At 61.7% G+C, this 57671-nt stretch carries 50 protein-coding genes, 1 tRNA gene, 1 other RNA gene and 1 pseudogene (1 of these 53 running past the window's edge); 42 read left to right on the plus strand and 11 right to left on the minus strand.

Annotation, left to right across the window (positions count from 1 at the left end; genetic code table 11):
• Positions 1-198: 198 nt before the first annotated feature.
• Both BUB04_RS00015 and BUB04_RS00020 read right to left on the minus strand, forming a co-directional pair.
• Complete coding sequence (locus tag BUB04_RS00015) at positions 199-2163, minus strand: ATP-dependent nuclease (protein WP_073035744.1); 1965 nt, start codon at positions 2161-2163, stop codon at positions 199-201.
• Positions 2164-2261: 98 nt separating this feature from the next.
• Positions 2262-2489 carry a hypothetical protein gene (locus tag BUB04_RS00020; protein ID WP_073035746.1) on the minus strand — a complete coding sequence of 76 codons (228 nt, stop codon included), beginning with the start codon at positions 2487-2489 and terminating at the stop codon, positions 2262-2264.
• A gap of 722 nt (positions 2490-3211) precedes the next feature.
• On the opposite strand from BUB04_RS00020, the gene gpW reads away from it, so the two are divergent.
• Complete coding sequence (gene gpW, locus BUB04_RS00025; protein WP_073035747.1) at positions 3212-3433, plus strand: gpW family head-tail joining protein; 222 nt, start codon at positions 3212-3214, stop codon at positions 3431-3433.
• A gap of 77 nt (positions 3434-3510) precedes the next feature.
• A pseudogene (locus BUB04_RS19715) lies at positions 3511-4959 on the plus strand (phage portal protein).
• A 214-nt stretch (positions 4960-5173) separates the two neighbouring features.
• On the opposite strand, the gene BUB04_RS00035 reads toward BUB04_RS19715, so the two are convergent.
• A tRNA-Arg gene (locus BUB04_RS00035) sits at positions 5174-5250 on the minus strand.
• A gap of 510 nt (positions 5251-5760) precedes the next feature.
• Here BUB04_RS00035 and BUB04_RS19185 point away from each other — a divergent pair.
• The 13 genes from BUB04_RS19185 to BUB04_RS00100 all read left to right on the plus strand — a co-directional run bounded on the left by BUB04_RS19185 (position 5761) and on the right by BUB04_RS00100 (position 21788).
• Positions 5761-5925 (plus strand): hypothetical protein, encoded by a 165-nt coding sequence (locus BUB04_RS19185; RefSeq protein WP_178371851.1) that lies wholly within the window; start codon positions 5761-5763, stop codon positions 5923-5925.
• A 124-nt stretch (positions 5926-6049) separates the two neighbouring features.
• Positions 6050-7540, plus strand: a complete 1491-nt coding sequence (gene lysS / locus BUB04_RS00040; protein ID WP_073035749.1) for a lysine--tRNA ligase — start codon at positions 6050-6052, stop codon at positions 7538-7540.
• Between the two features lie 10 nt (positions 7541-7550).
• Complete coding sequence (locus BUB04_RS00045; RefSeq protein ID WP_073035751.1) at positions 7551-8783, plus strand: lipoprotein-releasing ABC transporter permease subunit; 1233 nt, start codon at positions 7551-7553, stop codon at positions 8781-8783.
• Complete coding sequence (locus BUB04_RS00050; protein ID WP_073035752.1) at positions 8776-9468, plus strand: ABC transporter ATP-binding protein; 693 nt, start codon at positions 8776-8778, stop codon at positions 9466-9468. The genes BUB04_RS00045 and BUB04_RS00050 overlap by 8 nt, the downstream gene beginning before the upstream one ends.
• A 37-nt stretch (positions 9469-9505) precedes the next feature.
• Positions 9506-12163, plus strand: coding sequence for an outer membrane protein assembly factor BamA (gene bamA, locus BUB04_RS00055; protein WP_073035754.1), 2658 nt, complete (start codon positions 9506-9508; stop codon positions 12161-12163).
• A 403-nt stretch (positions 12164-12566) separates the two neighbouring features.
• The gene (locus tag BUB04_RS00060) at positions 12567-13100 is read left to right on the plus strand and encodes an OmpH/Skp family outer membrane protein (RefSeq protein ID WP_073035756.1); all 534 of its coding nucleotides are present in this window, start codon (positions 12567-12569) and stop codon (positions 13098-13100) included.
• Between the two features lie 55 nt (positions 13101-13155).
• Complete coding sequence (gene lpxD, locus BUB04_RS00065) at positions 13156-14214, plus strand: UDP-3-O-(3-hydroxymyristoyl)glucosamine N-acyltransferase (protein WP_073035758.1); 1059 nt, start codon at positions 13156-13158, stop codon at positions 14212-14214.
• Positions 14198-14626 carry a 3-hydroxyacyl-ACP dehydratase FabZ gene (gene fabZ / locus BUB04_RS00070; protein ID WP_073035759.1) on the plus strand — a complete coding sequence of 143 codons (429 nt, stop codon included), beginning with the start codon at positions 14198-14200 and terminating at the stop codon, positions 14624-14626. The genes lpxD and fabZ overlap by 17 nt, the downstream gene beginning before the upstream one ends.
• 28 nt (positions 14627-14654) lie before the next feature.
• Positions 14655-15428 (plus strand): acyl-ACP--UDP-N-acetylglucosamine O-acyltransferase, encoded by a 774-nt coding sequence (gene lpxA / locus BUB04_RS00075; RefSeq protein ID WP_073035761.1) that lies wholly within the window; start codon positions 14655-14657, stop codon positions 15426-15428.
• A gap of 19 nt (positions 15429-15447) precedes the next feature.
• On the plus strand, positions 15448-17355 hold the full coding sequence (gene lpxI / locus BUB04_RS19535) for a UDP-2,3-diacylglucosamine diphosphatase LpxI domain-containing protein (protein WP_218588334.1): 1908 nt from the start codon (positions 15448-15450) through the stop codon (positions 17353-17355).
• The gene (lpxB, locus tag BUB04_RS00090) at positions 17325-18503 is read left to right on the plus strand and encodes a lipid-A-disaccharide synthase (RefSeq protein WP_073035763.1); all 1179 of its coding nucleotides are present in this window, start codon (positions 17325-17327) and stop codon (positions 18501-18503) included. Before lpxI ends, lpxB begins: the two co-directional genes overlap by 31 nt.
• Positions 18491-20236, plus strand: coding sequence for a lipid A export permease/ATP-binding protein MsbA (msbA, locus tag BUB04_RS00095; protein WP_073035765.1), 1746 nt, complete (start codon positions 18491-18493; stop codon positions 20234-20236). Before lpxB ends, msbA begins: the two co-directional genes overlap by 13 nt.
• A 244-nt stretch (positions 20237-20480) precedes the next feature.
• Positions 20481-21788, plus strand: coding sequence for a 3-deoxy-D-manno-octulosonic acid transferase (locus BUB04_RS00100; protein WP_073035767.1), 1308 nt, complete (start codon positions 20481-20483; stop codon positions 21786-21788).
• On the opposite strand, the gene BUB04_RS00105 is transcribed toward BUB04_RS00100, so the two are convergent.
• Entirely contained in the window at positions 21772-22395 is a 624-nt protein-coding gene (locus tag BUB04_RS00105) for a zinc metalloprotease (RefSeq protein ID WP_073035769.1), read from the minus strand. The two genes, BUB04_RS00100 and BUB04_RS00105, sit on opposite strands and share 17 nt — an antisense overlap.
• Before the next feature lie 188 nt (positions 22396-22583).
• Between BUB04_RS00105 and BUB04_RS00110 the strand changes: the two genes are divergently transcribed.
• The 14 genes from BUB04_RS00110 (at position 22584) to BUB04_RS00175 (ending at position 37974) form a co-directional block, all read left to right on the plus strand.
• Entirely contained in the window at positions 22584-22883 is a 300-nt protein-coding gene (locus BUB04_RS00110; RefSeq protein ID WP_073035771.1) for an HPr family phosphocarrier protein, read from the plus strand.
• A gap of 142 nt (positions 22884-23025) precedes the next feature.
• Entirely contained in the window at positions 23026-24837 is a 1812-nt protein-coding gene (gene ptsP, locus BUB04_RS00115) for a phosphoenolpyruvate--protein phosphotransferase (protein WP_143156291.1), read from the plus strand.
• A 9-nt stretch (positions 24838-24846) separates the two neighbouring features.
• Positions 24847-25332 (plus strand): SsrA-binding protein SmpB, encoded by a 486-nt coding sequence (gene smpB / locus BUB04_RS00120; RefSeq protein ID WP_073035775.1) that lies wholly within the window; start codon positions 24847-24849, stop codon positions 25330-25332.
• 119 nt (positions 25333-25451) lie between these two features.
• Positions 25452-25808, plus strand: a transfer-messenger RNA (tmRNA) gene (gene ssrA / locus BUB04_RS00125).
• Between the two features lie 85 nt (positions 25809-25893).
• On the plus strand, positions 25894-26274 hold the full coding sequence (locus BUB04_RS20025; RefSeq protein WP_218588335.1) for a GIY-YIG nuclease family protein: 381 nt from the start codon (positions 25894-25896) through the stop codon (positions 26272-26274).
• Positions 26275-26460: 186 nt separating this feature from the next.
• Positions 26461-26829: an SWIM zinc finger family protein gene (locus BUB04_RS00135; protein WP_073035776.1), complete on the plus strand. Its 369-nt coding sequence runs from the start codon at positions 26461-26463 to the stop codon at positions 26827-26829.
• A gap of 55 nt (positions 26830-26884) precedes the next feature.
• Positions 26885-27529: a transposase gene (locus BUB04_RS00140; protein ID WP_073035778.1), complete on the plus strand. Its 645-nt coding sequence runs from the start codon at positions 26885-26887 to the stop codon at positions 27527-27529.
• Between the two features lie 186 nt (positions 27530-27715).
• A complete protein-coding gene (locus BUB04_RS00145; protein WP_073035780.1) occupies positions 27716-28702 on the plus strand; it encodes a hypothetical protein in 987 nt (328 codons plus the stop codon).
• Positions 28692-29144: a universal stress protein gene (locus BUB04_RS00150; protein WP_073035782.1), complete on the plus strand. Its 453-nt coding sequence runs from the start codon at positions 28692-28694 to the stop codon at positions 29142-29144. The genes BUB04_RS00145 and BUB04_RS00150 overlap by 11 nt, the downstream gene beginning before the upstream one ends.
• Positions 29145-29172: 28 nt before the next feature.
• Entirely contained in the window at positions 29173-32628 is a 3456-nt protein-coding gene (locus BUB04_RS00155; RefSeq protein WP_073035784.1) for a S16 family serine protease, read from the plus strand.
• Positions 32629-32695: 67 nt separating this feature from the next.
• Complete coding sequence (gene purM / locus BUB04_RS00160; protein ID WP_073035786.1) at positions 32696-33739, plus strand: phosphoribosylformylglycinamidine cyclo-ligase; 1044 nt, start codon at positions 32696-32698, stop codon at positions 33737-33739.
• 569 nt (positions 33740-34308) lie between these two features.
• Entirely contained in the window at positions 34309-35208 is a 900-nt protein-coding gene (locus tag BUB04_RS00165; protein ID WP_073036115.1) for an AAA family ATPase, read from the plus strand.
• Between the two features lie 29 nt (positions 35209-35237).
• Positions 35238-36083: a DUF58 domain-containing protein gene (locus BUB04_RS00170; RefSeq protein ID WP_084075747.1), complete on the plus strand. Its 846-nt coding sequence runs from the start codon at positions 35238-35240 to the stop codon at positions 36081-36083.
• On the plus strand, positions 36070-37974 hold the full coding sequence (locus BUB04_RS00175) for a transglutaminase TgpA family protein (protein WP_073035790.1): 1905 nt from the start codon (positions 36070-36072) through the stop codon (positions 37972-37974). The genes BUB04_RS00170 and BUB04_RS00175 overlap by 14 nt, the downstream gene beginning before the upstream one ends.
• A gap of 31 nt (positions 37975-38005) precedes the next feature.
• Here the strand turns inward: BUB04_RS00175 and BUB04_RS00180 are convergent, their stop codons facing one another.
• Complete coding sequence (locus BUB04_RS00180) at positions 38006-39145, minus strand: response regulator (protein ID WP_178371852.1); 1140 nt, start codon at positions 39143-39145, stop codon at positions 38006-38008.
• A 355-nt stretch (positions 39146-39500) separates the two neighbouring features.
• Between BUB04_RS00180 and BUB04_RS00190 the strand changes: the two genes are divergently transcribed.
• From BUB04_RS00190 to BUB04_RS00210, 5 genes are all read left to right on the plus strand, one after another.
• Positions 39501-40808: a sigma-54 interaction domain-containing protein gene (locus tag BUB04_RS00190; protein ID WP_245795084.1), complete on the plus strand. Its 1308-nt coding sequence runs from the start codon at positions 39501-39503 to the stop codon at positions 40806-40808.
• Positions 40809-41159: 351 nt separating this feature from the next.
• Entirely contained in the window at positions 41160-41366 is a 207-nt protein-coding gene (locus BUB04_RS00195; RefSeq protein ID WP_073035798.1) for a rubredoxin, read from the plus strand.
• A 152-nt stretch (positions 41367-41518) separates the two neighbouring features.
• Complete coding sequence (locus tag BUB04_RS00200) at positions 41519-41746, plus strand: hypothetical protein (protein ID WP_073035799.1); 228 nt, start codon at positions 41519-41521, stop codon at positions 41744-41746.
• 3 nt (positions 41747-41749) lie between these two features.
• Complete coding sequence (locus BUB04_RS20200) at positions 41750-41857, plus strand: RCKP-type rubredoxin-like domain-containing protein (RefSeq protein ID WP_073035801.1); 108 nt, start codon at positions 41750-41752, stop codon at positions 41855-41857.
• Between the two features lie 84 nt (positions 41858-41941).
• A complete protein-coding gene (locus BUB04_RS00210) occupies positions 41942-42385 on the plus strand; it encodes a flavodoxin domain-containing protein (protein WP_073035803.1) in 444 nt (147 codons plus the stop codon).
• A 3-nt stretch (positions 42386-42388) separates the two neighbouring features.
• Here the strand turns inward: BUB04_RS00210 and BUB04_RS00215 are convergent, their stop codons facing one another.
• Positions 42389-43924: an SDR family oxidoreductase gene (locus tag BUB04_RS00215; RefSeq protein ID WP_073035805.1), complete on the minus strand. Its 1536-nt coding sequence runs from the start codon at positions 43922-43924 to the stop codon at positions 42389-42391.
• Positions 43925-44323: 399 nt separating this feature from the next.
• On the opposite strand from BUB04_RS00215, the gene BUB04_RS00220 reads away from it, so the two are divergent.
• Positions 44324-45265, plus strand: a complete 942-nt coding sequence (locus BUB04_RS00220; RefSeq protein WP_073035807.1) for a DMT family transporter — start codon at positions 44324-44326, stop codon at positions 45263-45265.
• 64 nt (positions 45266-45329) lie between these two features.
• Here BUB04_RS00220 and BUB04_RS00225 read toward each other — a convergent pair whose 3' ends face one another.
• From BUB04_RS00225 to BUB04_RS00245, 5 genes are read right to left on the minus strand one after another with little or no spacing between them, the layout of a single operon-like run.
• A complete protein-coding gene (locus BUB04_RS00225; protein ID WP_073035809.1) occupies positions 45330-46478 on the minus strand; it encodes an acyl-CoA dehydrogenase family protein in 1149 nt (382 codons plus the stop codon).
• A 42-nt stretch (positions 46479-46520) separates the two neighbouring features.
• A complete protein-coding gene (locus tag BUB04_RS00230; RefSeq protein WP_073035811.1) occupies positions 46521-47372 on the minus strand; it encodes a 3-hydroxybutyryl-CoA dehydrogenase in 852 nt (283 codons plus the stop codon).
• 18 nt (positions 47373-47390) lie between these two features.
• Complete coding sequence (locus tag BUB04_RS00235) at positions 47391-48566, minus strand: acetyl-CoA C-acetyltransferase (RefSeq protein WP_073035813.1); 1176 nt, start codon at positions 48564-48566, stop codon at positions 47391-47393.
• 59 nt (positions 48567-48625) lie between these two features.
• A complete protein-coding gene (locus tag BUB04_RS00240) occupies positions 48626-48928 on the minus strand; it encodes a DUF167 domain-containing protein (RefSeq protein WP_073035815.1) in 303 nt (100 codons plus the stop codon).
• Between the two features lie 48 nt (positions 48929-48976).
• Positions 48977-49654, minus strand: a complete 678-nt coding sequence (locus tag BUB04_RS00245; RefSeq protein WP_073035817.1) for a rhomboid family intramembrane serine protease — start codon at positions 49652-49654, stop codon at positions 48977-48979.
• A gap of 400 nt (positions 49655-50054) precedes the next feature.
• Between BUB04_RS00245 and BUB04_RS00250 the strand changes: the two genes are divergently transcribed.
• The 7 genes from BUB04_RS00250 to BUB04_RS00280 form a co-directional block, all read left to right on the plus strand.
• Positions 50055-51782 (plus strand): hydantoinase/oxoprolinase family protein, encoded by a 1728-nt coding sequence (locus BUB04_RS00250; RefSeq protein WP_073035819.1) that lies wholly within the window; start codon positions 50055-50057, stop codon positions 51780-51782.
• 304 nt (positions 51783-52086) lie between these two features.
• A complete protein-coding gene (locus BUB04_RS00255) occupies positions 52087-53403 on the plus strand; it encodes a histone deacetylase family protein (RefSeq protein ID WP_073035821.1) in 1317 nt (438 codons plus the stop codon).
• A 4-nt stretch (positions 53404-53407) separates the two neighbouring features.
• Positions 53408-54442 (plus strand): dual-specificity RNA methyltransferase RlmN, encoded by a 1035-nt coding sequence (gene rlmN / locus BUB04_RS00260; protein WP_073035822.1) that lies wholly within the window; start codon positions 53408-53410, stop codon positions 54440-54442.
• Between the two features lie 152 nt (positions 54443-54594).
• A complete protein-coding gene (gene hisI, locus BUB04_RS00265) occupies positions 54595-55008 on the plus strand; it encodes a phosphoribosyl-AMP cyclohydrolase (RefSeq protein ID WP_073035825.1) in 414 nt (137 codons plus the stop codon).
• A complete protein-coding gene (gene hisG, locus BUB04_RS00270; protein ID WP_084075750.1) occupies positions 55005-55877 on the plus strand; it encodes an ATP phosphoribosyltransferase in 873 nt (290 codons plus the stop codon). The genes hisI and hisG overlap by 4 nt, the downstream gene beginning before the upstream one ends.
• Positions 55878-55900: 23 nt before the next feature.
• Positions 55901-56722 carry a tetratricopeptide repeat protein gene (locus BUB04_RS00275; RefSeq protein WP_143156292.1) on the plus strand — a complete coding sequence of 274 codons (822 nt, stop codon included), beginning with the start codon at positions 55901-55903 and terminating at the stop codon, positions 56720-56722.
• Between the two features lie 5 nt (positions 56723-56727).
• Positions 56728-57671 carry the 5' portion of a pyridoxal phosphate-dependent aminotransferase gene (locus tag BUB04_RS00280; RefSeq protein WP_073035829.1) on the plus strand. Its footprint extends 205 nt past the window's final position, so 944 of the gene's 1149 nt are visible here — the first part of the coding sequence; it begins with the start codon at positions 56728-56730; its stop codon lies beyond the right edge, outside the window.

The following is a 57671-nucleotide window of genomic DNA, read 5'->3' on the forward strand; positions in this document are numbered from 1 at the left end:
TAACGGGCGCCGCGGATCAGCGGCGGACGCGGAGGCGAGCCTTCTCGCCGCAGCGTCCGTCCGCTGCAGCCGCGTGTTCGAGGGCGCGCATGGCGCGTCCCCTAACACGTGGATGCCAATCCGCGGCGCCGAAGGCGGCGTCGGTTGCAGCGGCGGGTTGGGCGGCACATCCCAAGAGATTGCCTTCGCCGCTTATTCTTACTTCATGGCAAGAATCCTGTTTACTATGTTCTCAAGGGTGGGGCTCCGACCATGTCGCTGGGCCATTTGGATAACTTTAGCAATAACCATAGGATTCTTGATTGCGTATTTCTTTTTAGGAATACAGAAGTCTTCTTGGCATGCTTTGAGGCACTGTTCAAATTCATCTTTCCCAATCTCATCCTGAAGGGTATATTCTAATTTACTCTCAAAACAGGCAAACTGGTCACAAACTTGGCAGGGCCAATCTTCCACGGTTTTCCCCATAAGCCTGAGAAGGCGATGATTCTCCTCTGGGTTAGAATTATTCTCGCCCTTGTCACTATCCCATATCACATAAACAGGGATACCCAAGTGGCGAAATATCGCTGTGGGGCGGTCCAAACTTCTCTTGCCGCCACATGGAATAACTGAGATGCCTTTACTCTCCAAATCGTATCCCATAGCAGCAGCAACCCCAAGTATGGCAGCTCGATCATCTTCACCTTCCACAAGTACAATTACTTCAGCAAAAAAGCCCTCACTCATCCAAGGTGTCATAATGGTCTGAAGACGAGGCAACAAGGTCTCACCTGTATATTGTTGAGAGGGTTTACCATCTGCTTCCCATATGGTTTCTGCCACTTTGTCCAGATTCGTGCTGATGACTCTTGTTACTTTAGGCTTGTCTGGCGCATAAGAAGTTTTTCGAAACAACCGTATTTGATCAACGCGATCAATACCTACGAATAGAGGGGAATGTGTGGAGTAAACAACTTGTGTCCTCTCTGCGACACCAGGTATCTTCCCTGAAGCAAGCTGAGACAGGATCTTTGCGAGGTGACGCTGTCGGTTGGGGTGCTGATACAGTTCTGGCTCCTCAATCGAAAGTACAAGATTAGGTAAGCGTATCTCCTGCTTGGCTTGATTCTGCTTCTCCGAAGATTCATCAACAGTCATCATCACACTTTGGGCTAGGACAAGGTGTTGCAGTATGGTCAGGATAAATGCTCTTTGCAGACCATGTCCTGTCCGAGAAACAACAGACGAATAACCATCTTCGATGATTTTCACCTCTGCCTGCGGCAAAGGAATGTTTATTTCAGGCGATGGAAGCCATTGTAAATCCACTCTGACATCAGAATCTGGAACGAACGTCTCTAGTGTCTTTGTCATTCTATCTGCGAGAGAGGTTAACTCGGCTCGGCTTGCTGGGTCTATGATCTCGCTATAACGTTCTTGAACCTCTCTCTTAAAACTCGCCAAATCGTTGTTGGTGGATAAAGCATTGCGCACTACCAAATCCATCAGTTCCGTAAGAACAGAGCCTCGCCCCTCTGCACTATCATCGGATGCATCACGAACTGCTGGTATAAATATGAAATGAGTAAACCTGCCCAAGTATCCCTGAGCAACTTCTTTGAAACCAAAGAACTGGCCGTCATCTCTTTGCCTTGTACAGCAATCAGGATGCTCTGCTTCCCATTGCTTTAGGTTATCTGGCACTGCTCCGAGGGTTGACCACGGGGGAAGTGAACCAAAATCTGCTTGTGTTCGGACTCTTTCATAAGCCTCCCTCGCGCTTTTGCCTCTGTCCTTGATAGCCAGCGCATCACGAATTTCTTGAAATGCTGGATTTTGAAGCGTGGATCCATGGTACTTCCAGGTGACCTTTCCATTGTCCCAGACAAACACTCGCTCAACTGTTAGTTTGTCGCCTTGCATATAACTCGAGAATTGTGCTTGGGCTTCTGGGGACAAATCTCTAAACGTGACAGTGATTATGATTTCCGCTGTCGTGTCTCTATTGTAGAAATCATCTATCTCGATTCTTGGAGATGACTCATAAAAAAGCTGTAGTCCTCTGAGAAATGAGGACTTCCCAGAGCCATTAGAGCCGACAAGTGCAGTAAGACTCTCGAAGTACAACGTTTCATCAAGTATGGAGCGGAAGTTTCTTACGCGGATGGATTCAAGAATCATTCGCTTGTCTCCCTAATCAAACCTCGACAGAAAGCTGTCAAACTATCTCTGCTTGCCCATGTCAAAGAGGGCAGTGCGATTAGCCTTTTGATCCTTGCCTAACGCTCCTTGCGTGCATACGCTTTACGAACGTGCCTGTTTATGAAAGCGTTTAAGCCTTGACCATTTTGCGCAAGTCTTTTCATCTGCTCTATATTGTTTGCGCCAGCACTTGCGTAGGTGTAGAGGTAGATTGAACCATCGGAGAATTGTATTCTGACGAAATCATCACCGATCTCGTACCCAACAACGCCAGAGTCACCGCCAAGGTTTGCATATCTTTCCATTTGGTTCCTCCTAACTCTTGAGTTGTACGTCTGATTGCGCCGCCCAACTCTTTATTCTACACAATCTCCCTTAGGTCGCGATCCTTGAATAGGAGGAGCCCAGAAGGACCGAGCGCCGTCGGGCTGTTCATGCTTGTAGGTATTGAGAACGTGGGTGCTCAGGACGTTCGGACTCAAGATCTTCCAATTACCCTTGGCTACCTGTTCCCCCTGTTATAGAGATTGGAGATAATCAGCGATTCGATTGGCCGGGATGTCCTAGTTCGCCTTTTTCCACCAGCTGATGGAGTCGACCGTCTGCGCCACGATGGAGCCGATGCAGCTCACTTTTGACGATTTATGCCAATTTTCACACTGCATTGCAAGTGTGTTTGAATTGTTCCCGGGAACAGCCGGGAAGAAGGACGGATCCGGGAATTCTCATTAGTGAACTTTGGATCCAGGATGTGGAAATCCAAGAGATGAAAATCTGCTGCGGTGGTGGTCAAAAAAGCGCGCCAAGCGGTCCTGAGATGCTCATTCCAGCAGACGTCCACGGGTTCAGGGAATGTGGCACAGGCGTGTCAAAGGTTGAAAATATGTGTGAACAGTAATCTCCTTTGCTTTTCCGGTTATAGCTGGTCATAATCGGGCATAGTCGGGTAAATGCGAAATCGGGCGGAAAGCGGGTGTTATCCTCGTCGGGAGGATGGCACCCGCTTTTTTGTTGGGAGTGCGAAGAGATGGCCTACACGGAGACTGACCTTCAGAGCGTGCAGCAGGCGATCCTGGCGTTGGCGTCGGGAAAGCGCGTGGCGTCGGTTCGGATCGGCGAGACCACGGTGGAATACGGCCAGGTGGATCTGGAAAAGCTCCGCCGCCTGGAGGCCCAAATCCGGTCCGACATACAGGCTGCGGCCGGCAGGAAGCGTTTCGTCCTGACCGCCACCTCCAAGGGGTTGTGATGGCGCCGAAACCACCCGGAAGGGACCCTCGATTCCTCCGCATTCTGGATCAGTTCGGTCGTCCGGTTCCGCGCCGCATGCTCACCGCGGACTACGAGACGGCGTCCTTCGGACGTCGGCTGGCTCCGACATGGGGAACCTCGACGGCCGGGCCCAACATGTCCCTGGCGTGGTCATTGGGAACCCTGCGGGCCAGATCCCGTCAGCTCACGCGAAACAAGGACATTTCCTCCGGAGCCGTGGACACCTGGGTGTCCAACCTCATCGGCACCGGCATCACCCCCCCCCGCTGGCAGATCGACGACAAGGCGCTCAAAAAGGACCTGCAGGACTTGTGGGCCGATTGGATCCAGGAATCGGACGCAGACGGGATGCTGGACTTTCACGGCCAGCAGGCCCTGGCCGCCAGGGCCATGGTGGAATGCGGCGAGGCCTTGGCGAGACTCCGAATCCGAAGGACGGAAGACGGGTTGGCGGTTCCGCTTCAGGTGCAGCTCCTGGAACCGGACCATCTGGACGAGACCTACTCCGGCACGGCCGAAAACGGAAACCCCATTCGCATGGGGATCGAATTCAACCGGATCGGCCGGCGCGTCGCCTACCACCTCTTCAGAGATCATCCCGGAGACGGCCTGGGGTCGACCGAAAGGACCCGCGTTCCGGCTAGCGAGATCTGTCACGTCTATCGACCGCTTCGGGCCGGTCAGCTCCGGGGAGTCCCCTGGATGGCGCCGGTGATCCTGACCTTGCACGAGCTGGACTAATACGAGGACGCCGAACTGGTCCGGAAGAAGACGGCCGCCATGTTCGGCGGGTTCATCACGCAGCCCTACGACGAGGACGACCTTTCGCCGCTGGGTCTTTCCTCCGGGGTCGACGCACAAGGAAGGGATCTCGTGGCCCTGGAGCCCGGGACCTTTCCGGTCTTGGATCCCGGCATGGACATCCGGTTCGCCGAGCCGGCCGACGTGGGCGGTCAGTACGAGGCCTGGGTGACCCAGCAGCTACGGCGGATCGCCAAGGGCGTCGGCATCACCTACGAGCAGCTGAGCGGAGATCTTCGCGGCGTCACCTACTCGTCCGTTCGGGCGGCGCTCCTGGAGTTCCGGCGGTTTTGCAAGCAAATCCAACTCCAGGTGCTCGCATTCCAGTTCTGCCGGTGCGTGGCGGTCATGTGGATGGACCTGGCCGTCCTTTCCGGCGTGCTGCCCATCCGGGACTACTGGGACAATCGCAGGACGTACCTTCGCGTCACCTGGCGGCCGGACGGCTGGGACTGGGTGGATCCCTGGAAGGATCAGAAGGCCGAGCAGTTGTCGGTGCGGTGCGGGTTCAAGAGCCGGGCCCAAGTGATCGCGGAGCGCGGCGGAGACGTGGACGTCGTGGTGCTGTGGGTTTTCTTCCTGGTGGGCTTGCGACCCAGGGGGGGACCCACCCGATCAAGTGCCCGTCAAGTAAGCCCGCAGAGTAAGCGAACACACACCGAGCACACTGTTGAGACAAAACGTCCCCCGAGATCATCCTAAGTGGGACGATTGCGCATACGCGTGGAAGGGACAGGAAGAAATTCCGCATGTGCTTGGCACCCCGTCCCGCCCCAGGACAATGCCGGTCCTAGTGACTGCGTGGGCTTTGGCCCGAGGGTGAAGGGGCCGGGGAGCAAAAGCGACTTCCGGGTAAGCAATGGGTACGCAACAAAAGAGCGGCTATGACGCAATCGCCATAACCGATTGAAATTACTGGCGCGCCTGGGAGGATTCGAACCCCCGACCCACGGATTAGAAGTCCGTTGCTCTATCCACCTGAGCTACAGGCGCCCGCCGCGCCCGGCTCACACCGGGCCAAACGCGCGTTTACTTTACGTGAACCGGGCGCCTTGTCAAGTGCGTTTCCCGGGAGACCAAGGCTCCTCGGGTGCACCCGCGGATCGCAAAGGTTCCACCGGGGGGGGCGAATCATCATTGTTCCGTGGCGTCGAGCCCTGCTTGAAATGCCGCCGATTGGAAGTGGGCGATTGCTTGGCAAACAGCGGTCCCGACGGGCGGGCATAAAGCCCGCCCCTACAAAAGCGCAGGGCATCCCGGGGCAGGGACGGGGTTGATTCCCGTCCGCCAAGCGCAGCCTTCCCACGGGCTCCCGTCGCGCCGCCACCTCCTTCCCCATCACTCATCACCCTTTCCCTTTTAACCTTTCTCCTTTCCCCTTTCGCCTTTCGCCTTTCCCCTCCCCCCTTTTCCTTTTGCCAAGAAGGACAAAAACCGGTAAATCAGTGGGAACGTTACCGAAAGCACAAAAAGAGTTTCCGTCACGCAGCAGAGGAAAGGATCATGACCAAGAACACGGCCATCATGTGCCTGGGCGGCGGCGTCTTCCTCTTCATCCTGGGCGCCGTCCGGCTTTGGAATCAGGGGGATTGGGTGCTTCTCATCCTGAGCATCCTCATCATCGCGTTCAGCACGTCCAGTCTTCTCAAGATCAAGAATTCCGAGTGATTCCCGCCTCCACCCCGCGTCCGGGGACGGCGCTTGACGGGATGGGTCAAATCAACTAACGTTCAAGCGCTTTTGAGCCGGATTCCGGCAAGCTACCGACGCCATCAGAAAGGACACGGAGGTTATGGAAGATCTCAGCCGCGTGCTGCGCGAACGACTGGAAAAAGCGGAAGAACTGGAAAAAGAAGGCATCCCTCTCTATCCCAACGGCTACTCCGTGGAAGACACCGTGGCCCGCATCCTGGAAGATCACGGCCACAAGACCGCTGAGGAACTGGATCAGGACGACACCGTCTTCACCGTGGCCGGCCGGATCATGGCCGTGCGGTCCCACGGCAAGTCCACCTTCATGCACATCCAGGACGGGACGGGACGGATCCAGATATACTGCCAGCAAAACCGCCTGGGGAAGGAAAGCTACACCCTGGTGAAGCGGCTGGATATCGGGGACATCATCCGGGTGAAGGGCCCCCTTTTCCGCACCAAGACCGACGAGCTGACAGTGCAGGCCGACGAAGTGATTCTCCTCACCAAGAGCCTGCGGCCTCTTCCGGAAAAGTACCACGGCCTCAAAGACGTGGAGACCCGGTACCGACAGCGCTATGTGGACCTCATCGTGAACCCCCAGGTGCGCGAAACCTTCATCAAGCGCACCCGGATCGTGCAGGCCATCCGCCAGTTTTTGACGGATCGCGGCTTCCTGGAAGTGGAAACGCCCATGATGCAGGTCATCCCGGGCGGAGCCACCGCCAAGCCCTTCAAGACCCACCACAACGCCCTGGGGATCGACCTCTACCTTCGGATCGCCCCCGAACTCTACCTGAAGCGCCTCTTGGTGGGCGGTTTCGAGCGGGTCTTCGAACTGAACCGTAACTTCCGAAACGAGGGCATTTCCACCCAGCACAACCCAGAATTCACCATGCTGGAATTCTACCAGGCCTACGCCACCTACGAAGACTTCATCCGCCTGACGGAGGAGCTCTTCGCGTACGTGGCTCAAACGGTGAACGGCGGAAATCTTCAACTGACCTACCAGGGCCAGACCATCGACCTCACCCCTCCGTGGCGGCGTTATCGCCTTTCGGAGGCCTTGGTGGAACTGGGGGGCGTTCCGCCCGCGGCCATCACCGATGCGGACGCGGCCCTGGAGACGGCCCGCGCCATGGGCCTGGAGGCCGAAAAGTACGAAGGCCACGGAAAGCTCCTCACCAAGATCTTCGACCTGGTGGTGGAACCCAAGCTGATCCAACCCACGTTCATCACCCATTATCCCTTGGAGGTGTCGCCGCTGTCTCGCCGAAACGAAGAGGAACCGGATCTCACGGACCGTTTCGAGCTCTTCATCGCCGGCCGGGAGATGGCCAACGCCTTTTCGGAACTGAACGATCCCAGGGATCAGAAGGAACGGTTCCTCAAGCAGGTGGAAGCGCGCGATGCCGGCGACGAGGAGGCCCACCTCATGGACGAGGACTACATCCGGGCCCTGGAATACGGCATGCCGCCGGCGGCCGGAGAAGGCATCGGCATCGACCGGCTGGTCATGCTCTTTACGGATTCGCCCAGCATCCGGGACGTCATTCTCTTTCCACACCTGAGACCGGAAAGGAAAGCCTAGCGCGATCCCCATGAACTTCGAGCTCTTCGTCAGCCTTCGCTACCTGCTGGCCAAGCGACGCCAGGCCTTCATCTCGCTCATCACGATCATCTCCGTGGCGGGGGTGGCCGTGGGCGTCATGGCGCTCATTGTGGTCCTGGCGGTCATGAACGGGTTCCAGCAGGACCTTCGGGACCGCATCCTGGGCGTGACCTCCCATGCGGTGATCGGCCATTTTCAGGGCAACTTTTCCGACTACCGGCAGGTGGTGACCGAGGTGGAACAGGAAGACGGGGTGGCGGCGGCCACCCCGTTCGTGCTCACCCAGGTGATGATGAGCTCGGGCCGGTCCGTGGCGGGTGCGATCCTTCGCGGAGTGGATCCGGAAACCGCCGGGCGGGTCACGCGCCTGGAACAGAACCTTCAATCCGGATCGCTCCGGACCGCCCTGGCGGTATCGGAAGATCAGACCGCGCCGGGAATCGTCCTCGGCGTGGAGCTGGCCGCCCGTCTGGGGGTTCAGAAGGACGACTACGTCACCCTCATCTCCCCCACGGGACGTCTCACCCCGGTGGGGCGCGTTCCCAAAAGCCGCCTTTTTCGGGTGACGGGGCTTTTCAAGTCCGGCATGTACGAATACGACAACTCTCTGGCCTACGTGCACCTGAGCGAAGCGCAGAAGCTCCTGGGCATCGGGGAGACGGTCACGGGCGTGGAGGTCCGGGTCCGGGACATCTACGAAGCCGGATCCATCGCCGAACGGCTCCAGAAACGCCTGGGTTATCCCTTCTGGGTCCGGGACTGGATGCAGATGAACCACAACCTCTTTTCAGCCCTGAAGCTGGAAAAGGTGGTCATGTTCATCATCCTGACCCTCATCATCCTGGTGGCGGCGTTCAACATCGTCAGTTCCCTCATCATGATGGTCATGGAAAAGACGAAGGACATCGCCATCCTGAAGGCCATGGGAGCCACCACGACCCACATCCGGCGGATCTTCGTCTATGAGGGCCTTCTCATCGGCGTGGTGGGAACGACCCTGGGGCTCGTGGGCGGGTTCGTTCTGTGCGGGCTTCTCAAGCGCTACCAGTTCATCGAGCTCCCCCGGGATGTGTACTACATCTCCACGCTGCCCGTTCGCATGGAGGCGCTGGACGTGATCCTCATCGCCTGTGCCGCCATCGCCATCTGTTTCCTGGCCACCTTCTATCCGTCCCGGCAGGCGGCCAAGCTTCAGCCGGCGGAGGCGTTGCGATATGAATAACAACCACGGCGCACCGGAGATCCATGCCTTGGGCATTGCCAAGGTCTTCAACAAGGGTCCGCAGCGTGTGGAGCTTTTTCACGACCTGGAATTGGTGGTGCCCAAGGGGCAGCGGCTGGCCATCGTGGGAGCCAGCGGCGTGGGAAAGTCCACCCTGTTGCACATCCTGGGCACTCTGGACCGGCCCACGGCCGGAAAGGTGCTTTTCGGCGGAGACGACGTGTACCAGTGGGAGGACGCCCGGCTGGCGGACTTTCGAAACAAGCACATCGGTTTCGTCTTTCAGTTTCACTACCTGCTGCCGGAATTTACGGCACTGGAAAACGTGATGATGCCGGGCCTCATCGCCGGCCTTCCCCGGAAGAAGATCCGAGAAAAGGCCCTGGCGCTTTTGGAAAGGCTCCAGATGGAGCACCGCCGGGATCACCGCCCGTCGGAGCTTTCCGGCGGCGAGCAGCAGCGGGTGGCCATCGCCAGGGCGCTGGTTCTGGACCCGCCGGTCTTGTTGGCCGACGAGCCCACGGGGAACCTGGACACCAAGACGGCCCGGTCGTTCCATGATCTTTTGGTTTCCCTCAACGAGGAACTGCACGTCACCATGATCGTGGTGACCCACAACCAGGAATTGGCTTCCATCATGCACCGCACCCTACACCTTTCGGACGGGCAGTTGCGGCCCGTGTGACGGACTGGCATCCATGACCCGGACAAGGAGCATTGCGATGGCGAAAAGGGTTGGCATTGCGGCACTGATCTGCCTTCTGTGCTTCGGCGCGGCGAACGCTCAAGAGCAACAACCTCCGCCGGTTCCTCGGGTGGCGGTCCTTCCGTTCGCAGCCCACACGGCGGCCCCCCAGCCCGGACTGGGCCTGACCGTCCAGGAACTCCTGGCCCAGCAGCTGCTTTCGGAAGGCATGGAGGTGGTGCCCCTTCCGGAAACCAGGCGGGTGAGCGGCCAGGCCGGGATTCGGGACCAAGCCCGGGCCCTGGAAGCGGCCCGGCGCCTCAAGGCCGATTTCGTCCTCTTCGGGAGCCTCAGCCAGCTGGGCCAGAAGGCCAGTCTGGATGCCCAGCTGATGGACGTGAACGGCCGAAAGAAGCCCGAAGTCCTCTTTGCCGAGGGATCCCTGGACGACCTCACGGGGGCGGCTGAAAACCTGGCGCTCCAGGTGGCGGTGCGCCTTCTTTCCAAGGCGGTCATCGCCGATGTTCGGGTTCGGGGAAATGAGCGCATCGAGGCCGACGCCATCCTGGTCAACGTGGAAAGCCGAAAGGGCGAGCTCCTGCGCGAGGAGACGATTCAAAAGGACATCCGGTCCATCTTCAAGATGGGCTATTTCGAGACGGTGGCCGCTGACGTGACGGATTCCGACAAGGGCAAGGTCGTCACCTTCGTGGTCAAGGAAAAGCCCACGGTGGTGGACGTCAAAGTGGAAGGAAACGACGAGATCGACGACAAGGACATCCTGGCGGCCATCGCCACCAAGCCGTTCACGGTTCTCCAACAGAGCGTGGTCACCGAGGACGTGAACCGCATCATCAAGCTCTACCACCAGAAGGCCTACTTCAACGCCCAGGTCACTTCCGACATCCAGTTTCCCCGGGACCCGCGCAAGGCCGTGGTGACGTTCCGAATCAAGGAAGGCCACAAGCTCTACACCCAGAAGATCGAATTCACCGGCAACAAGCACTTTTCGGACCGCAAGCTGCGAAGCGTCATGGAAACCAAGCAGCGCGGGTTCTTTTCCTGGTTCAGCGACAAGGGCGTGCTGGACCGCGACGTGCTGGAAACGGACGTGGACCGCGTGACGGCCTTCTATCACGACCACGGCTACATGGACGCCCGGGTGGGCACCCCGCAGGTGGAAAAGAAGGAAGACGGCTTTTATGTCACCATCCCGGTGGTGGAAGGCGAGCGCTACACCATCGCTTCCGTGGACGTCCAGGGAGATCTTCTGGAAACCACGCCCAAGGTGAAGGAGCACTTTGAGCTCAAAAAGGACGACTACTTCAGCCGGGAAAAGCTTCGAAAGGACCTGGACCTCCTCACCAAGCACTACATGGACCACGGGTACGCCTACGTGGAAGTGAGCCCGGGCGTGAAACGCGATCCCGATGCCCACAGGGCGGACATCGTTTACAACGTCCGAAAGGGCCCGCTGGTGCACATCGAGCGGATCACCATTGCCGGAAACACCAAGACGCGGGACAAGGTCATCCGGCGCCAGCTCAGGCTGGCCGAAGGGGACCGGTTCAGTTCCACCGCCCTGGAACGCAGCAACCTGAACCTGAAGAAGGTGGACTACTTCGAGGAAGTGGAGATCCAGCCCTCCGAAGGATCCACCGACGACGCCATGAACCTGCACATCAAGGTGAAGGAAAAGCCCACGGGAGCCATCAGCGTGGGCGGCGGCTTCTCGTCGGACGACGGCCTCTTCGTGGGCGGGGACATCCTGCAGCGGAACCTGTTCGGGCGCGGCCAGTACGCAGCCATCAAGGCCTACCTGGGCGGCGAGACGAGCCGGTATTCCATCAGCTTTACGGAACCTTGGCTCTTCGACACCCCTCTTTCCGCCGGCTTCGACCTGTACGACTGGTACCGGGAATACAACGATTTCAACAAGGACGCCATCGGCGGCAAGATCCGCTTCAGCCATCCGTTCGGCAACTGGAGCCGCTGGTATCTTTCCTACGTCTTTGAAAACGCCAAGGTCACCGACGTGGACGACGACGCCTCGCTCCTCATCAAGGATCAGGAAGGCCGCCAGATCAAGAGCAGTTTGATCGCCTCGGTGGAACGGGACAGCACGGACCATCCCTTCCTGCCCACGCGGGGCTCCACCCATTCGCTCACGGTGGAATATTCCATCCCCTACCTGGGCAGCGATTCGGACTTTGTGAGCGTGGTAGCCAACACCGGCTGGTACATCCCCTTGTGGTGGAAGTTCATCGGGTTCGTCCACGGAAAGGCGGGCTACATCTTTGAGCTGGACCGGGAAAACAAGCCGGTGCCCATCTACGAGCGGTTCTTCCTCGGGGGCATCAACTCCATCCGCGCTTTCGACTGGGGGGACGTGGGCCCCAAGGATCCCGACACGGGTGACTCCATCGGCGGGCTGAAGTTCGGCCTGGTAAACCTGGAGCTGCTCTTCCCGCTCATCGAAAGGATCGGCATGCGCGGTGTGGTCTTCTTCGATGCCGGCAACGCCTTCGACCGCGGCGAGGATTTCAGCATCAGCGACTTCCGCACGGCGGCCGGCGCCGGGATCCGCTGGAATTCGCCCATGGGCCCGCTTCGCATCGAATGGGGATACAACCTGGATCCCGAGCCGGGCGAAGACAAGAGCAACTGGCAGTTCTCCATGGGCGTATTCTTCTAGGAGCCGCCTGGGCGGGACCTGTGCATGGCACCGGAAGCCCTAAACGGAGTTTCGCGGGCGGGGATGAACCCCGCCCCTACAGCCCGCTCAAACGAAAGAGAGGCGGCTGCGAACACAAAGAGGCGCTAAAAACCTGTTTGTCGTAGCGCAGCCCTTCAGGGCTGCGACGGAAATCCTCGAACGATGGCGGACTTTCGCAGGATTTCCCGTCTGCTCAGGGACACGTGAGGCGCCCCGTTTCCCCGGGTCTGAAGCCCCGCGGCCACGAGGGAAGAACACATTTCACGGCGATTGGAATGGAACCTCCTTTGTCGGGTGGGCTTTAGGCGTTAAAATGGCTGGCCTCTGACGGCAGAGGGATTGAACCGACGACACTTCAACGAAAGGTAAGGAGGAATTTTTCATGAGGACACAACGCGTATGGGTGGCATTGATCGCTATCTGCGCTCTCTTGCTTTCCGCGGGTTCGGCCCAGGCCGCATCCCTCAAGATCGGCTACTTCGACCTGCAGGCCGTCCTGGACCAGTCCCAGTGGGGCAAGGAGGCCAAGGCGGAATTTGCGGCCAAGAAGGCGGCCCTTCAGAGCCAGGTGCGGGACAAGGCCAAGGAATTTGAAGACTCCAAGCAGGCTTTTGAAAAGCAACAGGCGCTCCTGGACGACAAAGCCAAGAAGGAAAAGATCCTGGAACTTCGGCAGATGCAGATGGAAGGCGAAAAACTCCTCATGCAGACCAACGCCGAACTCAACAAGCTCAGCCAGGAGCTGACCAAGCCGATCATCGACAAGGTCATCGAGATCGTCCAGTCCATGGGCAAGAAGGAAAAGTACGACTACATCTTTGAGGTCCAAAAGGGCGGTCTGGTCTATGCCACGGAAAAGACGGACCTGACCAAGGACATCATCAAAGAGCTTGACAAGGCGAAGCCGAAAAAGTAACGGTCCCCGGCCTCGCCATGGGGAAAGAGGAGATCGCGAAACGGACGGCGACCATATGACAAAGAAAGAGTACACGCTGCAGCAGATGGCGGAACTTCTGGGCGTGGAGCGCCAGGGCCCGGCGAATCTGGTGATCCGGGGAGTGGGCCCGCTGCAGGCGGCCGGCCCGGACCAGCTGAGCTTCCTGGCCAACCCCAAGTACAAGAGTCAGCTGGAATCGAGTCGGGCCGGAGCCGTCATCGTGCACCCGTCCGTCCCGGGAGTGGACCGTCCCCGCCTGCTTTCTCTCAACCCATATTGGACCATGGCCAAGGCGGCCCAGCTTTTCCATGAGCCGCCCGATCTCCCCGTGGGCGTTCACCCCACGGCCGTGGTGGCTCCGGATGCCCGCATCGCCCCCGATGCGGCCCTGGGACCGCTGGTCCACGTGGGACCGGGAGCATCCATCGGGTCCGGCACCCGGATCTACGGCCACGTGCACATCGCCGGCAACGTGACGGTGGGCGACCAGTGCCTGATCCACCCGAACGTGACCATCCTGGACGGGTGCCGGATCGGCGACCGGGTGATCATCCATTCGGGAACGGTCATCGGAAGCGACGGCTTCGGATTCGCTCAGGACGACCAGGGCCGATCCACCAAGATCCCCCAGACGGGGATCGTGGTGATCGAGGACGATGTGGAGATCGGGGCCAACTGCGCCGTGGACCGTGCCACCTTCGGCGTGACCCGCATCGGCCGCGGCACCAAGATCGACAATCTGGTCCAGATCGCCCACAACGTGGAGATCGGGGAGCACTCCATCATCGTCGCCCAGGTGGGCATCTCCGGCAGTGTCACTTTGGGAAAGCACGTGATCCTGGGAGGCCAGGTGGGCATCGCCGGCCACCTGACGGTGGGCGACGGGGTGCGGATCGGTGCCAAGTCGGCCATCGCCCATTCCGTGCCTCCGGGGCAGGACCTCATGGGCATCCCCGCCATCCCCCACAAGGAGTGGTTCCGCAATTACGCCAACTGGAAGAGGCTGCCTCGCATGCGAGACGAGCTTGCCCGGCTGAGAAAACGAGTGGACGCCTTGGAAAAGGAATTGGGACGCCATGGAAAAGACGATTGAGGAAATCATCGCCGCCCTGCCCCACCGGTATCCTTTTCTGCTCGTGGATCGCATTCTGGAGATGGGGGAAGAGGAAATCGTGGGGCTCAAGAACGTGACCATCAACGAGCCCTTCTTTCAGGGGCATTTTCCCGGACATCCCATCATGCCCGGGGTGCTCATCATGGAAGCCCTGGCCCAGGCCGGCGGCATCCTGGCCTTCAGCATGCTGGGCTCGGACGCGGCCAAGCCCGTCTATTTCATGGGCATGGACAAGGTGCGGTTCCGCCGGCCCGTCCGGCCCGGAGATCAACTGATTTTGAGGCTCAAAGTCCTTCGGCGAAAAGGCCCCGTCTTCAAGATGAAGGGCGAGGCCTACGTGGGCGATCACCTGGCGGCCGAAGGAGAACTCATGGCAACCATCGAACCGTGACGAACGACGAAAGAGGACGCTACCTTCCATGACCATTCACCCGACAGCTGTTGTGGATCCCAAGGCCGAACTGGCCGAGGGCGTCACCATCGGACCTTACGCCGTCATCGGCCCGAACGTTGAGATCGATACGGGCACCGTGGTGGGCTCGCATACCGTCATCGACGGCTGGACCCGGATCGGCCGAAACAATCAGATCAGCTCCTTCGCCTCCATCGGCTTTCCTCCCCAGGACCTGAAGTACAAGGGTGGACCCACGAGGGTGGAGATCGGAGACAACAACATCATCCGTGAATACGCCACCATCCACCGAGGCACGGAGGGCGGCGGCGGCGTGACCCGCATCGGCAACGGCAACCTGATCATGGCCTACGTGCACGTGGCCCACGACTGCATCCTGCAGAACCACGTGATCATGGCCAACGCGGCCATGCTGGCCGGTCATGTACTGATCGAAGATCACGCCATCGTGGGGGGCCTGTCCGCCGTGCACCAGTTCGCCCGGATCGGCACCCACGCCTACATCGGCGCCAAGGCGGGCATCAAGAAGGACATTCCGCCCTACATGCTCGCCACGGGCTATCCGGCCAAGCTGTACGGGCCCAACACGGTGGGGCTCAAGCGCAAAGGCTTTTCTTCGGAAGCCATCCAGGGTTTGAAGAAGGCTTACAAGATCCTCTTCCGGACCGGTCTCACGGTGGCCGAAGCCACCCGGCAGATCCAGGAAGAACTGGGGCACATCGCGGAGGTGAAGTGCCTGCTGGATTTCGTGGCGGGATCCCAAAGGGGGCTGACCCGCTGAGACAAAACGGACACGATTCATGAACCAGGACCCAGCACGACGCATCGGCTTGATCGCAGGGGGCGGGCAGTTTCCGCTCCTTTTTGCTGAAGGGGCCCGGCAGGCGGGATACAGCGTGGTGGCCGTGGGATTCCACGGCGAGACGGACCCGCAGGTGGCGGACCACGTGGACCAGTTCCACCTGATCAAACTGGGCCAGCTCAACAAGCTCATCCAGGCCTTCAAGAAGGCCGGAATCACCCGGGCCGCCATGGCCGGCGCCATCAACAAGACCAAGCTCTACGCCCGCATCCGACCGGACTGGCGCGCCTTCAAGCTCCTGGGAAAGCTTCACAACAAGAAGGACGATTTCCTGCTCCGGGCCCTGGCCCAGGAACTGGAAAGCGAGGGGATCCTCATCGAGCCTTCCACCCTTTTTCTGCCCACCTTGCTGGCTCCCGAAGGGATCCTCACCCGCCGGCGGCTCAACGCCAAGGAAAAGCGCGACGTGGCGTTCGGCTGGGACATGGCCAAGGCCGTGGGACACCTGGACATCGGCCAGTGCCTGGTGGTCAAGGACCAGGCCGTGCTCGCCGTGGAAGGAATCGACGGAACGGATGCCACCATCCTGCGGGGCGGAAGGCTTTGCCGCGAAGGGGCCGTGGTGGTCAAGGTGAGCAAGCCCATCCAGGACCTTCGCTTCGATGTGCCCGCCGTGGGGCTCCAGACCATCGAAACCATGAAGGAGGTCAAGGCCCGGGTGCTGGTGATCGAGGCGGGAAAGACCCTGCTCTTCGACCGGGAACGGGTGATCCGCGAAGCCGACCGGGCGGGCATCACGGTGGTGGCCGTCCGCGATCCGAAGCAAGCCGTGGATGAGCCGGAAAAGGCGAAGCCCGAAGTGCCTTCCTCCTCCCGTGTCGGCGAGATCCGCGTGGCGCCGCAACCCATCGCCTTCGCACCGCCCCTCCCGGACGCCCTCAAGGTCGGAGTCATCGGCGTGGGTTATTTGGGAAAATTCCATGCGGAAAAGTACGCGCGCCTTCCGGAAGCGGAACTCGTCGCCGTGGTGGACACCAATCCTCAACAGGCAAGGTCCATTGCAGACCGGTTTGAATGCCGGGCTCTGGAGGACTACCGAGACCTTTTCGGCAAGGTGGACGCGGTGAGCATCGCCACGCCCACCCCGTCCCATTTCGCCATCGCCCGGGATTTTCTGGAAGCCGGGGTCCACGTGCTGGTGGAAAAGCCGGTCACCCGTTCCCTGGAAGAAGCCCAGGAACTGGTCCGCCTGGCCGACGAAAAAGGGCTCATCTTTCAGGTGGGGCACCTGGAACGGTTCAATCCGGCCTTTCGAGCCGTGGAACCTCACGTGAGAAACCCGCTCTTCCTGGAAGCTCACCGGCTGGCGCTCTTCAACGAGCGGGGCCTGGAAGTGGACGTGATTCTGGATCTCATGATCCACGACATCGACATCGCCCTGCACCTGGTGCAGTCTCCCATCGCCGGCATTTCCGCCTCGGGCGTTCCGGTGCTCACCTCCCTTCCCGACATCGCCAACGTGCGAATCGAATTCCAAAACGGGGCCGTGGCCAACCTCACGGCCAGCCGCATCTCTCTCAAGAATCTGCGCCGCCTGCGCCTGTTCCAGGAAAACCGCTATCTCGTCTGCGACTACGCCAACCGCCGGGCCTTTTCTTTTCGAACGGAAGAGCCTCCCGACGATTCCGGCTATCCCGAAATCTCTACCGAAGAGCTGGACGTGGTGGACTACGACGCCCTGGAACAGGAGATCGCCGCCTTCCTCCTGGCGGTCCGATCCCAGTCGCGGCCCGTCGTGGACGGTCGCCAGGCCATGATGGCCCTCAAGGTGGCCCTCGACATCTCCCAACAGATCAACGAACGGATCCGGAAGGCATGGGAATCGATGCCCCCCAGCGGCCGCTGAAGGTCTTCGTGAGCGCCGGAGAGGCGTCGGGCGACCTCCATGCCGCCTCCCTGGTGGAGGCCATGGGCCGGGAACATCCTCGCCTGGAGGTGAGCTGCCTGGGAGGTCCCCGCCTGGAAAAGGCGGGAGCCCGCGTCCTGGTGGACAACCGGGCTCTTTCCCTCATCGGCGTGCTCCAGGTCTTTCCCAAGGCCCGAACCCTCTACCATGCCTGGAAGACCCTCCGGGATCACCTGGCCTCGGAACGGCCGGACCTGGTGATCCTGGTGGACTTTCCCGATTTCAACTTCCTGCTGGGGCGCCTGGCCCGCCGGCTCGGCCTGAAGGTGTTTTACTACATCAGCCCGCAGGTCTGGGCGTGGCGCCGTGGACGAATCCGGTCGCTCAAGCGCTTTGTGGACGCCATGGCCGTCATTCTGCCCTTCGAGGAATCCTTCTATCGCCGCCACGGCATGCACGTGCACTACGTGGGCCATCCCCTGGCGGACACCCTCAGCCGGGTGCCGCACAAGACCGCGTGCCGAAAGGCCCTGGGATTGGAAAATGAGCCGGGACAAGGGTTTCGCGCTTCGCGAACGGTTTGTCTGCTTCCGGGCAGCCGCCGGGGAGAAGTGCGCACTTTTCTACCCCTGCTGGTGGAGGCCGCCCGGATTCTCCATCGCCGTCATGGAAACCTTCGATTCCTTTTGGCCGCCGCGGCCGAACTGGATCCTTCCGACTTTGCGTCCGTCCACCCCGTCCGGGATCTTCCCCTCCGGATCGTTCACGGGGACACCCACCGGGTGCTTCGCGCATCGGACCTGGCGCTGGCCGTCTCCGGCACCGTCACCCTGGAGGCGGCGCTCCTGGGAACCCCCCTGGTGATCGTTTACAAAGTTTCGCCCATTGAGTACCATGCCGGGCGTTTTCTCATCCGGGTGCCCTACATCGGGCTTCCCAACCTGGTGGCCGGGCGCCGGGTGTGCCCGGAACTCATCCAGGAAGACGCCTCCCCCGAGCGGATCGCCGGGGAGGCGGAACGACTGCTGACGGACCCCCGAGCCCTGAAAGAACAAACCACGGGGCTTCGGGATATCGAACGCCGCGTGGGCGGTCCCGGAGCCGCCCGCCGTGCTGCACGGATTGCCTTGAGCCTATGCGATTGCTAGATCCCGTCGGAAAACTGGCCCTCCGGCGCCTCTTGGAACTCATCCGGCCCCACCTGCGCCGCCTGGCCCTGGCCGGAGTCTGCATGCTGCTGGTGTCCGCCGCCAGCGCCGGTACCGCCTATCTCATCAAGCCCGCCATGGACGAGATCTTCATTAAGAAGGACCTGGCCATGCTCAAGCTCCTCCCGGCCGCCTTCCTTCTGGTGTCTCTCATCAAGGCCCTCTCCGACTGGGGCAGCACCTACTTTCTGCAGTCGGTGGGGCTTCGGGCCGTGACGGATCTGCGCCAGCGGCTCTTCAACCACATCCACGACATGCCCCTCGGGTTTTTCGACAAGGCCAGCACCGGCGTGCTCATGAGCCGCATCACCAACGACGTGAAGGAAATCCAGATGGCGGTGACCCGGGCGGTCACGGGCATGATCAAGGATTCCCTCACGGTGGTGGGGCTCATCTTCGTGGTCTTTTACCAGAACTGGAAGCTGGCCATCATCGCCGTGGCGGTGCTTCCCCTGGCCTTCTACCCCCTGGTGCGGTTCGGGAAGCGGCTGAGAAAGCTGGCCAGGAAACGCCAGGAGACGGTGGGGAATCTCAGCACGGTTCTTCATGAAAGTTTCACCGGAGTCCGAATCGTCAAGGCCTTCACCATGGAAGACCACGAGAAGCGCCGTTTCGCGGACCAGAACCAGGGCGTGCTCCGTTACCAATTGAAGGCCCTGCGCATTGATGCGCTTTCCAGCCCGCTCATGGAGTTCATCGGCGCCATCGGCATTTCGGCCATCATCGGCTACGGCGGCTACCAGGTGGTCAACGGCACGTCCACCCCCGGCACCTTCTTCTCCTTCCTGGGAGCCCTGCTCATGCTCTACAAGCCGGTCAAAAGCCTCAACAAACTGAACAGCACCCTCCAGACCGGCATCGCCTCCATGGTTCGGGTCTACGAAATCCTGGACCAAAAGAGCAACATCGTGGAAAAGCCCGGCGCCGTGGTTCTGGAGCGGGCGGAAGGCGCCGTGGAGTTCCGAAATGTATCTTTCGCCTACGACTCCGTTCCGGTGCTCAAGGACATCAACATCCGGGTCCGCCCCGGCGAGATCATCGCCCTTGTGGGAAGCAGCGGCGGCGGCAAGACCACCCTGGTGAACCTCATCCCCCGGTTCTACGATGTGACGAGCGGCGCGGTCCTGGTGGACGGGATGGACGTGCGGGACCTGACCCTTAGATCCCTCAGAAACCAGATCGCCATGGTGACCCAGCAGAGCTTTCTCTTTAACGACACCGTTCGGAACAACATCGCCTACGGGGCTCCCTGGAAAGACGAAGAGGCCATCATCGAAGCCGCCAAGGCCGCTTACGCCTATGATTTCATCCGGGAACTGCCCAACGGGTTCGATACGGTGGTGGGCGAACAAGGGGTCATGCTTTCGGGCGGACAGCGACAGAGGATCTGCATCGCCCGGGCGCTGTTGAAGGACGCCCCCATCCTGATCCTGGACGAGGCCACCTCCGCTCTGGATAGCGAGGCGGAACAGGAAGTGCAACGCGCCCTGGAAAACCTCATGCAGGGGCGCACCACGTTCGTGATCGCCCACAGGCTGTCCACCATCCAGATCGCCGACCGCATCCTGGTAATCAGCAACGGCCGGATCGTGGAAGAAGGGCCCCACCAGGCCCTGCTGGCCCTGCGGGGGGAATACCGCCGGCTGTACGACATCCAGTTCCAACGCGGATGATTGGGAGTGACGGGTGACGGGTGACGGGTGACGGGTGACGGGCAAGGACATTGAACCCATCCTTCCTGCGAAAGCCGAAATCCATGTCGCTCCTGCTCATTGTTTCGCCACCCGGCGAAAAACAAGTCTCGCCTCATGCCATACGACTCACGACTCACGACTCACGACTTACGACTTACGACTTACGACTTACGACTCACGACTCACGACTCACGACTCACGACTTACGACTTACGGACAACCCATGGAAACCCTTCTCCACCTTGCCTACAACGCGGTTCTCACGGCGGCCTGGCCCGCGCTGTGGCTTTACTACCGCCTTTCCGCGGCCGTTTCGGGAAAGTATGAGGAAACCTACCGGCGGCGCCTGGGTTTGGAGTTTCCCCGCCTGAAGGACTTTCCTCTCCGCCCGGTGTGGATCCATGCGCTTTCCGTGGGCGAGGCGCTCTCGGCCATACCGCTCATCCTGGAGCTCAAAGACCGGTTGCCGACCCAGCCCATCGTCTTTTCCACAGCCACGGAGAAGGGGCTTCAGATCGCCCGGAACCGCGTGGCGGCCCTGGTGGACGACATCTTCGTCCTCCCCCACGACCTGGGATGGACCATGCGGCGTCTTGTGAGGGGCCTTCGGCCCAGCCTCTTCGTCCTGGTGGAAACGGACATCTGGCCCAACTTATTGAGAGAACTACGGAAGGCCCAGACCCCGGCGGTGCTCGTAAACGCCCGCCTTTCTCCCCGTTCCCATGGGCGCCTTCGCCGCCTCGCCCCCTTCGTTGCAGCCCTTTTCCGCCATTTTTCCGCCATCTTCACCCAGTCCCGGCTGGACGCGGAAAGATACCGGTCCCTGGGCGTCCCACCCCGTCGGGTTCATGCCGCGGGCAACCTGAAATTCGATCTCGTGGTGATGCAGGCGGAAGGTTACGCCGGAGAGGATTTGGATCTCTTCCCCGGGGAAGGGAAAGACGGACGGAAGCGCCCCGTCTGGATCGCCGGAAGCACCCACCCGGGCGAAGAATCCCTATTGGTGGAAGCCCATGGCGCGGTAAGGGCCCGATACCCCCATGCGCTGCTGATCCTGGCACCCCGCCATATCGAGCGGGCGCCCCGGATCGCTTCCTTGTGCGCCCGGGCGGGGTTGGAGCCGGCTTTGCGCAGCCGCCGGGACCCGCCGGATTCCGCCCCGGTTCTCATTTTGGACACTCTGGGGGAACTGGCACGGTGCTACGCCCTGGCGGACGCGGCCTTCATCGGGGGAAGCCTCGTCCCCACAGGCGGCCACAATCCGCTGGAAGCCTCCGTGCACGGTGTTCCCTGCTGCTGGGGCCCTCATCTATTCAACTTCAGGGAAGTGGAAGCGTTCTTGCTTCAGGCGGGATGCGGGCGCGTGGTGCGAAAAGCCGCCGATGTGGCCGCGTTCGTCCTGGATGCCTTCGACCGCGGAAAGGACCCATCCGCCGCCCGCCCCCGCTGCAGGCAAGCCGTCCGGAACCATGCGGGCGCCGCCCGCCGGATCGCCCGCCTTCTCGCCCACGGGCTTACGCAGCGCCCATAAGCAGGCCATAGATCCACGCGCTCATGTGGGCCACCCATCCAGCCAGCATCTCCTTGCGTGCCGCAACCTCCCAGATCACCAACCCGGTGAGCGCCACGGCGCCCGCCCAGTCGATCGCCTTTTCCCGGGCATCCCAGCCGGGAAGCAGCGAAGCGAGAGCCCTTCCCACCGCCAGGGGCGGCAGCGGGATCAGGAAGTTCGCCACGGCGAACTGAATGTTGACGGCGATGCAGATCTTGAAGATGGCCGAAGGGAAGAGCAGATCGTGGATGGTGCTCACCACGCCGGCCAGGACCAGGTTCCCCAGAGCGCCGGCCAGGTGAGCCAGCAAGGGGTAGCTCCAATGTCCCTTCAGGTCTTCGTGCGAAAGCCGGGGCGGTCGCGTCCAGCCCCAGCCGGCCAGGATCAGGACCGGCACGGCGCGCACATCCAGATAGGCCAGCGGGTTGAACCGAAAGGGGATCTTTTCCCGAGATGCGGAGGGTTTCTGAATCAGCAGCCCGAAAAACGCCCGGGCTTCCCCGTGGATGGTAATGGCCAAGAGCAGGCCCACCACCACCCCCAGGATTTCGTCCAGGCTTCGCATCGCGTACGGCACGACGATCATGGGATCCTCCACGAGTGGCAACGAAAGCGACGTTCGGAACCTGAACGATTCTTTACCACACGCACGGCAAATCCCTCAAGAAATTGGACGTTTTCGCCGACGAGGAACGCAAGGACCGTCGAGGCCTCAGGTTGACTTGCCGGGGGCCCTGTGATAAGAAGCGAACACTTTTCGGGCGAAGGAGAACGATGGGTTTGACGGCGCTGACGGATCAGGTGACGGAAATCGAGCAGGAATTCGTTGTTCCCAACAAGCTGGGTTTTCATGCACGGGTGGCCGCCCAGATCGTCAAGACGGCATCCCGGTTCCGCTCGGATGTCCGGCTCATCAAAGATGAGACCAGCGTCAACGGCAAGAGCATCCTGGACGTATTGAGCCTCGAGTGCCCGCAGGGAACCACGGTGAAGGTGATCACTCGCGGCGATGATGCGGAGGATGCTCTCAAGGCCGTGGCCGAGCTGTTCCAGAGTAAGTTCGGAGAATCTTAGGGGCTGACAGCAGAGAATCTAACGGCACGCAATTCAGGTACCGAGACGGCGCTTCTGCCGGGGCGGGGATTCCCCGATCCCAGACGGCCCGCTCGGTTTTTTATTGCACGGGCACCCGTGCGGATCTTCGTGAGGCGCTTCCATGGATGAGATGCCGCGCACGCTGAGTGGTTTCGGGGTCTCGCCGGGCATTGCCATCGGCAAGGCCTTCCTGGTGGACCAAAGCCACATCCGCATTCCGTTCCATACCCTGACGAGCGACGAGCAGGTGGCCCGGGAATGCGCCCGGTTCGAGGACGCGGTGGCCCGGACCGAACAGGATCTGGAGGCCATCAAGCAGTCCATCCACCCGGACCTGAAAGAACATGTCCACATCCTGGAAGCCCACCAACTGATCCTGAGGGACCGGCTTCTCTACGACCAGACCCTGGACTTCATCCGCAAGGAACGCTTGAACGCCTTGTGGGCCCTGAAAAAGTCCCTCAACAAGATCACGGAACTCTTCCAGTCCATGGAAGACGAATACATCCGCAACCGGGTGACGGACGTGAGCAATGTGGGCGAGCAGGTGATGCGCCACCTGGCCGGCCGAAAGGCCAAGGCCTTCGACGAGATCCGCGAGCGGGTCATCATCGTGGCCCAGGACATCTCCCCGGCCGACGCCGCCCAGATCCAGCTGGAAAAGACCCTGGGCTTCATCACCGACATGGGCGGGCGCACCTCCCACACCTCCATCATCGCCCGGGCCCTGGGCATTCCCGCCATCGTGGGGGCCGAACGGGCGACCCGCGCCATCCGCACCGGCGATCTTCTGATCCTGGACGGAAGCAACGGCACCATCCTGATCAACCCCACCGAGGAACAGATCAGCTTCTATTACGAGCTCCAGGACGCACTGGAAACCTATCTCAAGGAGATCTCCCGCAAGGCCCATCTGCCCGCCTGCACCCAGGACGGCCACAAGATCAATGTGGAAGCCAACATCGAGCTGCTGGAAGAGGTGGTGGCCGCCAAGGACCACGGTGCCGAGGCCATCGGTCTTTACCGCACCGAGTTTTCCTTCATGAACCGGACGGTGCAACCCACCGAGGAAGAGCTCTACCACGAATACCGGGAGCTGGCGGAACTCATGGCGCCACTGCCCGTCACCATGCGCACCCTGGACCTGGGGGCCGAAAAGATGGGGCGGTGGCACCCCCGGATCGACCAGCAGAACCCGGCCCTGGGCCTTCGCGCCATCCGGTTGTGCCTCCGCCATGTGGATCTTTTCAAGACCCAGCTCCGGGCGATCCTGAGAGCCAGCGCCTCCACACGCAATATCCGACTCATGTTCCCGCTCATCTCCGGAGTGGGGGAACTGAAGAGAACCAAGGCCATTCTGGAAGAAGTGAAATCGGAATTGCGAAGCGAAGGCCGGGACTTCGACGACAAGATGCCGGTGGGGGTGATGATCGAGGTGCCGTCGGCGGTGGCGGTGGCCGACATGCTGGCCGAAGAGGCGGATTTTTTCAGCATCGGCACCAACGATCTCATCCAGTACACCTTGGCCATTGATCGCGTGAACGAGCATGTGGCCCATTTGTTCGACCCCTTGCACCCGGCGGTCCTGCGCCTTATAAGGCAGGTGGTCGCCACGGCGCACAAGGCGGGCATCCCGGTGACGGTGTGCGGGGAGATGGCCGGCGAGCCCCTCTACGTGCCCATCCTGCTGGGCCTGGAGCTGGACTGCCTGAGCATGAACCCTCAGGCCATTCCCCGGGTGAAGAATCTTCTCCGCCGGGCGCAGCTTTCCGAATGCCGCCGGTTCGTGGCGGAAGCCCTCAAGATGCGGACCGCGGCGGAGATCCGCGAGGCGCTCCAGGACATGGTGCTTCGGGTCTTTCCCGAGGAGTTCAAGTTCTTCGACCCCGAGGCACTGCAGCCCAAGTACCGCTCGGGCGAACAGTACGTGTGAGGCGTTGGCATGGCGCAAAAAAAGAACCGGGACCCGGACGGCATCAAGATCGTCTGTCAGAACAAGAAGGCGCGGCACGATTTCGAGATCGTGGAAACGGTCGAAGCGGGCATGGTGCTCCAGGGAACGGAAGTGAAATCCCTGCGGGAGGGCCGGGCCAACCTGAAGGACAGCTACGCCAAGATCAAGGGGGAGGAGATCTGGCTCTACGACGTGCACATCAGCCCCTACCCTCACGCTTCGTACAACAACCACGAACCGGAACGGACCCGGAAGCTCCTGTTGCACAAGCGGGAGATCCGGCGTCTCATGGGCAAGACCCACGAAAAAGGCCTCACCCTGGTGCCCCTCAAGATCTATTTCCGGAAGGGCAAGGCCAAGGTGGAGCTGGCCCTGGCCCGCGGCAAGAAGGCTTACGACAAGCGGGAAAGGATCAAGAAGAAGGAGGAGGCCCGGGAGATGGACCGTCTCCGGAAGAAGTACAACATCGGGTGACGGCACCCTTCCGGCCCGTTCGGAAAATCTTTCGGCAACGTCGGGATGGAAACCGGTTGACCCGGCTCCATCCGATGATTATTATCTGAATGCTTGAAACGATAACCAGTCACCTACGAGGGGGCGAAAAGGGTTCGACGGAGGTAGTGAAGCTTAAGGCGCATGCCGGGGGTCCTGACCGCCCGTTATCCGGTTGGGGTTAAAGACAAACGCAGACGACTATGCGTATGCCGCAGCCGCTTAAAGCGGCTGCCGTTCCGTCGGCCTGAGCCCGTAGGGCCGAACGGGGCGTCGACTCCACGGGATAGCTTCCGCGGCTTCGCCCGCAGCCAAGGAAGCGAAAATTCAGCGGGCTAGCTACCGAGGGATCCGGTCACGGGGAGCCCGAGGGCGCGAAAGCCAGATCCGTGACTAAGCATGTAGGGCCTTAAGTGGAATGCCTTCGGACGCGGGTTCGATTCCCGCCGCCTCCACCAGCCTTCGCTTCGAGCGAAGCGAGTAAGCGAAGGCTGTCGCGCCGGAGCCGCAGGCGAAGGCGGACCATAACTCCAACAACATGCCTTGTGCTCGAAGCTACGGCTCGGCTCGCCAGCACCCAAGATCGCCCCATCCAGTCCGTGCCTTTCGACTCTTCATCCTTCCGCGAGCAGCTCCCAGCGACTTCGCTTCGAGCGAAGCGACCAAACCAAGGCTGGACGTGAATTTTTCCGCGTCTACATCCTCCGCTCGGAAAGTCACCCGGACCGCCATTACGTGGGATTCACCGAAAACCTGGAAAAGCGCCTGCAGGCCCATAACAACGACCGGTGCCGCCACACGGCCAAGTTTCGCCCGTGGTTCATCAAGACAGTCGTGGCCTTTGCTGACCGGGAGAGAGCCCTGAGTTTCGAACGGTACCTGAAATCCCCCTCCGGACGGGCCTTCGCCAAGAAACGCCTGTAACTCCAACCTCCCCGTTTTTCCCCTTTTCCGGATATTTCACCGCCCCTTCAACGGCGGGCTTAAACCGATACTTATAAGCGATACGGTGCTCATGTTGCTTGTAGAAAGAGTGCCCGCCGCGCTACGATTCGCCGACAAGATGGACCGCCGCCGAAACGCCGCAAGAAACTCTTGGGGGAATGATTCATGGAATCCATCAAATCCGCGTTTCGCCATTTGACGTTGGAAGACCTGCGAGAGTGGGCGGGCTCCAAGATATTCGATCGAGGCAAAGGGTACATCAAGAGAGTCTCCCAGCCTTCCCGCACCGACAACGGCCACCTAGTCGCCTGGGTGAAGGGCACGGATCAATATGCGACGTGGGTTCGCTACGAGGAAGGTGGAAATTTCGAACATGGCTGCACGTGCCCTTATAACGATTGGGGCCCCTGCAAGCATACCGTTGCCGTGGTGCTGGCGGCTGCCGACCGCCTGAAGGAAGGATCGGACCTCCGCCGCCTGATGGAGGTGCTGGCCGATCTGGAAGGCCGAAGCAAAACACCGCTGCTCAAGTAACCGGCATACATGTTGGAAGCGCCCCATTTGGGTTCGATTTCGAGGATCTGGGGATATGACGCCCGAGACGCCCGGTCGTCACCGCCGTTCCATTCGTTTGAAGGGATATGATTATTCCCAGGCAGGGGCCTATTTTGTGACCCTCTGCACCCACGGCCGGGCGTGCGTGTTTGGCGAAATCGTCCATGGGCAGATGCGGTTGAACGATGCGGGACGCATTGTGGCGGATGAATGGATGAAAACCGCCGATATCCGCCGTGAAATCGAATTGGATCAATGGGTGGTGATGCCGAACCATTTTCACGGGATTGTTTGGATATGCCGGATCGATGGTGTGGACGACGCCGGTTGTAGGGGCGACCGGCCGGTCGCCCCTACATGGCCGGTCGCCCCGACGTGGCGGGTCGCCCCTACGGGAACGGCAACGGGACCCCGGCCACGATCATTGGGGGCGTTGATGGCCGGATTCAAATCCGCCGTCACAAAACGCATCAATGAATTGCGCAGGACCCCCGGCGCCAAATTGTGGCAACGCAACTATTGGGAACACATCATCCGCAACGACGATGAATTGAACCGCATCCGCCAATACATCATCGACAACCCGATGAAATGGGAATCGGACCCAAATTACACCGGCACTCGACCGTCCGTGCGGGAACCGGTCGCGCCATACGGGGAGGAATCCTGGATGGTGTGATGGATGTAGGGGCGACCGGCCGGTCGCCCCTACATGGCCGGGCGTCCCATGGCCGGGCGTCCCATGGCCGGGCGTCCCATGGCCGGGCGTCCCGACACGGCGTTCCTCGGGGGGTCCAAAAACGTTACAATGAAAAAAATCCGGTTTCAGATATTCAGGTAGGATGGACCACAAGGGGCCCCGCCCATGACGGAACAGCAGATCCGCGAGCGCATCCGGGAATTCACGCGACTGCCGGCCCCGGCCGTATTGAGGATCCACACGGACACCACCCAGTTCATGGACATCCGCGCCGGGGACTGCATCCTGGTGGAAGACCGGATCTTTTATGTTCGAGGCGAGGAGTTCGAAGGCCGTTTCGGACTGGACGGGGAGCCCAAGTTCTGGGTCAAACGGGTGGTGGACCTGGCCGACGGCTCGCGAAAGATCGTGAAGCTGGCCTTCTTCGAATCCTTCCACATGCGGCTCGGTGAAGAGCGCATCCGCTGTTTTCGGAGCCCTCACAAGGAATCCCGCATTCTGGAAAAGACCGCCGGGGATGTGCGGTTCATGCAGGGCCGAACTTTCTACGACACCGCCGGAAACCCGGTTCGCGTCCTCGAGCGCATCTCCGGAAAGCCCTTCTACGACATCGTCCTCCACCTGGACATGGACCACGAGACCTACTACTACGAGGTCTTCCCCGCCATCTTCTCCAACCTTATGAAGGCCTTCTACGCCGTCCGCGACCTGCATCGGGAAGGGGAGATCCACGGGGACATCCGAAACGACCACCTGCTGGTGGAATCGGGAACCGGACGCTACCGCTGGATCGACTTCGATTACACCTTCGACTGGCCCGGCCAGCCCTACGGCGTGGATCTCTTCGGCCTGGGAAACATCCTGCTCTTCGCCGCGGGCATGGGCTTTCACACCCTGCACGATCTCCAACGTCCCGATTCCCCCCACCGCCATGTGGTACCGGACCTTCGCGACGAGGACTTTTCCCTCTTCTTTCCCCACCGCCTCATGAATCTCAAGAAGATCTTTCCCCACATCCGGGAGAGCCTCAACAAGGTCCTCATGCATTTCGCCACGGGCGCGGAAGTCTTCTACGAGTCGGCCCAGGAGATGGTGGAGGATCTGGAAATCTGTTTTCGATCTTTCTTGTGGGAGGTGCCCCATGGAGCATAAAGTGCTGGTGGGCATCGATTGCTCACCCAACGCGGAGCGCGCCGTGGACTACGTGGGGACTCTCCTGCGCGTCCACGATCAGGTCCGAATCACCCTCCACCATGTGCTCACGGCCCCCTCGGCGGACATCCTACCGGACGGCCACAAGCGGCGCCGGGCCCTGGAGGAGCGGCGGGAGCGGGCTTTGCGGCAACTGGAAGCCATGGCCCAGCGGCTGGTGGAACGCGGCATTCCCCGGGACCGCATCCGACTCCAGGTGCAGGAGTGCGAAAAGGGGGAAGGCATCGCCCGGCTGCTCCTGGAAGAACAGCGGCGGGGCGGCTACCAGACCGTGGTGGTGGGACGCCGCGGCATGAGCAAGCGGGAGGAATTCCTGTTCGGGAGCGTTTCCAGCAAGATCGTACGGGAAGCCCGGAACTGCACGGTCTGGGTGGTGCAATGACGCAAACCGCAGGTGCGAGGTCCAGTCCATGTTCCCCATGAGCTTTGAAAGACAGATCCTGGAGGGGCTGCCCTATCCCGATGACGAGGCGGTCCAGCGCGTGACGAAGCTGCTGTTCTCCTTGGTGGAGTCGAAGATCATCCCCGATTTCCGGACGCGCCGCGGGACCGACAGCCGCCAGGCCGCCCGGCTGACCTCCAAGATCCAGATCCAGCGCCTGGAAGACGAAGAACGCACCATCGCTCCCCTGAGCCTGCTCCTGAAGCGCCAGGACATGCGGGTCATCGCCCTCCACGAGCGGCTGTTCGACTACCTGGTCTTCGTGCTTCCCACGGATTCCCGCGGACTGATGTCCGAAGGAGGCACGGAGGAAAGGAAGGTTCTGGCCTTCGCCCAGTTCGTGTTGCGCCACCAGGTGGAACACTGCCTCTACCCGGAAGCCTCCGAGGCGGACGTGATCCGCTCGGATGTGGCCTTCGCTCTGGAGATGGCCCAGGAAGACCCCACGTTCTACCGGCTGCTCACGGCGATCCTGAGCGATGAGATGGTGGGATTGCGCGGCGGGGACTATTTGGTGCTCTTCGACGCCGCCCGAAAGAACGCCGCCCTGGAACCCCACATCTACCGCATGACCCAGCGGGCCGCCGGGTGGGTGGCGGATCTGCCCGAAAACCTCTTCCAGGAGACGCTGGTCACCCTGGGACTGGACTGCCGGGCCCGCGCCTTGGGTGAATGCTGGAACCGAAGCCGCCTTACGAGCCTTTCACTCCTGGAACGATCCGGATTCGTCCGCAAGATGGCCTCGGGTTTCCAGGCCGTCCTGAAGGACAACCAGGAAAAGGCCTTCGACACCTTCTCCGCCTTCAAGGACCGGTGGGGCCTCATGGGCCTCTTCCACGAACTGGGCATCCCCCAGGACAAGATGGAAGGAAAGGACCCCGCCGGGCTCTTCCACATCTTTTCCGACCGCATCAAGGAATTTCTGAAGTCCACGGAACCGGGGGTGAAGGCTCCCGTTCCCGCGGCGCCCCTTCCGCTGGCGCCGGAAGCCGCCGGCACCAAGAGCCTGCGGGACCGGATCGAGGACGCCAAGAAGGACCCCGCCTTTCCGCCGCAGGTGATCGAACTCATCGAAAAGAACAAGACCCACGCCGTGGGACACAGTGGAGCCAAGTACAGCGAACTGATCGAAACGCTGTTGGCCATCCCCTGGAAGAAGATCCGCCCCATCACGGTGAGCCCGCAGGAGTTCGAAGAGGGGCTGCACCGCACCCACTACGGGCTGGAGCGGCCCAAGGACCGGGTGTGCGACTTCTTCGCCAACCTGATCCGGCGCTACCGCCGGTTCGATCCCGACGATGCGGGATCGTGGCAGAGAACCGGGTCCGCCTTCCTCTTCGTGGGACCTCCGGGAGTGGGGAAGACCTCGCTGGCCATCTCCATGGCGCAGAATCTGGGCATTCCCTACCACAAGATCAGCCTGGGGGGCATGCGCGACGAATCGGATCTTCGCGGCCACGGCTTCACCTACGAAGGGTCCAAGCCCGGGGCCATCGTGCAGGGACTCATCAAGATGGGGTGCATGAACGGCATGTTCATCCTGGACGAGGCGGACAAGACGGAAAAGTTCGCCATCGCCACCCTGCTGGAGATCCTGGACCCCGAGCAAAACCACCTCTTCCACGACAAGTACACGCAGACCACGGTGGACATCGACCTTTCCAACTGCCATTTCGTGCTCACCGCCAACACGCTGGAAACGGTCCCGCCCCCCGTGGTGAACCGCTGCGAAGTGGTCTTCCTGGACCGCTACAGCGTGGAGGAAAAGGTGGCCATCGCCCGCCGGCACCTGATCGGCCGGGTGCGCAGGCGCTACGACATCCGGGAGGACGAAATCGCCTTCGACCCCGACGAGGAAAGGGAGCTGATCGCCCACCTGGTCCGGGAATACACCCATGAGCCGGGAGTCCGGGAACTGGAACGGCTCCTCCGGACCCTCTTTTTCCGGATTCAGCGAAAGGAGCTGGACGCGGAGGCGCCCAAGCCCATTCTCATCACGCGCCGCAAGATCAAGGAATATCTCGACACCCCCAGTCGTCCCTGGAAGATCAACGAGGAGGACCGGGTGGGCGAGATGCTGGCCCTGGGGGTCAACGTGGAACGGGGCCTGGGATCCATCATTCCCATTCAGGCCACCCGGATTCACATCGGCGCCAAGGTCCCTTTGGAAAGCCCCACGGGATATCTCAGCCTGGTCCATGCCACGGGAAACATCGAAAAGGTCATGGACGAAAGCCGCAAGGTGGCCACCACGGGCATCCTTTACTGCGCCGAAGATCTGGGGATCGACGCGGAGGCCATGGGAGATCCCATCCATTTGCACTTCATGGGGGGATCCACCCCGAAGGACGGGCCTTCGGCCGGCGGGGCCATTGCCCTGGCCCTGGCGTCCACCCTTTCCGGCCGGGCCGTGCGGCGGGACGTGGCCATGACCGGAGAGATCGACACCCAGGGGCGCATCACGGCCGTGGGCGGCATCGCCATCAAGCTGGAAGCGGCGGTGGACGCGGGCTGCACCACCTTCATCCTGCCCACCAAGAACCTGACGGGCGACGACAGCATCGACCGGCTGCCTTCGGCCCTGAAAAAAGAGCTCCAGATCCTCACCTACGACCAGTGGGCGGGAGTCCATGAGCCTTTCCAATACGGCCGCCATGTGCTCCAGGTGGTGGCGGTGGACCACGTGGTCCAGGCGGCCCACATCGCCTTCCTGGACCCCGGGGAGCTGGAACGCACTTGCGGCACCCTCCTTCCTCTGGCCGACGCCGTCCGAGAGGTCCTCGCCGACCCCGGCGCCGTCCATTCCCGCCGCCTCACGGCCCTCTTCGTCAAGAACCCCGACGAGATCCCTGTGGAGATGATCCGGAGGTTGCAGGAAAACGGGCGAAGGTGCCTCGTTCTGTGCTGGGAAGAAGATCGGGAAGAACTGGAAACGCACCTGAGGCGAGTGGGCGTCCCCGCGGATCTGGAACCCTTGGACCGGCGGGAGGGCCTCTCCCAGGCCCTGGCCAGGTCTTCCGCGGCGGCCGCAACCCGAGGCGTGGACATCGTGGCGCCCTACTTCTTTCTGGTCCGGGACGGCATCCTGAGCCAAGATTCCACGAACGCCCCGCCCATCTCCGACGTGCGCTTTTTCGCCAACAACTATGCCGTGCAGAAGGTGAAGATCAAGGGATCGAAAGCGGCCCTGAACACCGCCTGGATCCTGGCCTCCGTCCTGCCGGAGGATCTCCTGCGGACGGTCCCCTGCCTGGGCCTTCTGGAACGGGTATGGTGCGCGGACCTGGCCTTCATCGCGGAAAAGTACCGGCTGGACGTCAAGAGGGCCCAACAGATCCTCAACCGCACCCTGGCCCGGTGGTTCAAGGAATGCTTTCCGGAAACCGATTGGGAGGTTATGTTCTGCTCGATTGACACGCACTGAACAGGCCACCTACAATGCGGATTTCGATCGGGAAAGACAACGAAGAGGAAGCGGAGAAAGAGCACCCATGACGAAGCAGTCGCGTTACAAGGAAGCAGGAGTGGACCTGGACAAGGCCAACGAGCTGGTCAAGAGGATCCAGCCCCTGGTCCGCCAGACCTTTCATGCCAACGTGATCACCGATATCGGAGGCTTTGGAGGCCTCTACTCGGTGGACTGTTCGGACATGAAGAGCCCCGTGCTGGTTTCTTCCACCGACGGCGTCGGAACCAAACTCAAGGTGGCCTTCTGGGCGGACAAGCACGACACGGTGGGAATCGACCTGGTGGCCATGTGCGTCAACGACATCATCGTGCAGGGCGCCCGCCCCCTCTTCTTTCTCGACTATCTGGCCGTCGGGTCCATGGACCTGGACCGGGTGGAAGCCATCATTCGGGGCATCGCCGAAGGATGCAAACAGGCCAACTGCTCTCTCATCGGCGGGGAAACGGCGGAGATGCCCGGCTTCTACGGTCCCGACGAATACGATCTGGCAGGGTTCGCCGTGGGCCTCGTGGACAATCCCCAGATCATCGACGGGTCCACCATCCACAAGGGGGACCAGATCATCGGACTGGCTTCCAGCGGACTGCATTCCAACGGCTACAGCCTGGTGCGCCGTGTTCTTTTCGATGAACTGAAGATGACTCCGGACACCTACCTGCCCGAATGCGGCCGGAGCGCCGCCGAAGAGCTCCTGGAGCCCACGCGCATCTATGTGGACCCCGTCCTGAAACTCCTCAAACAGTTCGAGATTTCCGGCATGGCCCACATCACGGGCGGCGGTTTCGAGGACAACCTGGCCCGGATCCTTCCCCAGCCCTGCCAGGCGGTGGTGGAAAAGAAGAGCTGGGAACGGCCGTCCATCTTCTCGTTCCTCCAGGAAGCGGGCAAGATCAGCGAAGAAGAGATGCTGCACGTCTTCAACTGCGGGATCGGCTACGTGCTGGTGGTGCGGGAAAAGGACCTGGACGAGATCCTGGGGCGCCTGGCGGGCATGGGCCAGAAGGCGTACCGGATCGGCGAGGTGGTGACCCGGGAAGGAGACGCCCCCCCCGTTCGCCTGGTGTGACCGGGCGGGAGGGGCGGAACTAAGAGCTTCTCTGAGAACTCCCCCAACCGTCACTCCCGCGCAAGCGGGAATCCATGACTTGTCGGAAGTCCTGGATCCCCGCTCCCCGTTCAAGCCGAGGACAAGCTTCGCGGGGATGACGAATGGGCGTTGAACGGCGCAAATCAATCGTTCTCGGACAGTCTACTAAGCGGCTGTCCGCGAACGCTGGAGATGACCGCTTTTTTCCGTAGCGCAGCCCTTCAGGGCTGCGAAGAAATCCCCGGACGTCGGAGGGATCATCGGGTGTTGCATATCACTTCATTGGGTTTTGATGGTCCCTTCCCGCGGGGCTGAAGCCCCGCGCCTACGAAAGAAGCCGGGTCCCTTGTCGGTCGACGAAGAAACCTCCGGACGGTGGATCCTGCCGGCTGCCCGCGGAAACCCATTCCAGGGCAGGCCCAAGATAAATCGGACACGGCGGAGCACTCAAAGTGGCAAAACGGCCCCTCAGCACGCCCGAGCCTTCTTCCAACGGGCAAAACGGGAACTGGAACGCGGAACAGGCCCACCATTCCATCCGGGAATCCATGCGGGTGCTGGGCCGCTACCTGCACGGCAAGGAAAAACCGCTCCGGTTGGCGCTCATCTGCTTCTTTTCCCGCGGACACCTCCTCATCGAGGATCTCCCCGGCCTCGGAAAGACCACCCTGGCCATCGGCCTGGCCAAGGTGCTGGGCCTCACCTTCGGGCGCATCCAATGCACCAGCGACCTTCTTCCCACGGACATCACCGGCCTTTCCATCTACAACAAGACCAGCGGCCTCTTTGAATTTCATCCCGGCCCCATCTTCCACAACATCATCCTGGTGGACGAAATCAACCGGGCCACCCCCAAGACGCAAAGCGCCCTGCTGGAGGCCATGGGGGAGAAGCAGGTGACCGCGGAGGGCCGCACCATGGACCTACCTCAGCCCTTCTTCGTGATCGCCACCCAGAACCCGGCCGAACAGTTCGGCACTTTCCCCCTGCCCGAATCCCAGATGGACCGGTTCATGATGAAGATCCACATCGGTTACCCCCACCGGGAGGCGGAGCTGGAGATTTTGCGCGGAGGCAGCAAGCGTCGCGAGCTCTATTCCGTGGAGCCGGTGATGAACCAGGAGAGCGTCCTGAGGATCCAGGATTTCATCCGCAAGGGGGTGATCGCCTCCGAAGCCATCCTGGACTACATGATGCAGATCATTGAAGCCACCCGCCAATCGGAATTCCTGGCGGCGGGGCTTTCCACCCGGGGCGCTCTGGCCCTGCTGCACACCTCCCGGGCCCACGCCTTCATGGAAGGCCGGGATTACGTGCTCCCTGAAGATGTCAAGGCCATGGCCCTGCACGTCATCCCCCATCGGGTCTTTTTCAGGGAGGAATACGACCACGTGGACAAGAAGGAGATCGTCCGATCATTGCTGGAAAAAATCCCCGTCCCCGCGTAATCCGAATCACTCGGGCGGGCTGGTACTATGTGGCCATCACCATCCTGATCGGCTTTTCCGCCGTCAATACGGCCAACAACATCATCTACGTGGTGGCCTCCCTGCTGCTGGGCTTCATGCTCATCTCCGGAATCTTCGGCCGCGCCAACCTCCACGCCGTCCGCATCGCCTTGGAGCCGCCCCCGGAGTTCTACGCCGACACTCCCGCCCCGATCCGTATTCGGGTGGAAAACCCCCGGACCTTTCTGCCCGCCTTCTTGATCCGCGTGAACGTTTTCGGCAGGTCCCCGCTGATACCCTACGTCCCCCCCCGCGCTACGGCCGAAACCTTCGTCTCGGCGGTCTTTCCCCGCAGGGGAAGGCACGAACTGCGGGAAGTGGAGATTTCTTCCAACTTCCCCTTCAACTTTTTCGTTCGCTTTCGGCGGATCCCCCTTCACTTGGATTGGGTGGTCTTTCCCCGCCTGGTCCCCGGCCCTTTTCCCGGCGCACCCTCCGGATCCAGATTCCGGGGCCGTCAGGATATCGTGGATGCGGGGGGACCCGGGGACGACCATGACATTTACGGCATCCGGGAATACCAACCCGGGGACCCGCTCAAGAAAGTCCACTGGAAGTCCACGGCCAAAACGGGGAGACTCCTGGTCAAGGACTTCGCCTCCACCCTGAGGGAACCCGTGGTGCTGAATCCTGCCCGCATGGGGCCGACCCAGTTGGAAACGCGCCTTTCCTGCACGGCCTACTGGGTCCACACCCTGGCGAGGCGCCGCGTGCCGGTGGGCCTGGTCCTGCCGGACAAGCACCTTGAGCCGGGAACCGGAACGCATCATAAGAGAGTGCTCCTGAAAGCGCTGGCCCTTTATGGTGAAGACTAAAACCGCCCTCTTTATCGTCACGTATTTGTCCGCGTTCATCGGCTACATCACCGTGACGGCCCACGTGCATCCGGCGAGCCACGCCGCCTTTTGGGGCCTGGCGATTGTTTCGGCCATCCGCCACGGCCTCCGTCCTTTCCAGCTATCCCGGCGGCTTCTGAACCTGCTGGCGGTTTCCGTCATGGTTCTTTCTCTTTCGCGCCTGAGCGCAGACTTCCTGGTGGAACCGCTCCTGGACGGCATCCTTGTTCTTGCGGGCATCAAGCTCCTGGAAGCCGAAAAGGCTCGGGACTACATGCAGATCTACCTGCTGTGCCTCTTCTTGCTGCTGGGCTCCGGCCTCATGACCCTCAGCGCCTCCTTTCTCTTCTACCTGGTGCCGCTGGCCCTGCTGCTCACCGTGTCCCTGATGCTACTGGCCTTCGAAGATGCGGAGCCCGGCGCCGCCCTGCCCCGGGGAGCCCTCCGCCAGATCGCCTGGAATGCAGGCGCCATGGGCCTGCTGAGCGTTCCGGTGGCCGCCCTTCTCTTCCTCATCCTGCCCCGAACCAACTTCCCCCTGCTCAACTTCCTCAACCAGGCCGCCTTCGGCCGCACCGGCTTCACCGAAACCGTGCGTCTGGGAGAAGTGGCCTCCATCCAGGAAGATTCCGCCGTGGTTTTCCGGGCCCGGATGGAACCCGTCAACGAACGGATTCTCTACTGGCGGGGCATCGTGCTGGACGAGTTCGACGGGACCACCTGGAGACCTTCCCGGTTGGAGGAGATCGCGCCGGGCGAGGCGGCGGAAGAGGGCGACCTGCGCCAGGTGATCTACATGGAACCCTACGGGCTCAACCGGCTCTTCGGCCTGGACCGCCCTGTGGAGATCGAAGGCATTCCAACGCGGCGGGGCGCCGACGGCACCTTTCGCGTGTGGTCCCCCATTTTCAAAAAAACCCGCTACGTGGTGTGGTCCCGGGTGACGACGCCCCATCGGGAACCTCCCCCCGACCCCCGGAAGCTCCTGGCGCTCCCCCATGACCTTCCGCCCCGAATCCGGCGCCTGGCCTCCCAATTGACAGAGGGCAAGACGCCCAAGGACGCCGTTCGGGAGGTTCTCCATTACCTGCAATCGGAAAGGTACCGATACGCCCTGGCCGATCTGCCCCGGGATCTGGAATCCTTTCTTTTCGAAAACAGGAAGGGAAATTGCGAGTACTTCGCCTCCGCCCTGGCGGTGCTGCTGAGACTGGGGGGCGTCCCCAGCCGGCTGGTGGGCGGCTACCGGGGAGGCTATTACAACGAGGCGGGCGGCTACTACCTGGTTCTCCAGAAACACGCCCACGTATGGACCGAAGCCTACCTGCCCGGTTCGGGCTGGGTCCGGCTGGATCCCACTCCGCCCCTGGCCGTCACGCCCGCCCTGGCCTACGGCGAAAGGCTCCTGACCCGACTCCGACTCCTGATGGACATCCTCAACTACCACTGGTTTCGGCTGGTGGTGGACTACGACGTGGAACGACAGCTCAGCCTGGTGCGCAGGGCGCGTGCCCTGGCCCGGAATCTGGTCCAGGATCCCAGCCCACCCCGCTGGTGGAAGCCGGCGGCGGCAACCGCCGGAGCCCTCGGCATTCTAATGGCCGCCGTGGGGATGATCGCACCGATCTGGAAGCGGAGGGAAAAGCCCGAGCGGCGGCTGAGACGGATCTTCGCCGGGAAGATGCGGCGCCACGGCTACGAACTCCTGCCGTGGGAAGGGTTAAAAGAGTTCGCCCTTCGGATTGAGAGCGAAGAGATGAGGCGCAGGGCCCTGCAATTCATCGGGCCTTTCAACGAAGCGGTCTACAGGAAAGGGGTCCTGGACGTGACGACCATTCGTTATTTGAAGAAGGAGCTTCGCGGGCTCTAATGCGGGCACGGCGGCTTCCCGAAGTCCGTTTCTACTTGCCCAACAGCTTGGCTGTCTCCCGATGTTCCCTGGCCAGGCGCGGCACCCCGGCTTCTTCGTAGATCTGGGCAAGCAGCAGGTGGATTTTGATGGCCAGAGGAGTCCCCAGGTCCCTGGATCGGCGGAGCAGCTTCATCAGACCGTCGCGGACCCGGCTTCCTTGCCCGCACATCACCAGGATCGTGGCGGCGGATACAGCGGCGGGAGGGTCCTTGTCCAGCATCCTCAGAAAGAGCCCTTGCGCGATGCGCGCAATATCTTCACGAAAAGGCTCGAAACGAGAGAAACTGATGAGGGCCTCCAGCAGTTCCCGGGGCCTGTCCCGGCACATGCCCACCACCGATTCGAAACAGGCCAGACCTATATCCACTTCGCCCATTTCCAGGGCCAGGGGGCCCAGCTCCATTTTGATATCCAGACGGTCGGGCCGCACCCGGTTGAGATTCTTCAGGACAAGAAACAGATCTCTCAGGCGCCTTTCGGCCCGATAGATCTCCCGAAGCCGCTCCATGGATTTCACGTGGAGCGGATTGAGCTCGATCGCTTTGAGATAGGCTTCCTCCGCCTCACCCAGTGAGTCCGATCTTTCCAACGCACGCCCCAGCCAGTAGTAGCCGATGGGATTGGCCGGGTTCTCCTGCACCGCTTCGCGAAACCACATGAGGGATTCGGAGGGGGAGTCTTCCAGGGTGGTCCTGCCGGAGATCAACAACTGGTGATAAAGGCTCGGCTTGAGGCGCAGTTCCATGAGCTCTTCGATCCGTCGATCCAGCTCGGCGGGACTGAAGGGCAACAGGAGGTATCCGTCCGCATCGCTTTCGATGGCCTGCGCCACGAGCTGCTCCGTCGCCTTGCCGGAGATCAGGATCACCGGCAGGTTTTCCGTCTTGGGATTGGAGCGTATCCTCTCCAGCAGGTCAAAGCCGTCCTGACGTGCCATCCTGAGGCCGGTGATCACAAGGTCGACGGGCTCTCCGGACTCCAGCCATTGAAGAGCCTCGGCGCCGTTTTCCGCGGCATGGATGTACCGGTAGCCGAGGCCGCGCAGGGCCGCCTTGCAGAGGCGTCGGATCTGCGCACTGCCGATAACGAGAAGAATGTTTATGTTCTTGGGCTTGACATCCTCGTTCACAACCGCATCCACCCCCGATTAGCCAGCGGGACGTGAAAATAATCCTCCCCCACCACGTGCCGTCAAAACTTCGTGAGTATCGCACAGGCAACCAATCTTGCGCAACTTGTCAGCCTGCTCCGGAATGCAACACCCGTCCCGGAACAAGGAAGAAAGGAGCGTGGAGTGGACGGCCTCGAAGGCAGCCAGGAAACGGCCATGATCGCGTGCGGACCGCACTTGTCCCAAAAATGCTTTGTGACCTTCCCGTCACATGCGATAGAAAGGACTCGGCCCCGGCAGTGGGAGAAAGGGATCAGGATGAGGATCCATTGTAGAACCGACGGAATTCATGCCGGCCCAGCGTGAGCATCTTATGGAAGCCTCCCTTCACTTTCTGAGATCCATCCTGGACAGCCTTCCCGACGGAGTGATCGGCCACGACACCCGGAGGCGCCTCATCTACTTCAACCGGGCGGCGGAGCGGATCACCGGCTACTCCCGGGAGGAGGTGGAGGGAAAAGACTGCCACGAAGCCTTCGGCAGCCCCTTTTGCGGCCCCCAGTGTTCCTTTTGCCATGCGCCACCCGAAGAATGGTCTCCCAAGAATTACCCGGTGCGGATCGTGGACAAATGCGGCCGGCCCAAGATCATCGAGATGTCGGTGACCGGCATGACGGACGCCACGGGCGAGCTGGTGGGCGTTCTGGCCATCTTTCGCGAAAAAAAAGAGCCAGCAACTCCCGGGCTCCGTCTTTCGGCGGAGCCCACCTGGAACATGATCGGCCGGGATCCCAAGATGCTGGAGGTGTACCAGCAGATCCGGCTGGTGGCCACCGCCGATCATCCGGTCCACATCCAGGGAGAGACGGGAACCGGAAAGGAACTGGTGGCCCGAGCGGTCCACAGGGAGAGCGCCCGGCGAAACGGCCCCTTCGTTCCCGTCAATTGCGGGGCCCTGCCCGAAGGAGTTCTGGAAAGCGAACTTTTCGGGCACGTCAAAGGGGCCTTCACAGGGGCCGTTCGGGACAAGAAGGGCCGCTTCGAACTGGCCGACGGAGGGACCCTTTTTCTGGACGAGGTGGGGGAACTGCCGCCCGCCACCCAAGTGAAGCTCCTGAGGGTCCTGCAGGAAAAGACCTTCGAAAGGGTGGGCGGGGAACGGTCCATCCGATGCGACGTTCGCATCATCAGCGCCACCAACCGGGACCTGGCCAGGGAGGTCTCCCTGGGCCGTTTCCGGGATGACCTTTATTACCGGCTCAGGGTTCTTCCCATCTCCCTTCCCCCTCTCCGGGAAAGGCGCGCCGACATCCCCCTTCTGGCCGAACACTTCCTGGACGGGGCCCGACGGTCGGACAAGCCGCGGCCCCGACTGACCCAGAGAGCCCTGGAAACCCTGCTCGCCTATTCCTGGCCCGGAAACGTGCGGGAACTTCAAAATGCCCTGCACTACGCCCTTCTGCAGGCATCCGACGGAATCATCCGCCGCGATGATCTTCCGGCCGAAATCGTGGATGAAACAGCCCACGGTCGTCGGGGCCCCAAACCCAAGCTGACACGCCGGGCCGTTCAGGCCGCCCTCCGGGAAACCGGCGGCAACAAGGCCCGAGCCGCCCGCCTGCTCGGGGTGGGCCGCGCCACCCTCTACCGGTTTCTCAAGCAAGACCAGAGTGTCTCGTGAAACAGAAGTGTCTCGAAATATGCTGAGACACATCTTCCTGCGCACCGTCTAAGCCGCTCTCACCGATGGTGCAAAGCCCTCAGCGCGGAAAACGCCTTGCGCGGACGTTGAGAGGACCCACGATCCGCGTCCTTGCGCCCTTGTCTCATAAGACACTTTTTCGCCTACCCCCGCGGAAGGATCCGCACCATCGCCTTGTGGTAACTATCCGTTTTCAAGACTGATTCAATTTTTCTCCTTCGATCCCTCCGCCTCGGCACGAATATTGGTTACCAGTAATTGGATGGAAGCGGAAAACGGCGGGAACCATCTTTTCCCGCCACGGATGAAGCGTTATGAAAGGAGCATGAGATGGCTCGACCCGAAGAATGCTACCAGTGCCAGGGTCCAACCTGCGGATGTATCTACGATCCCGACCGGGGCGACCGGCGAGGCAAGATCCCCAAAGGAACCGCGTTTTCCGAACTCCCGGAGGATTGGTGCTGCCCGGTTTGCGGGGCCGGCAAGAGGATGTTTCGCCCCCTGGGGGGAGGGGGTTCCGCCGAGGAAGATGCCTGACGGCGCGGATTGGAATGAGAACCGCAATCAGACGCCGATAGACGGGGACGGAGAAGATCCTTGCATGGCGCGTTCTTTCGTCCTTGGGGCGTGGTGAGCATTGCCGTGTAAGTAAGCATGAAAACAGGCTGAACAGGCCGGGAGGAGGCAACGTGGACCGCCCGTGCAACGATGCCATTCGCAGAACTCTGGCGCTGACGGCCCAAATGCTGGAGATCGCTGACCAAGGGGATCGACACCGGGAGGACGCCGGATGCGGCATCCTGTACGGGGTGCTGCGGGATGCGGCCTACAAGATCCGCCTTCTGGCCGAACAGGAACGAGAAGCCCACCGGCGCAAAGGGTGGTGGGCGGAATGCCGGAACACAAAGGAGGAATGACAGATGGCGACTTTTCAATGCACCAAGTGCGGCTTCGAAAAGGAAGGACGTTGTAAGCCTCAGAAGTGCCCGCAGTGCGGGGAAAAGAAGACCTTTGAAAAGAAGGCGTAGGAAGAATGCGGGGGCGGGCGCTCCACGGTGGAGCGTCTGCCCCCTTTCGTATCATCACCCCACCAGGCCAGGGAGGAGGGACCCATGAAGGTATTGATCGCCTATGTGAGCCGCACCGGGAACACGGAAAAGATGGCCCAGTACATGGCCGAGGGAGTACGTTTCGCCGGGCACGAACCGGTCCTGAAAAAGGTTTCCGACATCAAGAAGCCGGAGGATCTCCAGGGATATGACGCCTATCTGTTCGGCTGCCCCACCTACCACCGGGACATGACCCAAAGCATGAAGACCTTTCTTTTTCTCGCTCAAGGGGCCGGACTGGAAGGCAAGCCGGGCGGGGCCTTCGGTTCGTACACCCACAGCGGCGACGCGCCCAAGTACATCTACGACACCATGGAACACGTCTTCAAGATGCGGATGACCAATCTGGGCTCCTTCAACCTGGAAGAACACAAGATCAACACGCCGGACGGCATCCGGGCGTGCCAGGACTATGCCCGCACCGTGGCCGAGATGCTCAATAATTAAGGATCAAGGCGCCCGGGGTTCCAGGCGGCAGGCGTGGGGCATCCGGGCGTCGAAGGCTTCCGGCCCGCGGCGGGGGGCAACACCCAGGGCGCCCGCCAGTCCCTCCAGCAGCCCCGAAAAGACTCGGTTGTGGAAGGGAACCAGCGCGTACCAATAGGCGATCCCCAGGAGCCCCCGGGGTAGAAAGCGGGCGATCACCTGCACTTCGGTCTCGGCGTCGCCCACGGGTGTGAGTCGAAAGTCCAGGATCGCTTCTCCAGGAAGTTTCATCTCGGCATAGAAGAGAAGGCGGCGTTCGGGCGCCAGTTCCAGCACCCGCCAGTAGTCCACCGTGTCCCCCACATAGAGGCGCCCCGGCTCCCTCCGCCCCCGCGTGTGGCCTACGCCGCCCAAGGCCCGATCGATCCACCCGCGCAGCTTCCACAAGGCATCGCCGAAAAACCATCCCTGCCGCCCGCCGATCCCCTGCAGAAGGGTCCACACCTGCCGGGGGGATGCGGGTACGACCATGCGGTGGGCCGATTCCAGCACGGTGCCTCCCGCATAGGGAGCGTCGCCGCACTGGACCCATTCGGGCGGCGTGTGGTGACCGGCGTCGGCCCAGCAGGTCTCCACCCGTTCCTGTCGGATTCTCTGGAGCGCTTCCCGAATGGCCTCCCGGCAGCTCAGCAGCCGCTGCGGGATCCATTCCCGGATCCGAAAATCTTCGCACACCACGGCGTTCCGGAGCCCTTCGGCCAACGGACGGGCCAGGGCCATGGGCACGGGCGTCACCAGATGGAGCCAGTAGGAACTGAGGCGCGGGGTGAGCACCGGCACGGGGACGATCCAACGTCTGGGCAATCCCGCCTCCTCGGCGTAGATCCTCATGAGATCCTCATAGGTCAGCACGTCCGGGCCGCCGATATCCAGAGTTTGCCCCGCCACGTGGGGGGATTCCAGGCATCCGACCAGGTAATGGAGGACGTTGCTGATGGCGATGGGCTGGCACGGGGAGCGCACCCATCGGGGAGTGATGAGGACGGGAAGGCGGTCCACCAGGTACCGGAGGATCTCGAAGGAGGCGCTTCCGGCTCCCAGGATCATGGCCGCCCGTAAGAACGTGACGGGAACCAGGCCGGACTGGAGAATACGGGCGACCTCCAGGCGCGAACGCAGGTGATGACTCAGGTTTTTACCTTCCCTTCCCAGGCCGCCCAGGTAGATAATCCGTTCCAGCTTCGCCTTGCCGGCGGCGATCACCATGTTTTCCGCCGCCGCACGATCCAGCGCGGCGAAATCCTTCCTGCCGGGTGCCATGGAGTGCACCAGGTAATAGGCGGCGCGGCATCCCGCGGCGGCGGCGATGACCGAATCCCTATCGAAGATGTCCGCCCGGGCCACTTCCAGTCGCGGGTGGTTGCCCCAGGGCCGACACCGCACCTTGGCGGGCGATCGCACCAGGGCCCGCACCCGATAGCCCGCTTCGAGTAACCGCGGGGCCAATCGCCCTCCCACATACCCCGTCGCACCGGTCAGCAGAATCGGCCTGTCATCCATCGTGTCCGTCCTCCTTGTGGTTTCGTTTCATGGGCAACGCCCCATCGCTACGCTCTTTTCGCCGCCGCATGGATGAAAGATCCCGGTGTGCGCGAGCGCCTTCTATGTGAACCGGCTTGCCGGCGGACCGCATCGCGGGCTGTGGCGCCAGCTGATGGAAGAAAGATGCGGAAATGGTAGGGGCGAATGATGATTCGCCCCTACACTCCCCTGTGCGGACGGTACACAAGGTCACGTTCCCTATAACAAGAAAAGGCATCTCGGGAAAGACGCCCGCCCGAATTGTGACGAAACTCAGATCCTTCACAGCCGGTCCTTGACGGCCCCCGGGGCCATCGGGTATGCGGTGAAGCTTGTGCGACACCCCATGTCTCGGAACCCAATCTTGCGGAGCCTCCCATGAAAGCGACTGCGCTCAAAGCCGACATCCTGCTGCTCATCACCGCCACCCTGTGGGGGTTCGCCTTTGTGGCTCAACGAGTAGGCATGGACCACATCGGCCCCTTCGCCTACAACGGCATCCGCTTCGCCCTGGGAAGCCTTTCCCTGGTCCCGCTCATCACTTATCTGGACCGGAAGAACGGCCTTCGATCCGCCCATCCGGGCCACGACCCTTCCTGGCGCGACGCTTGGAAAGCGGGCATCCTGGCCGGGCTCGCCCTCTTTGCCGGAGCCTCTCTCCAGCAGGCCGGGCTCGTCTTCACCACGGCCGGCAAGGCGGGGTTCATCACGGGGCTCTACGTGGTGATCGTGCCCTTGCTGGGTCTTTTCTGGAAGCAGCGGCCGCCTCTTGGAACCTGGGCCGGCGCGGTGCTCGCCGCCGTGGGCCTCTATTTCCTGAGCGTGACCGAGGAAATGACCATGGAGTTCGGGGATGTGCTGGTCCTGGCCGGCGCCTTCTTCTGGGCCGGCCACGTCCTCCTGTTGGGGTGGATGTCTCCACGCCTGGACCCGGTGAAACTCGCCTGCTGCCAGTTTGCCGTCTGCTCGGTCCTGAGTCTCGCCACCTCGGCGGTCTTCGAGGAAACGACCCTCCAGGGCGTTCTGGACGCCACCGTTCCCATCCTCTACGGGGGTCTGGTGTCGGTGGGAATCGCCTACACCCTCCAGGTGGTGGCCCAAAAGGACGCCCACCCCGCCCATGCCGCCATCCTGCTCAGCATGGAATCGGCCTTCGCCGCGCTGGGAGGCTGGCTCATCCTGTCGGAAACCCTGGGCCTGCGGGGCCTCCTGGGCTGTGCGCTCATGCTGACCGGAATGATTCTTTCCCAGCTGGCCGAATACCTGCCGGAGGGTGAGGCGCGGAAAGCGGCCGAACGCCGCAAAGTATCGCACGGATGAGGAGGCAAAAATGAAAAGCCCCCGCTATCGCGGGGGCTTTCTTACGTCCCAATCTCCGTTCGCCCTACTTCAGGAGCTCACGGGCGATGATGAGCCGCTGGATCTCGCTGGTCCCTTCGTAGATGCTGGTCACCCGCACATCCCGGTAGTAGCGCTCGATGGGGAAATCCTGGGTGTATCCATAGCCGCCGAGGATCTGGAGCGCGTCGTAACAGGCCTTGTTGGCGGCTTCCGTGGCGTACACCTTGCCCATGGAGGCCTCCTTGGAATAGGGCCTCCCCTGCTCCTTGAGATACGCGGCCCTCAGAAGCAGCAGCCGGGCCGCCTCCAGCCGGGTGTAGTTGTCCGCGATCATCCACTGGATCGCCTGGTGTTTGGCGATGGGAACGCCGAACTGGATCCGCTCCTTGGAATAGTTGGTGGCGAAGTCCATGGCGGCCAGGCCGATGCCCAGGGCCATGGAACCGATCCCGATCCGACCTCCGGCCAGTTCGGAGACGGCGATGCGGAACCCGTCGTTCACCTTGCCCAGCACATTGTCCTTGTGCACCCGGCAGTCTTCGAAAAGCAGCTCATTGGTGGACGAGCCGTGCTGGCCCAGCTTCTTTTCGTCCTTGCCGATGGTGAATCCCGGGGTTCCCGGTTCCACCAGGAAGCAGGTGATGCCCTTGCCCTTGGGCGCCTCCTTGTCGGTGACGGCCCATACCACGAAAACACCGGCGTATTCGGCGCTGGTGATCCACATCTTGGACCCGTTGAGCACCCAGTAGTCCCCATCCTGGACGGCGCTGGTTCGCATGCTGGCCGGGTCCGATCCGGCCCCCGCCTCCGAAAGCCCGAAGCTTCCGGCGGCGAATTCACCGCTGCACAAAGGCGGAATATATTTCCGCTTCTGCTCCTCCGTGCCCACGGCCTGGATCACCTCCGCCACCATGTTGGTGACCGACGTGGTCACCGTGGTGCTGGCGCAGGCCCGGCCCAGCTCGGTCATGGCCAGGGAAAAGGCCACCACGCCGGCGCCGGTGCCCCCGTATTCCGGGTCCACGTTGAGGCCCATGAAGCCCAGTTCAGCCAGCTTCTTCAGGTTCCGTTTGAGGATCTCTCGGTTCTTGGTCCGGTCCAGCTCGGCCGCCACCGGCTCCAGCTCGTTCTTGGCGAACTTGGCGGCGGTGTCCTGGATGATCTTTTGCTCTTCGGTGAGTTCAAAGTTCATGGGGAAGACCTCGATCTTTCTGGATTGCGGATGCGCGACTTATCAGCTGTATTCGTAAAAGCCCCGACCTGTCTTGCGGCCCAGCCAGCCGGCCTCCACGTACTTTCGAAGCAGCGGGCACGGCCGGTACTTGGAATCGCAAAAGCCCTGGTAGAGGGTTTCCATGATGGCCAGGCAGGTATCCAGGCCGATGAGATCCGCCAGGGCCAACGGGCCCATGGGATGATTCATGCCCAGCTTCATGACCGTGTCGATGTCTTCGCGGGTGCCCACCCCGTGGTAGAGGCAGTAGACCGCTTCGTTGATCATGGGCATGAGGATGCGGTTGGCGATGAAGCCGGGGTAGTCCTGGGCCTCGGCGGGGGTCTTGCCGAACTTTTCCGCCAGCTCCCAGGTGACCTTGAAGGTCTCGTCGGACGTGGCGATTCCCCGGATCACTTCCACCAGCTTCATGACCGGCACCGGGTTCATGAAGTGCATGCCGATCACCTTTTCCGGCCGTTTGGTCTGGCTGGCGATTCGCCCGATGGGAATGGACGAGGTGTTGGTGGCCAGGATGGCGTGTTCAGGGCAGATGGCGTCCAGATCCCGGAAGATCTGGAACTTGATGGGTTCGTTTTCCGTGGCGGCTTCCACCACGTAGTCGGCCGCGGCCATGTCCTTGAGGTCCACGCTGGTCTTGATCCGGCCCAGCACCGCGTCCATCTCTTCCTGGCTCATCTTGCCCTTTTCCACGCTGCGGGCTAGGATCTTCTTGATATTGTTGAGGCCCCGCTGGACGAATTCGTCCTTGATGTCGTTCATGATCACCTGCAGGCCGCTCATGGCCGCCACCTGCGCGATGCCGTTGCCCATCTGGCCGGCTCCGATCACCCCAAAAGTCTTCACTTCCATCGTCGATTTCCTCCTTCCCTACCTCTTGACGACCAGGGCCACGGCCTCACCGCCCCCCAGGCACAGGGACGCCAGGCCGATCTTCTTGTCGGTTCGGATCATTTCGTGGAGAAGCGTGACCAGCACCCGCGCTCCGCTGGCCCCGATGGGATGTCCCAGGGAGACACTGCCTCCGTTCACGTTCACCTTGGCGGGATCCAGGTTGAGTTCCTTGAGAACCGCCACGGTGGACCCGCTGAAGGCCTCGTTCACTTCGTAGAGGTCCACGTCCTCCAGGCCGATGCCTTCCTTTTTGAGGCACTTGGGAATGGCCCAGATGGGAGCCACCAGCACGTATTTCATGTCGATGCCGGCCGAGGCCTGGGCTCCCACGGTGGCCAGGATCCGGCATCCCAGCGCTTCGGCCTTCTCCCGGGCCATCACCACCACGGCCGCCGCCCCGTCGGAGATGACCGAGGCGTTTCCGGCCGTGGTCACGCCGCCTTCCTTGAAGGCGGGCTTCATCTTGGCCAGAAGCTCGTAGGACGTCTCCCGGGGGCACTCGTCCCGGTCGAACATCACCGGATCCCCTTTGCGCTGGGGCACCGGTACGGGAACGATTTCGTCCTGGAACTTCCCGGTGGCGATGGCTTCCAGGGCGCGCCGGTACGATTCGGCCGCGTAGCGGTCCTGATCCTCGCGGCTCACCCCGTAGCGTTCCGAACAGAGCTCGTTGGAAATGCCCATGTGGAAGTCGTTCACGATGTCCCACAGGCCGTCGTGGATCATGTGGTCCTTGAGCTGCCCGTGACCCATGCGGTAGCCAAACCGGGCCTTGTCCAGAAAGTAGGGCGCCATGCTCATGTTTTCCATGCCTCCGGCCACCACCACGTCCGCATCGCCCGTCTGGATGGCCTGGGCGGCCAGCATGACGGCCTTGAGGCCCGAGCCGCACACCTTGTTGATGGTTAAGCACTCCGCTTCCCAGGGCATGCCGGCCTTGACCGCCGCCTGCTTGGCAGGGTTCTGGCCGTACCCGCACGGCAGCACCTGCCCCATGATGACTTCGTTTACGTCCGCCTTTTCGATTCCGGCCCTTTTGACGGCCTCTTCGATCACCACCGCCCCCAGGGCCGTGGCCCCGATCCCGGACAGGGTTCCGTTGAAACTTCCCAACGGCGTTCGCACCGCGCTGACAATGACCGCTTCCCGCATAAACACACCTCCTCTAAAGAGATCGTTGGGTTGCAAGCCGTGCCCGTCTGCCCGTCCGGTCACGGCCCGCTCCCGCCCAGGCGGTCCCGTACGGCCTGCTCTTCGGCCGCCTTCAGGAGCACCACCTTGTTGCGGGACTTTTCTCCCTGCAAAATCTTCACACGGCTCTTGGAAAGGCCGAAAAATTTTGCCAGGAACCGGATGCACTCCTTGTTGGCCGCCCCTTCCACGGGCGGGGCCGCGATGCGGATCCTGAGGGACGCATCGTGGATACCGGCCAGCTCCGTCTTCTTGGCGTTGGGCTGGATCGTGAGGGTCAGGGTCACCCCCTCCGGACCGGATTTGAGAAACGGCGTTTCCATGGGCGGTTATTTGTGTTTCTTCGCTTTCTTTGGCGGTTCCCTTTCACATCAACGACGCCGGGCGCGGAAGACCCGAAGCAGCACGATACCCGCCACGAAACCTCCCACGTGAGCCCACCAGGCCACGCCTCCCGCCTGCACCTGGCCGCCGGCCAGGGAAAAGGCCCCGCTGAAAAACTGCATGACGAACCAGAATCCCAAAAAGACGTAGGCCGGGATCTCCACCACGGTGAAGATAAAAAAGAGGGGCACCAGAGTGAGAACCCGTGCCCGTGGATACAGGATGAAGTAAGCGCCCATGACCCCGGCAATGGCCCCGCTCGCCCCGATGGTGGGGACGGCGGAATGCATGTTCGTCACCAGGTGCAGGAGCGACGCGGCCAGGCCGCTCAAAAGATAAAAAAGGGCGTAGCGGCCGTGCCCCAGAGCGCTTTCCACGTTGTCCCCGAAGATGTGCAGGATCCACATGTTGCCGATGAGATGCATCCAGCCGCCGTGGAGGAACATGGTGGTAAGGAAGGGAATGGCCTGTTCGAAGGCACTGAAGTGGGCGGCCACTTCCGGTCGGGTGTAGCGCACAGGGACGATCCCGTACTGGAAAAGGAAGACGCGAAGTTGAGGTCCCAGGAGGAGTTCGTACAGGAAGGCCAAAACGCACAGGGAGATAATCAGGTAGTTGATCACGGGAACTCGCCTGGACGGATTGGCATCGCGAAGGGGGATCATGGTCGAATCGCCTTTTCCACGGGTCGCTGGAAGCGGGCAGGATCTGAGACGTCGGAGCAGTCTAGCCGGTTTGGCGTTTGTTGTAAAGAAAGGCTTGTCGTCTCTACCAAACCCAGCGAAGCCCCCTCAGACCGGTGAAATCCCTTGGGGAAAGGGCCCCTTGCCGTCGGGCTCCGGCGGGAAGCTTGACCGGGCGGAAGTTCCCCACTCCCAGGCGTCCGCGGAAACCTGGCGTACAGGAAAGGTTCGTTGACACTCCCCGGGCTTTTCGTTAGCATCTCGGCCGATTATAGTACGCATTTTCAGGCGGAATGCGCCGGCACATGCGACTTCGACGAGCTCATGGGGAAGGACGGCATCACGCGCATCTGGCACTTCACCGAAGACCCCGAGGAACGCCATGATCATAGGACTGGATGTGGGTGGCACCCATACGGACGTGGTCTTGTTGGGACCCAACGGCATTGAGCGGCAGGCGAAGGTTCCCACGGATCATTCCAACCTTATTGAATGCGTCTGGACCGGCCTGGAAAAGGTCACGGCGGGGGTCCCGTCGGACGTGCTGGAGCGGGTGGTTCTGAGCACCACGCTGACCACCAACGCCGTCGCCGAAAACAAGCTGGCGCCGGTGGGGATGATCGTCTCCAGCGGGCCCGGCCTGGATGCCGAGAGCTTCCGCACCAACCCCCACTATTACGTGGTTTCCGGGTCCATCGACCACAGGGGCCGCGAGATTCAGCCCATCGAGCCCATGGAGATCGAGGCCATCGGGGCCCGGCTCCGCAAGGAGGGCATCCGCCACGTGGGGGTGGTGGGCAAGTTCTCCGTTCGAAACCCCAAACACGAAATCCAAATCCAGCAGATCCTGGGAGATCACTTCGACTACGTGGTCATGGGCCACCGCCTTTCGGGCAACCTCAATTTTCCCAGGCGGATCGCCACGGCCTATCTCAACGCCGCGGTGTATCCCATCCACAAGCGCTTTTTCGACGCGGTGCGCCGCTCCCTGGAAGAGCACGGTCTACACATTCCGCTTCACATCCTCAAGGCGGACGGCGGCACCATGAGCCTCAAGGCGTCCCTGGAATTGCCGGTACAATCCATCCTGTCCGGCCCCGCCGCCAGCGTCATGGGATCCCTGCCCTTCGTCTCAGCCGACAAGGACACCCTGGTGCTGGACATCGGCGGAACCACCACGGACATGGCCGTGCTGGTGGGAGACGCCCCCCTCCTTTCGCCCCAAGGGGCCCAACTGGGCCGATATCGCACGCTCATCCGCGCCCTCAACACCAGTTCCATCGGCTTGGGCGGCGACAGCGCGGTCCGTGTGGTGAACGGCGCCCTCCAGATCGGTCCGGACCGCGAGGGACCCGCCATGGCCTACGGAGGCCCCTGCCCCACCCCCACGGACGCCCTGTTCGTTCTGGGAAGGGACACGCAAGGCGATACGGCGGCCGCTCGAAGGGGCCTGGAACGGGTGGCAAGGGAACTGGGTCTTTCCGTGGAAGAAGCGGCCGCGAAGGTGTTCGACCTGACCTGCACCAAGATCCTGGATGCGGCCCGCCAGATGGTGGAAGCCATCAACACCAAGCCCGTCTACACCGTCCGGGAGCTCCTGGAAGGTTACCAGGTGCAACCCAAGGAGCTGCTGGTGCTGGGAGGCCCCGCGCCCTTTTTCGCTTCACGCATGCAGGAACTGAGCCCCTACGAGGTTCGGGTGGTGCCCCAGTGGCATGTGGCCAACGCGGTGGGCGCCGGCCTGGCCCGGACCACCTGCGAAGTGACCCTCTTCGTGGACACGGAACGCGGTATCGCCTCGGCACCCGAAGAGGCCTTCTACCAGCCGGTGAAAAGGGATTTCGACAAGAAGAAAGCCGTGGAGCTGGCGTTGGAACTCCTGGCCGAGAAGGCGCTGGAAGAAGGGGCCGATCCCCGGGATCTGGAAATGGAAGTCCTGGAGGAGCAGCAGTTCAACATGGTGCGGGGATTCTACACCACGGGAAAGAACTTCCGGGTTAAGGTCCAGGTCAAGCCCGGCCTCGTCGGAACCTATCGCTCCATCATTCCGAAGATCGACCCAACCTGCGAGGAGGAAGGCCGACGGGCGGGCTCCATGGATACGGCGTGAACGGGCCCGGTTTTTCCGTACCTCGTGCACCCCGGCGGATCCTCAGATTCCATCACGTTAATGTGAAAGAAAACCGCCAATGAACGCGAATAGACGCAAATGGAAATGAGTGGTGTGTGGGAGCGGCAAAAGCCGCGAACCGGGTGACCGGCCACTCAATGGCGGTGTGGCCAGAAACTCATAGCGCCTTGCGGCGCTCCCACAAAAAGAGACTACACCGCCCCAGGTTCTTTCACTCATGCTGGGTGGTGCAAGAGCGACCATGATCGTTAGGTCGGACCCAGCAGCGGACGGAGGCAACATGATGTTGCGCGCAAAACACACCACCGGTCTGGTATTCTTTCCCGCCTTCGACTGGGCCATCAGCCCCACCCACCCGGAAAGGGAAGAGCGGCTCCTCTACACCCAGGATCAGATCATCGAAGAAGGCATCCTGGATATGGAAGGCATGGTGGAACTCAAGCCGGACCTGGCCACCATCGACGATGTGCGCCGGGTGCATTTCTGCGCCCCGGACGAGTGGCGCGTGCTGACCCAGAGCCATCTGATCAGCGCCGGGGGCGCCAAGACCATCGCCACGGCCGTCATGGAAAAGCGCGTGGAGCGCGGCTTCGCTCTCGTCCGCCCTCCCGGTCACCACGCCATGCGGGTGGTGCACGGAGCGCGCGGCTTTTGCAACGTGAACATCGAAGCCATGATGGTGGAATACCTGCGGGCAGCCTACGGCCTGGACCGCATCGCCATCGTGGACACCGACTGCCACCACGGGGACGGCACCCAGGATATCTATTGGCACGATCCGGATACGCTCTTCATCTCCATCCACCAGGACGGCCGAACCCTCTATCCCGGATCCGGCTTTCATCACGAGCTGGGAGGGCCCACGGCCATGGGGTCCACCATCAACATCCCGCTGCCCCCCGGCACGTCCCAGGAAGGCTTCTTGAGCGTCATGGAAAAGATCGTGCTGCCGATCCTGAAGGATTTCAACCCGGACATCGTGGTCAATTCAGCGGGCCAGGACAACCACTACACGGATCCCATCACCAACATGAACTTCTGCGCCCAGGGCTATGCGCGGCTCACCGAGATGCTCAGCCCGGACATCGCCGTTTTGGAAGGGGGCTATTCCATCGAAGGAGCCCTGCCCTATGTGAATGTGGGCATCATCCTGGCCTTGGCGGGCGTGGACTACAGCAAGGTCCGGGAACCGGACTACGATCCGGACAAGATCCGCCAATCGGCCGACACGGATGCCTACATCCACAAACTGACCGAAGAAATCCTCGACTACTACGGCAAGTGCCCGGAAATCGTCGCTCGCAACCGGGCTACCAAGGACTTCGCCCAGCGGGAGCGCACGATCTTCTACGACACGGACAACATTCTGGAAAACCAGAAGGAACGGCTCCGCGTGTGCCCGGACTGCAGCGGGGTGCTGTCCATCGACTCCCTGACCGACCGGGGATACCATATCTTCGCCGTGCACATCCCGAGAAAGGCCTGCGACGCCTGCGTGGCCCTGGGCGAGGAGTGGTACGACACGGTGAATCTGAGGGCCTATGACCGGGCGTTCCTCCAAGACCGGCGCAACAACCGCTATCTCACCAAGAGCAACTGAGGCCATGGAACGGGTCTTCATCAAGGACTACCCGCTGGACGAGCTGGAAGGCTGGGTAGAAGGCATCGGAGAACGGCGCTTCCGGGCCCGACAGATCTTCCGGCACGTCTATGGGCGGCTCATCCGCTCCTGGGACGAATGCACCGATCTGGCCAAGGCCTTTCGAACCCAGCTGGAGTTCGGAACCCACCTGGACGCCTTGAGCCTGGTCAAGGCCCAGGAGGCGGAAGACGGCACGCGCAAGTTCCTCTTCCGGCTCCACGACGGCCACCACATCGAGTCGGTCCTCATTCCCGACCCCCCCAGGAACACCCTGTGCATCTCCAGCCAGGTGGGCTGTGCCCTGGGATGCCGCTTCTGCCTCACCGGCACCCTGGGGTTGACCCGGAACCTGACCACGGCGGAGATCGTGGACCAGGTCATCCAAGTGCACCACCTGCAAGGGAAAGAAGGAAGAATCACCAACATCGTCTTCATGGGCATGGGGGAACCCCTGGCCAACTACCGGCAGGTGATCCGGGCGCTCAAGATTCTTCTGGACCCTCAGGGCCTGGGCTTTTCCCACCGGCGCATCACCCTTTCCACCGTGGGATTGGTTCCCAGGATGCGGGAGCTGGGAAAGGAAAGCCCCGTCAACCTGGCGGTGAGCCTCCATGCCGCGGACAACGAGACGCGCAGCCGCCTCATGCCGGTCAACCGCACCTATCCCCTGGAGCACCTGATCCGGGCCTGCCGGGACTACCCCATGCCGTCGCGGAAGCGCATCACCTTCGAATACATCCTGATCCGCGATGTGAACGACCGGACCGAGGACGCACGCCGGCTGGTGAAGATCCTCAGCGGGGTCCGCGCCAAGGTGAATCTCATTCCCTTCAACCCGCACCCGTCCCTGCCCTTCCAAAGACCCTCGGAAGAGCGCATCCTGGCCTTTCAGAACATCCTGAAAGACGCCCACATGACGGCCACCATCCGACAGAGTCGGGGCGCCGACATCCGGGCGGCCTGTGGACAACTGGCCGCCCAAGTGGTATCGTCCTGATTTCGCTTCTTAGGAGAGGAGGTCGGCGGAACATGAATCGGCGTCATCCCCGCTGAGGCGGGGAAAGAAAGATACGAAAATCCACCCAGTCCCGAAAGACCGCGTAGATCCTTTTGCCTCGGGGCATGCCGGCCCGGAAACGGCGAGCCGTCATGCCCGTCTTCCAGCGATCCAAGGAGGGTCCCTTGACGGCACATCCAGACTTTTCCAAGGGCGACGGACTGCTTCCCGCCATCGCCCAGGACGCCGAAACCGGCCAGGTGCTCATGATGGCCTATATGAACCGGGAGGCATGGGAAAAAACCGTGGAGACCGGCACCGTCCATTACTGGAGCCGGTCCCGCCGGAAGCTCTGGCTCAAGGGGGAAACCTCGGGCCATGTGCAGAAGGTGGTGGATATTCTGGTGGACTGCGACCTGGACACCATCCTCGTCAAGGTCCACCAACTGGGCGGAGCCGCCTGCCACGAAGGCTACAAGAGCTGCTTTTTCAGGCGCCTGAAGGACGGCGCCTTTGAGATTACGGAAGACAAGGTGTTCGACCCCGAGGAGGTATACAAGAAGTGAAACAGCTGATACTGGGAATCCCCAAGGGAAGTCTGCAGGAAGCGACCATCGCATTGTTCCTGAAGTCGGGCTGGAAGATCTCTCTCACCAACCGCAACTATTTCCCGGAAATCAACGACCCCGAGATCCAGTGTTCCATCTGCCGGGCCCAGGAAATGTCCCGATACGTGGAAAACGGCACCTTCGACGTGGGACTCACCGGAAAAGATTGGATCATGGAAAACGATTCCGACGTGCACGTGGTGGCCGACCTCATCTATTCGAAGGTGAGCCAGCGACCCGCCCGCTGGGTCCTGGCGGTCCCCTACGACTCGCCGGTTCAGGACCTTCAGGACCTGCAGGGAAAGAAGATCGCCACGGAATTGGTGAACTTCACCCGCCGCTACTTCGCCCAGGCGGGTGTGGACGTGAAGGTGGAGTTTTCCTGGGGGGCCACGGAAGCTAAGGTGATCGCCGGGCTTTGCGACGCCATCGTGGAGGTGACCGAAACGGGCGCCACCATGCGGGCCAACGGCCTTCGGATCGTCAAGGAGTTGATGCAGTCCAATACCCAGCTCATCGCCAATAAGCAGGCCTGGGCCGATCCCTGGAAGCGGGAAAAGATCGAGCAGATCGCCCTGCTGCTGCAGGCCGCCCTGCGGGCCGAAGACCTGGTGGGGCTCAAGATGAACGTGCCCAAGGGCAAGCTCAACGACGTGATCGAGATCCTGCCCAGCCTCACGTCCCCCACCACGGCCCACCTGTATCAGTCCGACTGGGTGTCCGTGGAAGTGGTGGTATCCAAGCACATGGTGCGCGAGCTGGTCCCCCAGCTCATCAAGCGCGGGGCAGAAGGGATCATCGAATACAGCCTGAACAAGGTGATCTAGGAAAGGCGGGAAGGGGGGTAACGGTGCGAAAGCAATGCCGGAAGATCCCAACAGCAGCGAGGGTCGCCGGAGACGGGCTTCCCGGGAAGGCGTTTGCCGGCATGCTTCTCGTGGCCTTGCTTGCCGCCTGCGCCCCGGTTCAGACCAGCGGGGACCCCGTGACCTGGATGGGATCCCAGGAACTCCAGGAACTGGGCGAAAAATTCCTGGCGGCGGGCGACACGGGCCAGGCTCTGCGATACCTGACGGCCGCAGAGGAAAAGGATCCCAAAAACCCGTCCATCCACTACGACCTGGGACTGGCCTACGAAGCCCGGCGCCTGGAAGAAAAGGCGGTGGAGCACCTGCACAAGGCCGTGGAACTGAAACCGGACTATTCCGAGGCCCACAACGCCCTGGGGGTCCTCTACGCCAAGCGGGGCCGGACGGACAAGGCCCTGGAGCATTTCCACAAGGCCCTGGCCAACCCTTTCTACCGCACCCCCCACTACGCCTACTTCAACATCGGCAAGATCTACCAGGACGAGGCGCGCTACGCGGAGGCCCTCAGGTATTTCGATGATGCCATCCACTTCGAAAAGGGCTACGCGCAAGCCCACCTGCATCGAGGCCGCGTCCTGGAAGCCATGGGACGCAAGGGGGAGGCGCGGCATGCCTACAGGCTGGCGGTCTATTACGGCCCGGATCTGCCGGAGGCCCAGTTCCATTACGGACGGTTTCTCGTCCAGGATGGGAACTGGGAGGACGCCGCCGCGGCCTTCCGCCGCGTCCTGCGCCTGGCCCCCGGCACCCCCCTGGCGGAAGCCGCCGCCAACTACCTTCACACCATGGGATTCGAGGACTGATGCCGATGATTTGTCGACGTGTGCAGGAGATCAAGCCGTTTCTCGTCATGGACGTGCTGGAAAAGGCCCAGGCCATGGAAAGGGCGGGGGAATCGGTGATTCACCTGGAAGTGGGGGAGCCCGATTTCGACGCCCCGGAGGCCGTCCGGAGGGCGGCCGTGGAGGCGCTGGACAAGGGCCAGACCCACTACACCCACAGCCAGGGCATCCCCCAGCTCCGGGAAGCCATTTGCCGCTACTATGCCGACACCTACGGCGTCCGCCATCTGGAACCGGACCAGATCATGGTCACGTCCGGGTCCAGCCCCGCCTTCCTGGTGGCTCTCAGCACCATCCTGAACTGCGGTGAGGAGGTGATCCTTTCCGACCCCCACTATGCGTGCTATCCCAGTTTCGTCCACTTTCTGGAAGGCGTTCCCAAGCCGGTTCCCGTCTTCGAGGAGGAAGGGTTCCAGTTCCGGCCGGAAGCCATCCGAAAGGCGGTCGGGCCCAACACGAAGGCCATTCTCATCAACTCCCCGGCCAACCCCACAGGCACCCTGCTGGACCGGGAGCGGCTGGAAGCCATCGCCGACCTGGGCCTTTGGGTCCTCAGCGACGAAATCTACCACGGCCTGGTCTACGAAGGGCGGGCTCGATCGATCCTGGAATTCACGGACAAGTGCATCGTCTTCAACGGGTTTTCCAAGCTCTTCGCCATGACCGGCTTCCGGTTGGGCTACCTGATCGTTCCCAAGGACCTGGTGCGCCCCATGCAAGCCCTGATGCAAAACTTCTTCATCTCGGCCAACTCCGTTTCCCAGTGGGCGGGGCTTGCGGCCCTGACCGACCCCACGGTCCAGGAGGACGTGGAACGCATGCGCCGGACCTACGACGAGCGGCGCCGCTTCATGATCCGAAGGCTCCGGGAGATGGGGTTCGGCATCTCCGTGGAACCCACCGGCGCCTT

Origin of the sequence: Desulfacinum infernum DSM 9756 (genome assembly GCF_900129305.1) — a bacterium.
GTDB classification, from domain to species: Bacteria; Desulfobacterota; Syntrophobacteria; order Syntrophobacterales; family DSM-9756; genus Desulfacinum; species Desulfacinum infernum.

What these genes read in the sequence shown, in the direction of transcription:
- BUB04_RS00015 (WP_073035744.1), bottom strand. Translation starts at nt 2,163, where the DNA reads ATGATTCTTGAATCCATCCGCGTAAGAAACTTCCGCTCCATACTTGAT.
- BUB04_RS00020 (WP_073035746.1), bottom strand. Translation starts at nt 2,489, where the DNA reads ATGGAAAGATATGCAAACCTTGGCGGTGACTCTGGCGTTGTTGGGTAC.
- gpW (WP_073035747.1), top strand. Translation starts at nt 3,212, where the DNA reads ATGGCCTACACGGAGACTGACCTTCAGAGCGTGCAGCAGGCGATCCTG.
- BUB04_RS19185 (WP_178371851.1), top strand. Translation starts at nt 5,761, where the DNA reads ATGACCAAGAACACGGCCATCATGTGCCTGGGCGGCGGCGTCTTCCTC.
- lysS (WP_073035749.1), top strand. Translation starts at nt 6,050, where the DNA reads ATGGAAGATCTCAGCCGCGTGCTGCGCGAACGACTGGAAAAAGCGGAA.
- BUB04_RS00045 (WP_073035751.1), top strand. Translation starts at nt 7,551, where the DNA reads ATGAACTTCGAGCTCTTCGTCAGCCTTCGCTACCTGCTGGCCAAGCGA.
- BUB04_RS00050 (WP_073035752.1), top strand. Translation starts at nt 8,776, where the DNA reads ATGAATAACAACCACGGCGCACCGGAGATCCATGCCTTGGGCATTGCC.
- bamA (WP_073035754.1), top strand. Translation starts at nt 9,506, where the DNA reads ATGGCGAAAAGGGTTGGCATTGCGGCACTGATCTGCCTTCTGTGCTTC.
- BUB04_RS00060 (WP_073035756.1), top strand. Translation starts at nt 12,567, where the DNA reads ATGAGGACACAACGCGTATGGGTGGCATTGATCGCTATCTGCGCTCTC.
- lpxD (WP_073035758.1), top strand. Translation starts at nt 13,156, where the DNA reads ATGACAAAGAAAGAGTACACGCTGCAGCAGATGGCGGAACTTCTGGGC.
- fabZ (WP_073035759.1), top strand. Translation starts at nt 14,198, where the DNA reads ATGGAAAAGACGATTGAGGAAATCATCGCCGCCCTGCCCCACCGGTAT.
- lpxA (WP_073035761.1), top strand. Translation starts at nt 14,655, where the DNA reads ATGACCATTCACCCGACAGCTGTTGTGGATCCCAAGGCCGAACTGGCC.
- lpxI (WP_218588334.1), top strand. Translation starts at nt 15,448, where the DNA reads ATGAACCAGGACCCAGCACGACGCATCGGCTTGATCGCAGGGGGCGGG.
- lpxB (WP_073035763.1), top strand. Translation starts at nt 17,325, where the DNA reads ATGGGAATCGATGCCCCCCAGCGGCCGCTGAAGGTCTTCGTGAGCGCC.
- msbA (WP_073035765.1), top strand. Translation starts at nt 18,491, where the DNA reads ATGCGATTGCTAGATCCCGTCGGAAAACTGGCCCTCCGGCGCCTCTTG.
- BUB04_RS00100 (WP_073035767.1), top strand. Translation starts at nt 20,481, where the DNA reads ATGGAAACCCTTCTCCACCTTGCCTACAACGCGGTTCTCACGGCGGCC.
- BUB04_RS00105 (WP_073035769.1), bottom strand. Translation starts at nt 22,395, where the DNA reads ATGATCGTCGTGCCGTACGCGATGCGAAGCCTGGACGAAATCCTGGGG.
- BUB04_RS00110 (WP_073035771.1), top strand. Translation starts at nt 22,584, where the DNA reads ATGGGTTTGACGGCGCTGACGGATCAGGTGACGGAAATCGAGCAGGAA.
- ptsP (WP_143156291.1), top strand. Translation starts at nt 23,026, where the DNA reads ATGGATGAGATGCCGCGCACGCTGAGTGGTTTCGGGGTCTCGCCGGGC.
- smpB (WP_073035775.1), top strand. Translation starts at nt 24,847, where the DNA reads ATGGCGCAAAAAAAGAACCGGGACCCGGACGGCATCAAGATCGTCTGT.
- BUB04_RS00135 (WP_073035776.1), top strand. Translation starts at nt 26,461, where the DNA reads ATGGAATCCATCAAATCCGCGTTTCGCCATTTGACGTTGGAAGACCTG.
- BUB04_RS00140 (WP_073035778.1), top strand. Translation starts at nt 26,885, where the DNA reads ATGACGCCCGAGACGCCCGGTCGTCACCGCCGTTCCATTCGTTTGAAG.
- BUB04_RS00145 (WP_073035780.1), top strand. Translation starts at nt 27,716, where the DNA reads ATGACGGAACAGCAGATCCGCGAGCGCATCCGGGAATTCACGCGACTG.
- BUB04_RS00150 (WP_073035782.1), top strand. Translation starts at nt 28,692, where the DNA reads ATGGAGCATAAAGTGCTGGTGGGCATCGATTGCTCACCCAACGCGGAG.
- BUB04_RS00155 (WP_073035784.1), top strand. Translation starts at nt 29,173, where the DNA reads ATGTTCCCCATGAGCTTTGAAAGACAGATCCTGGAGGGGCTGCCCTAT.
- purM (WP_073035786.1), top strand. Translation starts at nt 32,696, where the DNA reads ATGACGAAGCAGTCGCGTTACAAGGAAGCAGGAGTGGACCTGGACAAG.
- BUB04_RS00165 (WP_073036115.1), top strand. Translation starts at nt 34,309, where the DNA reads ATGCGGGTGCTGGGCCGCTACCTGCACGGCAAGGAAAAACCGCTCCGG.
- BUB04_RS00175 (WP_073035790.1), top strand. Translation starts at nt 36,070, where the DNA reads ATGGTGAAGACTAAAACCGCCCTCTTTATCGTCACGTATTTGTCCGCG.
- BUB04_RS00190 (WP_245795084.1), top strand. Translation starts at nt 39,501, where the DNA reads ATGGAAGCCTCCCTTCACTTTCTGAGATCCATCCTGGACAGCCTTCCC.
- BUB04_RS00195 (WP_073035798.1), top strand. Translation starts at nt 41,160, where the DNA reads ATGGCTCGACCCGAAGAATGCTACCAGTGCCAGGGTCCAACCTGCGGA.
- BUB04_RS20200 (WP_073035801.1), top strand. Translation starts at nt 41,750, where the DNA reads ATGGCGACTTTTCAATGCACCAAGTGCGGCTTCGAAAAGGAAGGACGT.
- BUB04_RS00210 (WP_073035803.1), top strand. Translation starts at nt 41,942, where the DNA reads ATGAAGGTATTGATCGCCTATGTGAGCCGCACCGGGAACACGGAAAAG.
- BUB04_RS00215 (WP_073035805.1), bottom strand. Translation starts at nt 43,924, where the DNA reads ATGGATGACAGGCCGATTCTGCTGACCGGTGCGACGGGGTATGTGGGA.
- BUB04_RS00220 (WP_073035807.1), top strand. Translation starts at nt 44,324, where the DNA reads ATGAAAGCGACTGCGCTCAAAGCCGACATCCTGCTGCTCATCACCGCC.
- BUB04_RS00225 (WP_073035809.1), bottom strand. Translation starts at nt 46,478, where the DNA reads ATGAACTTTGAACTCACCGAAGAGCAAAAGATCATCCAGGACACCGCC.
- BUB04_RS00230 (WP_073035811.1), bottom strand. Translation starts at nt 47,372, where the DNA reads ATGGAAGTGAAGACTTTTGGGGTGATCGGAGCCGGCCAGATGGGCAAC.
- BUB04_RS00235 (WP_073035813.1), bottom strand. Translation starts at nt 48,566, where the DNA reads ATGCGGGAAGCGGTCATTGTCAGCGCGGTGCGAACGCCGTTGGGAAGT.
- BUB04_RS00240 (WP_073035815.1), bottom strand. Translation starts at nt 48,928, where the DNA reads ATGGAAACGCCGTTTCTCAAATCCGGTCCGGAGGGGGTGACCCTGACC.
- BUB04_RS00245 (WP_073035817.1), bottom strand. Translation starts at nt 49,654, where the DNA reads ATGATCCCCCTTCGCGATGCCAATCCGTCCAGGCGAGTTCCCGTGATC.
- BUB04_RS00250 (WP_073035819.1), top strand. Translation starts at nt 50,055, where the DNA reads ATGATCATAGGACTGGATGTGGGTGGCACCCATACGGACGTGGTCTTG.
- BUB04_RS00255 (WP_073035821.1), top strand. Translation starts at nt 52,087, where the DNA reads ATGTTGCGCGCAAAACACACCACCGGTCTGGTATTCTTTCCCGCCTTC.
- rlmN (WP_073035822.1), top strand. Translation starts at nt 53,408, where the DNA reads ATGGAACGGGTCTTCATCAAGGACTACCCGCTGGACGAGCTGGAAGGC.
- hisI (WP_073035825.1), top strand. Translation starts at nt 54,595, where the DNA reads ATGCCCGTCTTCCAGCGATCCAAGGAGGGTCCCTTGACGGCACATCCA.